54 protein-coding genes, 1 tRNA gene, 1 other RNA gene and 1 pseudogene (1 of these 57 cut by a window edge) are annotated in these 56,281 nt (G+C 65.2%); 25 read left to right on the plus strand and 32 right to left on the minus strand.

The window, feature by feature from the left end:
• The 4 genes from CT676_RS29505 to CT676_RS29520 form a co-directional block, all read left to right on the plus strand.
• The coding region (locus CT676_RS29505) for a UDP binding domain-containing protein (RefSeq protein WP_244623303.1) at positions 1-210 on the plus strand (210 nt) is incomplete at its 5' end.
• Between the two features lie 116 nt (positions 211-326).
• On the plus strand, positions 327-2,804 hold the full coding sequence (gene hrpB / locus CT676_RS29510) for an ATP-dependent helicase HrpB (protein ID WP_167768201.1): 2,478 nt from the start codon (positions 327-329) through the stop codon (positions 2,802-2,804).
• Between the two features lie 259 nt (positions 2,805-3,063).
• Positions 3,064-3,576 (plus strand): TIGR02281 family clan AA aspartic protease, encoded by a 513-nt coding sequence (locus CT676_RS29515; RefSeq protein ID WP_085398211.1) that lies wholly within the window; start codon positions 3,064-3,066, stop codon positions 3,574-3,576.
• A 209-nt stretch (positions 3,577-3,785) separates the two neighbouring features.
• Entirely contained in the window at positions 3,786-5,285 is a 1,500-nt protein-coding gene (locus CT676_RS29520; RefSeq protein ID WP_085398210.1) for a phosphomannomutase/phosphoglucomutase, read from the plus strand.
• Between the two features lie 177 nt (positions 5,286-5,462).
• Here the strand turns inward: CT676_RS29520 and CT676_RS29525 are convergent, their stop codons facing one another.
• The 11 genes from CT676_RS29525 to CT676_RS29575 form a co-directional block, all read right to left on the minus strand.
• On the minus strand, positions 5,463-5,972 hold the full coding sequence (locus CT676_RS29525) for an Lrp/AsnC family transcriptional regulator (protein WP_014491365.1): 510 nt from the start codon (positions 5,970-5,972) through the stop codon (positions 5,463-5,465).
• A 97-nt stretch (positions 5,973-6,069) separates the two neighbouring features.
• Positions 6,070-6,993 carry a sugar kinase gene (locus CT676_RS29530; RefSeq protein WP_085398525.1) on the minus strand — a complete coding sequence of 308 codons (924 nt, stop codon included), beginning with the start codon at positions 6,991-6,993 and terminating at the stop codon, positions 6,070-6,072.
• 13 nt (positions 6,994-7,006) lie between these two features.
• On the minus strand, positions 7,007-7,951 hold the full coding sequence (gene nudC / locus CT676_RS29535) for an NAD(+) diphosphatase (protein ID WP_085398524.1): 945 nt from the start codon (positions 7,949-7,951) through the stop codon (positions 7,007-7,009).
• Positions 7,952-7,960: 9 nt separating this feature from the next.
• Positions 7,961-8,380, minus strand: a complete 420-nt coding sequence (locus tag CT676_RS29540) for an HIT family protein (protein ID WP_085398523.1) — start codon at positions 8,378-8,380, stop codon at positions 7,961-7,963.
• Between the two features lie 254 nt (positions 8,381-8,634).
• Positions 8,635-9,762 (minus strand): muconate cycloisomerase family protein, encoded by a 1,128-nt coding sequence (locus CT676_RS29545; RefSeq protein ID WP_085398522.1) that lies wholly within the window; start codon positions 9,760-9,762, stop codon positions 8,635-8,637.
• On the minus strand, positions 9,759-10,514 hold the full coding sequence (locus CT676_RS29550; RefSeq protein WP_085398521.1) for an SDR family oxidoreductase: 756 nt from the start codon (positions 10,512-10,514) through the stop codon (positions 9,759-9,761). Before CT676_RS29550 ends, CT676_RS29545 begins: the two co-directional genes overlap by 4 nt.
• Complete coding sequence (locus tag CT676_RS29555; protein WP_085398520.1) at positions 10,514-11,320, minus strand: amino acid ABC transporter ATP-binding protein; 807 nt, start codon at positions 11,318-11,320, stop codon at positions 10,514-10,516. Before CT676_RS29555 ends, CT676_RS29550 begins: the two co-directional genes overlap by 1 nt.
• Entirely contained in the window at positions 11,317-11,979 is a 663-nt protein-coding gene (locus CT676_RS29560; RefSeq protein ID WP_008131668.1) for an amino acid ABC transporter permease, read from the minus strand. Before CT676_RS29560 ends, CT676_RS29555 begins: the two co-directional genes overlap by 4 nt.
• A 188-nt stretch (positions 11,980-12,167) precedes the next feature.
• Positions 12,168-13,016, minus strand: a complete 849-nt coding sequence (locus CT676_RS29565) for a transporter substrate-binding domain-containing protein (protein WP_085398526.1) — start codon at positions 13,014-13,016, stop codon at positions 12,168-12,170.
• Positions 13,017-13,444: 428 nt separating this feature from the next.
• Positions 13,445-14,926, minus strand: coding sequence for a catalase (locus CT676_RS29570; RefSeq protein WP_135215947.1), 1,482 nt, complete (start codon positions 14,924-14,926; stop codon positions 13,445-13,447).
• 115 nt (positions 14,927-15,041) lie between these two features.
• A complete protein-coding gene (locus CT676_RS29575; protein ID WP_135215948.1) occupies positions 15,042-15,683 on the minus strand; it encodes an HD domain-containing protein in 642 nt (213 codons plus the stop codon).
• A gap of 104 nt (positions 15,684-15,787) precedes the next feature.
• Here CT676_RS29575 and CT676_RS29580 point away from each other — a divergent pair, with 104 nt between their 5' ends.
• From CT676_RS29580 to CT676_RS29605, 6 genes are all read left to right on the plus strand, one after another.
• The gene (locus CT676_RS29580) at positions 15,788-16,768 is read left to right on the plus strand and encodes a GlxA family transcriptional regulator (RefSeq protein ID WP_085398517.1); all 981 of its coding nucleotides are present in this window, start codon (positions 15,788-15,790) and stop codon (positions 16,766-16,768) included.
• Positions 16,769-16,895: 127 nt separating this feature from the next.
• An RNA gene (gene ffs / locus CT676_RS29585) (signal recognition particle sRNA small type) lies at positions 16,896-16,992 on the plus strand.
• Between the two features lie 94 nt (positions 16,993-17,086).
• Complete coding sequence (locus tag CT676_RS29590; RefSeq protein ID WP_085398516.1) at positions 17,087-18,925, plus strand: DNA polymerase III subunit gamma/tau; 1,839 nt, start codon at positions 17,087-17,089, stop codon at positions 18,923-18,925.
• Positions 18,926-19,047: 122 nt separating this feature from the next.
• Complete coding sequence (locus CT676_RS29595) at positions 19,048-19,368, plus strand: YbaB/EbfC family nucleoid-associated protein (RefSeq protein WP_085398515.1); 321 nt, start codon at positions 19,048-19,050, stop codon at positions 19,366-19,368.
• Position 19,369: 1 nt separating this feature from the next.
• Positions 19,370-19,972, plus strand: coding sequence for a recombination mediator RecR (gene recR / locus CT676_RS29600; protein WP_063979823.1), 603 nt, complete (start codon positions 19,370-19,372; stop codon positions 19,970-19,972).
• Between the two features lie 26 nt (positions 19,973-19,998).
• A complete protein-coding gene (locus CT676_RS29605) occupies positions 19,999-20,436 on the plus strand; it encodes a hypothetical protein (protein ID WP_135215949.1) in 438 nt (145 codons plus the stop codon).
• A gap of 142 nt (positions 20,437-20,578) precedes the next feature.
• Here CT676_RS29605 and CT676_RS29610 read toward each other — a convergent pair whose 3' ends face one another.
• Both CT676_RS29610 and rmuC read right to left on the minus strand, forming a co-directional pair.
• Complete coding sequence (locus CT676_RS29610) at positions 20,579-21,943, minus strand: AmpG family muropeptide MFS transporter (protein WP_085398513.1); 1,365 nt, start codon at positions 21,941-21,943, stop codon at positions 20,579-20,581.
• An 83-nt stretch (positions 21,944-22,026) separates the two neighbouring features.
• Complete coding sequence (gene rmuC / locus CT676_RS29615) at positions 22,027-23,226, minus strand: DNA recombination protein RmuC (RefSeq protein WP_085398512.1); 1,200 nt, start codon at positions 23,224-23,226, stop codon at positions 22,027-22,029.
• Between the two features lie 171 nt (positions 23,227-23,397).
• Between rmuC and def the strand changes: the two genes are divergently transcribed.
• The 4 genes from def to CT676_RS29635 all read left to right on the plus strand — a co-directional run bounded on the left by def (position 23,398) and on the right by CT676_RS29635 (position 26,278).
• Positions 23,398-23,922: a peptide deformylase gene (gene def / locus CT676_RS29620; protein WP_063979819.1), complete on the plus strand. Its 525-nt coding sequence runs from the start codon at positions 23,398-23,400 to the stop codon at positions 23,920-23,922.
• A 216-nt stretch (positions 23,923-24,138) separates the two neighbouring features.
• Positions 24,139-25,062: a methionyl-tRNA formyltransferase gene (fmt, locus tag CT676_RS29625; RefSeq protein ID WP_085399968.1), complete on the plus strand. Its 924-nt coding sequence runs from the start codon at positions 24,139-24,141 to the stop codon at positions 25,060-25,062.
• 119 nt (positions 25,063-25,181) lie between these two features.
• Entirely contained in the window at positions 25,182-25,919 is a 738-nt protein-coding gene (gene truA / locus CT676_RS29630; RefSeq protein WP_085399970.1) for a tRNA pseudouridine(38-40) synthase TruA, read from the plus strand.
• 23 nt (positions 25,920-25,942) lie between these two features.
• Positions 25,943-26,278: a GIY-YIG nuclease family protein gene (locus CT676_RS29635; RefSeq protein WP_063979816.1), complete on the plus strand. Its 336-nt coding sequence runs from the start codon at positions 25,943-25,945 to the stop codon at positions 26,276-26,278.
• Positions 26,279-26,419: 141 nt separating this feature from the next.
• Here CT676_RS29635 and dapE read toward each other — a convergent pair whose 3' ends face one another.
• The 11 genes from dapE to rpmH form a co-directional block, all read right to left on the minus strand.
• Positions 26,420-27,586 carry a succinyl-diaminopimelate desuccinylase gene (gene dapE, locus CT676_RS29640; protein ID WP_085399972.1) on the minus strand — a complete coding sequence of 389 codons (1,167 nt, stop codon included), beginning with the start codon at positions 27,584-27,586 and terminating at the stop codon, positions 26,420-26,422.
• Positions 27,583-28,221, minus strand: coding sequence for a DUF805 domain-containing protein (locus CT676_RS29645; protein WP_085399974.1), 639 nt, complete (start codon positions 28,219-28,221; stop codon positions 27,583-27,585). Before CT676_RS29645 ends, dapE begins: the two co-directional genes overlap by 4 nt.
• Before the next feature lie 237 nt (positions 28,222-28,458).
• Positions 28,459-29,304 carry a 2,3,4,5-tetrahydropyridine-2,6-dicarboxylate N-succinyltransferase gene (gene dapD, locus CT676_RS29650; protein WP_063979813.1) on the minus strand — a complete coding sequence of 282 codons (846 nt, stop codon included), beginning with the start codon at positions 29,302-29,304 and terminating at the stop codon, positions 28,459-28,461.
• Between the two features lie 233 nt (positions 29,305-29,537).
• Positions 29,538-30,230 (minus strand): pyrimidine 5'-nucleotidase, encoded by a 693-nt coding sequence (locus CT676_RS29655; RefSeq protein WP_085399976.1) that lies wholly within the window; start codon positions 30,228-30,230, stop codon positions 29,538-29,540.
• A 14-nt stretch (positions 30,231-30,244) separates the two neighbouring features.
• Positions 30,245-31,231, minus strand: a complete 987-nt coding sequence (locus tag CT676_RS29660) for a DUF1036 domain-containing protein (RefSeq protein WP_085399977.1) — start codon at positions 31,229-31,231, stop codon at positions 30,245-30,247.
• A gap of 155 nt (positions 31,232-31,386) precedes the next feature.
• Positions 31,387-32,274 carry an acetylglutamate kinase gene (gene argB / locus CT676_RS29665; protein ID WP_063979811.1) on the minus strand — a complete coding sequence of 296 codons (888 nt, stop codon included), beginning with the start codon at positions 32,272-32,274 and terminating at the stop codon, positions 31,387-31,389.
• Between the two features lie 114 nt (positions 32,275-32,388).
• Positions 32,389-32,715 carry a DUF423 domain-containing protein gene (locus CT676_RS29670; RefSeq protein WP_085399979.1) on the minus strand — a complete coding sequence of 109 codons (327 nt, stop codon included), beginning with the start codon at positions 32,713-32,715 and terminating at the stop codon, positions 32,389-32,391.
• A gap of 38 nt (positions 32,716-32,753) precedes the next feature.
• Positions 32,754-33,407 (minus strand): ribosome biogenesis GTP-binding protein YihA/YsxC, encoded by a 654-nt coding sequence (gene yihA / locus CT676_RS29675; RefSeq protein WP_085399980.1) that lies wholly within the window; start codon positions 33,405-33,407, stop codon positions 32,754-32,756.
• Positions 33,408-33,546: 139 nt separating this feature from the next.
• Complete coding sequence (gene yidC / locus CT676_RS29680) at positions 33,547-35,388, minus strand: membrane protein insertase YidC (protein WP_085399982.1); 1,842 nt, start codon at positions 35,386-35,388, stop codon at positions 33,547-33,549.
• 16 nt (positions 35,389-35,404) lie between these two features.
• Positions 35,405-35,806 carry a ribonuclease P protein component gene (rnpA, locus tag CT676_RS29685; protein WP_085399984.1) on the minus strand — a complete coding sequence of 134 codons (402 nt, stop codon included), beginning with the start codon at positions 35,804-35,806 and terminating at the stop codon, positions 35,405-35,407.
• A gap of 28 nt (positions 35,807-35,834) precedes the next feature.
• Entirely contained in the window at positions 35,835-35,969 is a 135-nt protein-coding gene (rpmH, locus tag CT676_RS29690; protein WP_008542748.1) for a 50S ribosomal protein L34, read from the minus strand.
• Positions 35,970-36,388: 419 nt separating this feature from the next.
• Between rpmH and CT676_RS29695 the strand changes: the two genes are divergently transcribed.
• The 4 genes from CT676_RS29695 (at position 36,389) to CT676_RS29710 (ending at position 39,719) form a co-directional block, all read left to right on the plus strand.
• Positions 36,389-37,831 (plus strand): HAMP domain-containing sensor histidine kinase, encoded by a 1,443-nt coding sequence (locus CT676_RS29695; RefSeq protein WP_063985918.1) that lies wholly within the window; start codon positions 36,389-36,391, stop codon positions 37,829-37,831.
• A 163-nt stretch (positions 37,832-37,994) separates the two neighbouring features.
• Positions 37,995-38,071, plus strand: a tRNA-Arg gene (locus CT676_RS29700).
• A 299-nt stretch (positions 38,072-38,370) separates the two neighbouring features.
• Positions 38,371-39,153 carry an alpha/beta hydrolase gene (locus tag CT676_RS29705; protein WP_085399985.1) on the plus strand — a complete coding sequence of 261 codons (783 nt, stop codon included), beginning with the start codon at positions 38,371-38,373 and terminating at the stop codon, positions 39,151-39,153.
• Between the two features lie 167 nt (positions 39,154-39,320).
• The gene (locus tag CT676_RS29710; protein WP_085399987.1) at positions 39,321-39,719 is read left to right on the plus strand and encodes a hypothetical protein; all 399 of its coding nucleotides are present in this window, start codon (positions 39,321-39,323) and stop codon (positions 39,717-39,719) included.
• Between the two features lie 137 nt (positions 39,720-39,856).
• Here CT676_RS29710 and CT676_RS29715 read toward each other — a convergent pair whose 3' ends face one another.
• The 5 genes from CT676_RS29715 to CT676_RS29735 all read right to left on the minus strand — a co-directional run bounded on the left by CT676_RS29715 (position 39,857) and on the right by CT676_RS29735 (position 46,809).
• The gene (locus CT676_RS29715) at positions 39,857-40,276 is read right to left on the minus strand and encodes a CBS domain-containing protein (RefSeq protein ID WP_085399989.1); all 420 of its coding nucleotides are present in this window, start codon (positions 40,274-40,276) and stop codon (positions 39,857-39,859) included.
• A gap of 115 nt (positions 40,277-40,391) precedes the next feature.
• Positions 40,392-40,862, minus strand: coding sequence for a YbaK/EbsC family protein (locus CT676_RS29720; RefSeq protein WP_085400052.1), 471 nt, complete (start codon positions 40,860-40,862; stop codon positions 40,392-40,394).
• A 202-nt stretch (positions 40,863-41,064) separates the two neighbouring features.
• Complete coding sequence (locus tag CT676_RS29725) at positions 41,065-41,385, minus strand: hypothetical protein (RefSeq protein WP_063979802.1); 321 nt, start codon at positions 41,383-41,385, stop codon at positions 41,065-41,067.
• Positions 41,386-41,435: 50 nt separating this feature from the next.
• Positions 41,436-46,262: an NAD-glutamate dehydrogenase gene (locus tag CT676_RS29730; RefSeq protein WP_135215950.1), complete on the minus strand. Its 4,827-nt coding sequence runs from the start codon at positions 46,260-46,262 to the stop codon at positions 41,436-41,438.
• 307 nt (positions 46,263-46,569) lie between these two features.
• Positions 46,570-46,809, minus strand: a complete 240-nt coding sequence (locus CT676_RS29735; RefSeq protein WP_193560915.1) for a hypothetical protein — start codon at positions 46,807-46,809, stop codon at positions 46,570-46,572.
• Positions 46,810-46,909: 100 nt separating this feature from the next.
• Here CT676_RS29735 and CT676_RS29740 point away from each other — a divergent pair, with 100 nt between their 5' ends.
• From CT676_RS29740 to CT676_RS29755, 5 genes are all read left to right on the plus strand, one after another.
• Positions 46,910-49,066, plus strand: coding sequence for a GumC family protein (locus CT676_RS29740; RefSeq protein WP_135215951.1), 2,157 nt, complete (start codon positions 46,910-46,912; stop codon positions 49,064-49,066).
• A 143-nt stretch (positions 49,067-49,209) separates the two neighbouring features.
• Positions 49,210-49,368: a hypothetical protein gene (locus tag CT676_RS44370; RefSeq protein WP_166104648.1), complete on the plus strand. Its 159-nt coding sequence runs from the start codon at positions 49,210-49,212 to the stop codon at positions 49,366-49,368.
• A 176-nt stretch (positions 49,369-49,544) separates the two neighbouring features.
• The gene (locus CT676_RS29745) at positions 49,545-49,868 is read left to right on the plus strand and encodes a hypothetical protein (RefSeq protein WP_085399994.1); all 324 of its coding nucleotides are present in this window, start codon (positions 49,545-49,547) and stop codon (positions 49,866-49,868) included.
• Positions 49,869-50,004: 136 nt separating this feature from the next.
• A complete protein-coding gene (locus CT676_RS29750) occupies positions 50,005-51,306 on the plus strand; it encodes an aminotransferase class V-fold PLP-dependent enzyme (protein WP_244623305.1) in 1,302 nt (433 codons plus the stop codon).
• 165 nt (positions 51,307-51,471) lie between these two features.
• Positions 51,472-51,912, plus strand: coding sequence for a hypothetical protein (locus CT676_RS29755; RefSeq protein WP_085399998.1), 441 nt, complete (start codon positions 51,472-51,474; stop codon positions 51,910-51,912).
• A gap of 26 nt (positions 51,913-51,938) precedes the next feature.
• Here CT676_RS29755 and CT676_RS29760 read toward each other — a convergent pair whose 3' ends face one another.
• Both CT676_RS29760 and CT676_RS29765 read right to left on the minus strand, forming a co-directional pair.
• Complete coding sequence (locus CT676_RS29760) at positions 51,939-52,961, minus strand: LLM class flavin-dependent oxidoreductase (protein WP_085400054.1); 1,023 nt, start codon at positions 52,959-52,961, stop codon at positions 51,939-51,941.
• Positions 52,962-52,991: 30 nt separating this feature from the next.
• On the minus strand, positions 52,992-53,921 hold the full coding sequence (locus tag CT676_RS29765; RefSeq protein WP_085400000.1) for a LysR family transcriptional regulator: 930 nt from the start codon (positions 53,919-53,921) through the stop codon (positions 52,992-52,994).
• Positions 53,922-54,028: 107 nt separating this feature from the next.
• Between CT676_RS29765 and styA the strand changes: the two are divergent.
• Positions 54,029-55,278, plus strand: a pseudogene (styA, locus tag CT676_RS29770) (styrene monooxygenase subunit StyA).
• A 6-nt stretch (positions 55,279-55,284) separates the two neighbouring features.
• Positions 55,285-55,788, plus strand: a complete 504-nt coding sequence (gene styB, locus CT676_RS29775; RefSeq protein WP_085400003.1) for a styrene monooxygenase NADH-dependent flavin reductase subunit StyB — start codon at positions 55,285-55,287, stop codon at positions 55,786-55,788.
• Positions 55,789-55,866: 78 nt separating this feature from the next.
• Here the strand turns inward: styB and CT676_RS29780 are convergent, their stop codons facing one another.
• Positions 55,867-56,281: the final stretch of an AraC family transcriptional regulator gene (locus CT676_RS29780; RefSeq protein WP_224580953.1), read on the minus strand. 677 nt of this gene lie beyond the right edge of the window; only the last 415 of its 1,092 coding nucleotides appear in the window; its start codon lies off the right edge, out of view; the stop codon is at positions 55,867-55,869.

Raw genomic sequence — 56,281 nt, forward strand, 5'->3', positions numbered from 1 at the left:
TGCGAGGACGCCTATTCCTGCGCGCAAGGCGCCGATGCGCTCGTCATCGTCACCGAATGGGTGCAGTTCCGCGCGCTCGATCTCGGCCGGCTGAAGGCGACCATGACGCAGCCCGTCGTCGTCGATCTCCGCAACGTCTACCGTCCCGAAGACATGGAAGCCGCCGGCTTCACCTACGAGAGCATCGGCCGTCCGCCGGTGCAGGGCTGACGGTCCACTGCCGCAACGATTTCGTCATGGCCGGGCTTGTCCCGGCCATCCACGTCTGTTTCTAGTCGAAGACGTGGATGCCCGGCACAAGGCCGGGCATGACGAATGGATAGGCCTTGCCCCGCAGCTTCGACACGCCCCTCCCGATCGACGCCGTGCTCGACGACCTCTCGCGCACGCTGGAGGTGCATAACGCCGCTGTGCTGGTGGCGCCGCCCGGCGCAGGCAAGACCACGCGGGTGCCGCTGGCGCTGCTGGATGCGCCCTGGGCCGCGGGCAAGAAGATCATCGTGCTGGAGCCGCGGCGTATCGCTGCCCGGGCGAGTGCCGAGCGCATGGCCAAGTCGCTTGGCGAGCGCGCCGGCGAAACCGTCGGCTACCGCGTCCGCTTCGGCTCGAAGATCTCGCGCGCGACGCGCATCGAGGTGGTGACCGAGGGGATCTTCACCCGCCAGATCCTCGACGATCCCGAGCTCTCCGGCATCGCGGCCGTCCTGTTCGACGAATTCCACGAGCGCTCGCTCGATGCCGACATGGGCCTCGCGCTGGCGCGCGACGCGCAAACCGGCCTGCGCGAGGATCTGCGCATCCTCGTGATGTCGGCAACGCTCGACGGCGCGCGCGTGGCAAAGCTGCTCGGGGAAGCGCCCGTTGTCGAGAGCGAGGGCCGCGCCTTTCCGGTCGAGACGCGCTATCTCGGCCGCAAGGCGGATGCGCCGGTCGAGCGGCAGATGGCGGATGCGATCGCGTCCGCGCTGCGCGCCGACAGCGGTTCGGTGCTGGCGTTCCTGCCCGGCGCCGCCGAAATCCGCCGCACCCAGAATTTCCTCAGCGAGCGCGTCCAGGATGCCAGCATCGAGATCGTGCCGTTGTTCGGCGCGCTCGACGCTGCCGTGCAGGACCGCGCGATCGCGCCCGCGCCGAAGGGCACGCGCAAGGTGGTGCTGGCGACCTCGATCGCGGAGACCTCGCTCACCATCGAGGGCGTGCGCATCGTGGTCGATTCCGGTCTCGCCCGCGTGCCGCGCTACGAGCCCGACATCGGGCTGACCCGGCTCGAGACCGTGCGCGCTGCGCGTGCGGCGGTGGACCAGCGCCGCGGCCGCGCCGGCCGCACCGAGCCCGGCGTCTGCTACCGGCTCTGGGATGAGCCGCAGACGGCCTCGCTTGCGCCCTACACCCAGCCGGAAATCCTCAGCGCCGACCTCTCCTCGCTGGTGCTCGACCTCGCGCAATGGGGCGTCGCCGATCCTTCGGCGTTGTCATTCCTCGATCCGCCGCCGCTGCCCGCCTGGAAAGAGGCGAAAAGCCTTCTCTCCGAGCTCAACGCGCTTGATGGCGACGGCCGCATCACCGCCGAAGGCAAAAGCCTGCGCGCGCTGGCGCTGCCGCCGCGGCTGGCGCGCATGATCGTGGATTCGCATCGCGTGGGCAGCGGCGAAGCCGCCGCCGAGATCGCGGCCATCATCACCGAGCGCGGGCTCGGCGGCGACAGCGTCGATCTCGAGTACCGGCGCGACCAGTTCCGCCGCGATCGCTCGCCGCGCGCCGCGAGCGCGCGCGATCTCGCGCGGCGCTGGGCTTCGCAGGTGACGGCGTCGGAGAAGGCCGCAACCGGACAGGACGATCTCTCGACCGGCCTGATGCTCGCCTACGCCTTCCCGGACCGTGTCGCGCGCAACCGCGGCAATGGCACCTTCGTGCTCGCCAATGGTCGCGGCGCCGCGGTGGAGCAGACCTCGTCGCTCGCCCGCGCGCCCTACATCGCGATCGGCGAGATGACGGGCACGGCGGCGAGCGGCCGCGTTCTGCTGGCAGCGCCGATCGGCGAGGACGACATCGAGCGGCATTTCGCCGAGCATATCGAGACCGTCGACGAGATCTCCTTCGATCGTGGCGCGATGGCGCTGCGCGCGCGGCGCAAGCGCGCGCTGCATGCGATCACACTGTCGGAGGCAACACTCGCGGTGTCGCCTTCGGAGGACACCGCGCGCATCTTAGCAGATGGGCTGATTGCCGCAGGTCTCGACCGGTTGCCCTGGTCGAAGGCCGCAAAGCAGTGGCGCGACCGCGTGATGTTTCTGCGCAAGGCCGAGGGCGACAGCTGGCCCGATTTGTCCGACGACGGACTGATCGCGCGGCGCGACGACTGGCTGGTGCCGGCGCTCTACGACAAGATCGCACTCAAAGACATCTCGGCCGGCGATCTGTCCGACGCGCTGATGGCGCTGCTGCCTTGGGAGATGCGCGCAAGGCTCGATCGCGAGGCGCCGACGCATTTCGAGGCGCCGACCGGCAGCGTGCTCGCGATCGACTACGAGGCCGAGCAGGGGCCGACTATCGCGGTGCGGCTCCAGGAATTGTTCGGGCTCAACACCCATCCGTCGATCGCCGCCGGCAAGGTGCCGCTGGTGCTGGAATTGCTGTCGCCGGCGCAGCGCCCTGTGCAGGTGACGCGCGACCTCCCCGGTTTCTGGCGCGGCAGCTACGCCGCGGTACGCTCCGACCTGCGCGGCCGCTACCCGCGCCATCCCTGGCCGGAGGATCCGGCGAGCGCGCTGCCGACCCGGCGGGTCAAGCCGCGCGGGACGTGAACCGCAAGTAGACCCTCATGGTGAGGAGCGCGGAACGCGCGTCTCGAACCATGCAGGCCCAACTTTCGCCCGCGGCCATCCTTCGAGACGCCCGCCGTTGGCGGGCTCCTCAGGATGAGGATCTGTCGTACTGGCGACACTGCGCCATTAACCCTCCGCTCATCCTTTTCGTCAAAATAGCGGCGCTCTGACCGCAGCGTCGCTCGCGGCCAGACGTGTCGCGTGGTGAAATCGAGCTTTCCGGCTCGGAAGTGGTGTGATGCGTAACATAATGATCCTCGCGGCCATCATGATCGGCCTCGGCACGTTCATGGCGCAGATGGCGGACAGGATGAGTTCCGCCTCCGCGACGTCAGCGCCGCGCACGACGATCACGGTTGCTGCGACGGCGCCGGCCGGTGGGCGCAGCCTCGCCATCTCCCGCGATGGCCGTGGCCATTTTCAGGCCGAAGGCCGCATCGACGGCCAACGGATCGGCTTCATGATCGACACCGGCGCCTCCGTGGTCGCGCTGAACGAGAGCTCGGCCGCCCGCTTTGGCCTCCGTCCCTCGCGCGGCGAGTACAACGCCACCGTCTCGACCGCCAACGGCACCATCAAGGCGGCGCGCACGCGCATCGCCATGCTCGAGGTCGGCGGCCTCGTCGTGCGCGACGTCGACGCCATGGTGCTGCCGGACGAGGCTCTGTCGGAGAACCTGCTCGGCCTCTCCTTCCTGTCCCGCCTCAAGCGCTTCGAATACGCCAACGGCCAGATGGTGCTGGAGCAGTAAGCCGCCTCAAAGGCGCTCACCGCGCCGACGAACGGTCGTTCGCACGGATTTTTTCAGGACGGCATTGGCGGAAGTCTCGCGCCGGGCCGCGTTTTCCCGTTACCAAACTGCCGCAATTATAAGCCATAAGCTGCCATTCCCGCCTTCCGCTGCGGCCCGGCATTCGCTAAGGCTGCATCAATTCCCGCCATTTTCACGAGACCGTCTCAATGTTCCCCAAGCCGAAATCCGTCTTGTTGCCCAACACCTATGCCTTCGAATCCGAGCCGATGGTGAAGGCCACGGGTTTTCGCGAATACGACGCGCGCTGGTTGTTCCAGAAGGAAATCAACCTGATGGGAATCCAGGCGCTCGGCATGGGGCTGGGCGCGCTGATTGCGGAGCTCGGCGTCAAGCAGGAGATCGTCACCGGCCATGATTTCCGCGGCTATTCGGCCTCGATCAAATATGCGCTGATTTCCGGCCTGATGGCTGCGGGCTGCAAGGTGCACGATATCGGGCTCGCGGTGACGCCGATGGCCTATTTCGCGCAGTTCGATCTCGACGTGCCCTGCTGCGCCATGGTCACGGCCTCGCACAACGACAACGGCTGGACCGGCGTGAAGATGGGCGCCAACCGCCCGCTGACCTTCGGCCCCGACGAGATGACGCGGCTGAAGGAGATCGTGCTCAACGCCGAATTCAAGAACAAGGCCGGCGGCTCCTACCAGTTCCACGAGAATTATCCGGCGCGCTATATCGCCGATCTCACCGGCCGTCCGAAGCTGACCCGCAAGCTCAAGGTCGTCGCCGCCTGCGGCAACGGCACTGCCGGCGCGTTCGCGCCGCAGGTGCTGGAGGCGATCGGCTGCGAGGTGATCCCGCTCGACACCGAGCTCGACCACACCTTCCCGAAATACAATCCGAATCCGGAAGACATGGAAATGCTGCACGCGATCCGCGACGCGGTGCTGCATCACAAGGCCGATGTCGGTCTCGGCTTCGACGGTGACGGCGATCGCTGCGGCGTCGTCGACAACACCGGCGAGGAAATCTTTGCCGACAAGGTCGGCGTGATGCTCGCCCGCGACATGTCGGCGATCCACAAGGATGCGCATTTCATCGTCGACGTGAAGTCGACCGGTCTGTTTGTCACCGATCCCGTGCTGCAGAAGCAGGGCGCCAAGGTCGCCTATTGGAAGACCGGCCATTCCTACATGAAGCGCCGCACCCACGAGACGGGTGCGCTCGCGGGCTTCGAGAAGTCCGGCCACTTCTTCTTCAACAAGCCGTATGGACGCGGCTACGACGACGGCCTGGTGTCGGCACTCGCGATCTGCGACATGCTCGACCGCGCGCCGGGCAAGTCGATGGCCGATCTGAAGAACGCGCTGCCGAAAACCTGGTCGTCGCCGACCATGTCACCGCATTGCGCCGACGAGACCAAATACGGCGTCATCGACCAGGTGGTGAAGCATTTTGAAGGCTTGCAGGCCAAGGGCGCCAAGATCGGCGGCCAGGCGATCCGCGATCTCGTCACCGTCAACGGCGTACGCGTCACGGTCGAGGACGGCAGCTGGGGCCTGGTGCGCGCGTCCTCCAACAAGCCCGAGCTCGTCGTCGTGGTCGAGAGCCCGGTCTCCGAGCAGCGCATGCACGACATGTTCGAGATGGTGAACAGCGTGCTCCGCACGCATCCCGAAGTCGGCGCGTACAATCAGACGATTTGAGGGGCATCAGGGAGCACAACCCGCGCCGCAAATCTCCGCTGTCATGCCCCGGCTTGACCGGGGCATCCAGTACGCCGCAGCTTCTCCGTATCCAATCGCCGCCTCTGGAATACTGGATCGCCCGGTCAAGGCCGGGCGATGACAGCTTCCTTGTGGTGAGACCTGAGAACTAAGCCTCTAAGCCGCCACCACCGCCGGGATCGGCAGCGCGGTGACCGACTTGATCTTCTCCATCGCGAAGCGCGAGGTGACGTTCTTCAGCGGCACGGCGCTGATCAGCTTCTTGTAGAACACGTCATAGGCCTGCATGTCGGCGACCACGACGCGCAGCATGTAGTCGACGTCGCCGGCCATGCGGTAAAATTCCATCACCTCGGGCATGGCACTCACGGCCTCGGCGAACTTCTTCAGCCAGGCGTCCGAATGGTCGGCGCTCTCGACTGACACGAATACGGAGATGCCGAGCCCGATCTTGTTCTGGTCGACCAGGGCGACGCGCTTCAGGATCACGCCGTCGGCCTCGAGGCGCTGGATGCGCTTCCAGCAGGGGGTCGAGGACAGCCCGACGCGGTCGCCGATCTCGGCGACGGAGAGGGACGCATCCTCCTGGAGCACCATCAGAATCTTGCGGTCGATGGCATCGAGGCGGCGGCTGGTCTCGGGGAGTTGCACGGCGAGGTCAGTCATTTGAAGAACTTTGTTCCATTTCAGGGGCTGATTTCCCTGATATAGAGAAAATCTTTCCACGGCAAGCCTATAATCTCGGCGTAACAGTGGAACTTCTCTAGAGCCTGCCTCGTAAAAGCTCTTCAACTTCAACGCGTTGTGGGGCGGCCATGCCGCCACCGTGGCGGGTGCATTTCAGCGCTGCGGCGGCCGCGGCGAATCGCAGCGCCTCCCGCACCTCCGCGCCCTCGGCGAGGCCAAGCGTGAAGGCGCCATGGAAAACGTCGCCGGCCCCGAGCGTATCGACCGCCTGAACCGGGAAGGCCGGGGTCTCCTCCAGCTTGCCCGCCTCGTTCAGCCAGATCGTGCCGCGCGGGCCGCGCGTGGCGGCGAGAAGGGCCGGCGTCAGCCCTGCCAGGCGCTTCAATGCCTCGCCGTCATCGGCGACACCGGCCGTCTCCTGCACCTGGTCGCTGGCGAACAGCACGTGCGAGGCGGCCGTGAGCAGGCCGTCCTGCAACGACATCGCGCGATCGACGCCGACGATGACAGGAATGCCGCGCCGTCGCGCCTCGGCGCAGAGATCGATACAAAGGGCGCCGCAGCGGCTCTCGACGAGGACCGCCCGGCAATCGGCGAGCAGCGCGTCACCGTCCGGCAGCTTCACGCTCCACAGGCCGGGATCGCGATAGATCGTCAGCGTCCGCTCGCCCGAGGGCTCGATCAGGATCGCGGAGACCGGCGTGGTCAGGCCGGGCACGCGCACCACGTGCGTCGTGTCGATGCCTTCACTGGCCATCTGTTCGAGAATGAAGCCGCTCGACGCTTCCCGTGCATCGCCCATCGGTCCTGCGAAGGAGACCCGGCCACCGAGCCGCGCGATGGCGATCGCAGCATTGAGCGCGTTGCCGCCGCAGATCTCGGCGAGATGCGTGGCGTTGGCCTTGCTGCCGCGCGCGGGCACGGCCTCGACGCGAAAGGTGAGGTCGCGCACGGGAATGCCGATGCAAAGGATGTGCGGCGCGGTCCCTGATATGGCCACCGGCGGCCCCAGCTTACGCGCCGGTCTTGTCGTGCACCCAGCGGCCGAGCAGGTGGTGGGCGATCGCGAACGGATGCGGGCCGGCGAGCCCGTCCGGATGCGTCCGCGTCAGCATCAGCGCGGCCTCCTCGCGGGTGAACCAGCGCGCGTCCTCCAGCTCGGAATGATCGACGACGACGTCCTCGTTGAGCGCCCGCGCGCTGCAGCCGATCATCAGCGACGATGGATAGGGCCAGGGCTGCGTCATGTAATACTGCACGTCGGTGCAGCGGATTCCGGATTCTTCGAGGATTTCCCGGCGTACCGCGTCCTCGATGGTCTCGGCGGCCTCGACGAAGCCGGCGAGACAGGAATACATCCCCGGCGGGAACTGCTTCTGGCGGCCGAGCAGGCACTTCTCGCCGGAGGCGACCAGCATGATCACGACGGGATCGGTGCGCGGAAAGTGCTCGGCCTTGCAAGCAGGGCACTCGCGCTTCCAGCCGCCTTCCTTCATCGCGCTCCGCGTGCCGCAATTGGCGCAATAGCCGTGGCGCTGATGCCAGCTCACCATCGACTTCGCCATCGCGATCGCCGAGAGCTCGCCGGGCGGAATCGCGCCCTGCATCGCCATGCCGCGCAGCTCGGTGACGGTGTAGTCCTCGCGGCCGATCAGCTTCTCGGCCGCCGCCTGCGACATCCCCATGCCGAACACCGCGGCGCCGTCGCGCAGGCCTAAGAAGATCGTGCCGGGGTTGGCGCCGCATTTCAGCGCCTCGTCTACTCCCAGCAGCGCGCGCGCCTTGTCGCCCTCGCGCTTCACCAGCAGCGAGTCGCGGTAGACGACATAGGCGCGCGACAATGGCTTCTGCTCCATCGCGAACAGCTTTTCGTCGTCGCGGCGCAGATGCGCGGCGCGATCGAGGACGTTGGTGACGAAGGCCGGCTGTCCCAGCGGAAACGAGTCGAATGCTGACATTTCTTGTTCTCAACCCAACCAGATCTTGCGGCGAAGCGCGCTGATGAAAGTCTGCACCTCGGTGGCGTCATGCGCCAAGGGCTTCATCACGCCCCAGACCGGCCGCGGCCATGCAGCGTCGCTGGTCCGGCGTGCGATGATGTGGACGTGAAGCTGCGGCACGAGGTTGCCGAGCGCGGCGACATTGAGCTTGTCGCATTTGGTGATCTCTTTCAGCGCGCGCGAGACGCGGGAGATCTCCGTCATGAGTTGCGCCTGCTCCACCTCGTCGAGATCGATGATCTCGACCGCATCGGGTCGCCGCGGCACCAGCAGCAGCCAGGGATAATGCGCGTCCTTGATGACCAGGACCTTCGAGAGCGGCAGGTCGCCGATGTCGATGGTGTCCTCTTTCAGGCGGGAGTGCAGCGACCAGGCGGGTTCAGACATATGCGTTTCCGGATGGCCCGATGGGGGCGGGCTTGTTTGGCCGGACCATACGATACGGAGTTAGCTAGGGGAAGGTTAGGGACCGCGGGGGCGGCATGCTCCGCTGTCGTCCCGGGGCGCGCAAAGCGCGAGCCCGGGACCCATAACCACAGAGAGAAGTTTGGCGAAGATGCGTGGTGACCAGCTCGCGCGACAACCCCTCCCTGTGGTTATGGATTCCGGGCTCGCGCTACGCGCGCCCCGGAATGACGAACTCACGCCTCCGCAAGCACCCGCGCATTGGCGCGGACGGAGGCCTCGCTGACGCGGATCCCGAGGCCCGGGCCGTCGGGCACCACGACATGGCCGGCGCGGTTGGCAACGCGCTCTTCCAGCACGTCCTCGGTCAGCACGTGATGCGGCATGTAGAATTCGCAGCCGAGCGAGATGCCCGGCGTTGCCGCGATCAGCTGCGTCCCGGCGGCAAGCCCGATGCCGCCCTCCCACAGCGTGCCGCCATAGCCGGGCAGGCCGGCGATGTCGGCGATCGCCATGATCGCCTGCGCCTCGAACAGGCCGCCGGCTTTCATCAGCTTGATCGAGACGGCATCGGCGGCTTCGCGGCGCACCACCTCCATCATGTCGCGGCGGTCGAAGCAGCTTTCGTCGGCGAGAACGGGTGTTTCCAGCGCCGCGGTGAGCTGCGCCATCACGTCGAGATATTTGCGCGGCACCGGCTGCTCGATGAAGGTCGGTGCGAATTCCTCGATGTCGCGCAAAATCTTGATCGCGCCGAACGGCGCCAGCGCCTGGTTGTAATCGACGCGCAGATCGACCTTGTCGCCGAATTCCTTGCGGATCGCTTCGAGATGATCGAGATCCTCGCGATGCGGCTTCACGCCGGTCTTGACCTTGTAGATGACGTTGCCGTCCGGAACCATTTTTCGCATGCGTTCGAGATCGGCGGCGAAATCGGGATCGGCGATGGAGAAGGAGAGGGGAATCGTGTCGCGCACGCGGCCGCCGAGCAGGTCGGCGACCGACAATCCCGACGACTTGCCGACGATGTCGAGCAGCGCCATCTCGATCGCGACCTTGGCCTCGGCATGACCGACCAGCGCGCGGTCGAGCTCGGTCATCAGCGCGCGGATGCGGCGCACGGGTTTGCCGAGCACGATCGGCCGCAGATAGATGTCGAGCGCGGAGAAGGCCGCTTCCGGCGTCCCCGTGAACACTTCCCACGGTGCCGCCTCGCCCCAGCCGATCACGCCGTCGCTCGCGGTGAGCTCGATCAGCACGCGCTTCACCGTGCCCTTGACGTTGCCGACGCCTTGGAGGCGCGCCATCTTGATCGGGCTCTCGATCAGGAACAGCCTGATGCGTTCGACGGTTGCTTCGGTCATGTCAGGCCTCCATTGACGTGCCAGACCTGGCCGGTGACGTAGGACGCCTTCGGTGATGCCAGGAAGGCGATGATCTCGGCCACTTCTTCCGGCCGCCCGCGGCGGCGCATCGGGATCAGCGCCTCGGTGGTGGCGATCTGCTCGGGCGAGAGCCGGCTCTCGCTCGGCTTGTCCTTGATGATGAGGCCGGGTGACACAGCATTGACGGTGATGCCGTCTTTTGCGAGCTCGATCGCGGTGAGACGCACCAGCGCTTCGAGCGCGGAGCGGCTTGCCGCCGTTGCGGCAAAGGGTGCGAATTCCGGCCGGATCGCATGCGCGACGAAAGAGGACACCGCCACGATCCGCGTATCGCGCCCGGCACGCAGCAGCGGCAGCGCGGCGTCGACCAGCCGCGTGAACGCCAGCGCCGATTCGTCCATCGCCTGCCGGAACTGATCCGCCGGCGTGCCGATCGCGCTGCCGCGGCGGGCATGACCGCCGACCAGGATCAATCCGTCGAGCCGTCCGAAAACGCGTTGCGCGGCGGCGACGGCGTCGGTAACGGCTGCTTCCTCGGCGAGATCGCCGAGGCATTTTGCGACGGCGGCGCCTTTCGCTTCGGCTTCGGCCGCGGCGGCATCGAGACCTTCCGCGTTCGAGCGGGTGTGGAGCAGCAGCGCGGTGCCGGGGGCCGCGAGCAGTTTTGCGGTGGCGCGGCCGATGCCGCTGGCGGCACCGGTAACGAGATAGGCGCGATCGATATCAGGCATCACGGTGCTACGTTGGCCGGCGGCAACGCGCCGGTGCGGTGGAAATGGCTGAGGAAGGCGCGCGTCGCGGCTTCCTGCGGATTGTCGATCACCTGCCGCGCCGGACCTTCCTCGACCACGACGCCGTCGCGCATGAAGATGAGGCGGTCGGCGACCTCGCGGGCGAAGGCGATCTCATGGGTCACGATCACCATGGTCATGCCTTCCGAGGCCAGCCGCTGCATGACGGCGAGCACCTCGCCGACGAGCTCGGGATCGAGCGCCGAGGTGGCCTCGTCGAACAGCATCACGTCCGGCTCCATCGCGAGCGCACGTGCGATCGCGACGCGCTGCTTCTGCCCGCCGGACAGCGTCGCCGGATATTGGTCGGCCTTCTCCGCAAGGCCCACCTTGGCAAGCTGCGCGCGCGCGAGCTTCTCGGCGTCCGCCCTGGCCATGCGGCGCACCGTGACGGGCCCCTCCATGACGTTCTGAAGCGTCGTCATGTGCGGGAACAAATTGAAATGCTGGAACACCATGCCGGTGGTGGTGCGGAATTTGGCGAGTGTCTTCACGTCCGGAAGCTTGGCGCCTTCGCCGAATTGGAAGCTTGTGTCGCCGACGCGGACGCTGCCGCCGTCGGGCACGACCAGCAGATTGATGCAGCGGAGCAGTGTCGACTTGCCGGAGCCGGATGGGCCGATCAGCGCCACCACGCCCCCCTTGGCCACGTCGAGGCTGATGTTCTTCAGAACCTCGTTGCTGCCAAAGCTCTTGCGAAGGCTGCGGATCTCGATCTTCGAAGTGTTCCTGGATGGCTCGCTCATTCGCTGACCGCCAGTCGCTTCTCGCCGCGGCGGACGATGATGGTCAAGGGAATCAGGATCGCCGCATAGGCGACCGCGACCGCGGTGTAGGTCTCGAGCGGCCGGTAGCTGTCATGGGCGGCGACCTGGCTCTGGTAGACGAGGTCGGGCACGGCGAGCACCGAAACCAGCGAGGTGTTCTTGAACTGGATGATCGACTGGTTCATCAGCGCCGGGATCATGCGCTTGATCGCTTGCGGAAGCACGATGCGCCGCATGCTCTGTCCCGGCGTCATGCCGAGCGCGGCGCCGGCTTCCGACTGGCCTTTGTCGATCGAGATGATGCCGCCGCGGATGATCTCGGAATAGAACGAGCCGCCATAGAGCGAGAGTGCGAGCGCCGAGGCCGTGATCGGCGTCATCTCGACGCCGGCCAGGATCGGCAGCGCGTAATAGAACCAGATCAGCTGCACCAGGATCGGCGTGCAGCGGAACGCCTCGATGAAGGTGAGGGCGAGGAGACGCACCGCCTTGAAGCGCGACAGGCTGCCGAACGCGCCGAACAGGCCGAAGACGAGACCGAGCACGACGATGACCACGGTGAAGCCGACGGTGACGCCGAGCCCGTTGAGAAAGAGCCAGCGATAGCTCCAGAGGATGCCGAAGTCCCACTGATACATGCGTGCGTTACTTTTACCCGATGTCAGTTCAGAAACTTGTCGTCATGCCCGGGCGTAGCCGTCCGAAGGACGGCGTCGCTTCCGCTCGCCTATGTCCCGGGCATCCACGTTCTTGGTGCCGCGAGTCAGGCGTGGATGGCCGGGACAAGCCCGGCCATGACGGTGTGGATACTTCAGGCGCTCATCACCTACAGCGAAACGCCCGGCGGAATGTCCGCTTCGGTCACGCCCACCAGCTCCATGTTGGTGATGATCGCGTTGCGGATGAAGCCGAGGCCCTTGTTGAAGTCGATCCAGGTGTTGACGTAGTCGCGGAAGGTCTTGTCGTTCTCGCGGCGGAAGCCGGCGTTCGACGTGGTGGCGAAGATCGGCGTCGGCAGCACGAACTGGCCGAGCGAGGGATTCTTCTTCAACACGGTCAGCGACAGCATGGTGATCAGGCACTGCGCGTCGACGCGGCCGGTTTGCAGCGCGGCGGTGGCATCGTCGGCGGTCTTCAGTCGCGAGATCTGCGCCTTCGGCGTCAGGCGGCTGACGACCTGGTCGTGCGACGAGCCCTGGTCGACGGCGATCTTGACGTCGGGCGAGTTCAGCTCGGCCCAGCTCTTCGGCTTGAAGTCCTTCTTGCAGAGGATGCCGAAGGCGTTGTTGAAGACCGGCACCGAGAAGTCGACCACCAGCGCGCGCTTCGGGGTCGGGTTGAGGCCGAAGAAGATGTCGATCTTGTTGGACTGCAGATCGAGCACCGAATTGCCCCAGGTGGTCTCGGTGATCTCGAGCTCGGCCTCCATGTCGTCGGCGAGCGCCTTGGCGATGTCGATGTAGAAGCCCTTCCACTGGCCGCTGGCGAGGTCCTTCATGTAATAGGGCGCGCCGCCGCCGACCGCGCCGATCCGCATCTTCTTGGTGCGGCGAATGCGGGCAAAGGTCGATTCGTTGGAATCCGCTGCGGTCTGCGCCACGGCCGGTGAGGCCAGCGTGGCTGCAGCCATCGCGCCAAGTCCGACAATCGATGCGACATCACGACGTGTAACCATTTTGAGGAATCGCTTTTCTGGTTGGATGAAGGTGAGTGGTTGATCTCGCGCGAAAAATTCGCCCATCAATCGGCGTCAGCCGGCTGAAAAATGCTCAGGATCGGATTTTCGCGCACCCTTTGTTTCGGTTCCGGCAGGATTTCATAGAAAGGCGCTGCCGGGCGGGCCCTGTCAAGACTCGATTGCCTCAGGGATGTGCGGGGCCTCGAAGATAGGCAGGGAGCCCATCGGCCATGACGCTTTCCGAGGCGAACGTCCGCATCTGCACTTCGCGACGATGCGCGAGGGAAGGCCCGGCGAGCGCGTCGGCTCGAGCTATTTTCGCGAGAAAATTGAGAGGTTTCGGCGGTTCGCTTTAAAAATGCGAACGGCGCCCTGTCGGCGCCGTTCGCCGAAGACGGCGAGAGGTCGGTGCGGATCGACCGACCCTATTCCGCGGCCTTTTCCGTTCCCTTGGCACGAACGGTCGCGAGGCGCGTCAGCGCGTCGCGGACGCCCGCGCCATAGGCGGGATCGGCCTTGGTGCAATTGGCGATGTGCCGTTCCTGGATCGCGATGGCCGCCGCTCCGACGGCGCGCGCCGTGTTGTCGAACAAGGCCTGCCGCTGGGCTGCGTTCATCTTGCGAAAGAGGTCGCCGGGCTGCCGATAGTGATCGTCGTCGATGCGGTGATCCCAATGTGCGGCTGCACCATCGATCTCGAGCGGCGGCTCGTTGAGATCGGGCTGGTCCGTCCACTCGCCACGGCTGTTCGGGAAATAGGTCGGCGTCCTCCCGAGATTGCCGTCGATCCGCATTGCGCCATCGCGATGGTAGCTGTGATACGGGCATTTCGGCGCGTTGACCGGGATCAGATGATGGTTGACGCCGAGGCGATAGCGCGCCGCGTCCCCGTAGGAGAACAGCCTCGCCTGCAGCATCTTGTCGGGCGAGAAGCCGATGCCCGGAACGACGTGGGCCGGCGAGAAGGAGGCCTGTTCGACCTCGGCGAAGACGTTTTCCGGATTGCGGTTCAGCTCGAAATAGCCGACCTCGATCAGCGGGAAGTCCGCCTTCGGCCAGATCTTGGTCAGGTCGAACGGGTTGAAGGCAAACGCCTTGGCCTGATCGTCGGTCATGATCTGCACGAACATGGTCCAGCGCGGGAAATCGCCGCATTCGATGCTCTCGAACAGGTCGCGCTGGTGAGTCTCGCGGTCCTTGCCGATGAGGGCTTCGGCCTCGGCGTCGGTCAGGTTTTCGATGCCCTGCTGCGTCCGGAAGTGAAACTTCACCCAGGTCCGCTCATTGGCGGCATTGATGAAGCTGTAGGTATGGCTGCCAAAGCCATGCATGTGCCTGAAGCTTCTGGGAAGGCCGCGCTCGCTCATCACGATGGTAACCTGGTGCAGAGCCTCCGGCAGCAACGTCCAGAAATCCCAATTGTTGTCGGCGCTGCGCATTCCGGTTCGGGGATCGCGCTTGATCGCATGATTGAGGTCGGGAAAGCGCAAGGGATCGCGGAAGAAGAACACGGGCGTGTTGTTGCCCACCATGTCCCAATTGCCTTCCTCGGTGTAGAACTTCAGCGCAAAGCCGCGGATGTCGCGTTCGGCGTCGGCTGCGCCGCGCTCGCCGGCAACGGTCGAGAACCGCGCGAACATCGGCGTCTGCTTGCCGACTTCCGAGAAGATCTTCGCCTTGGTGTATCGGGTGATGTCATTGGTCACGGTGAAGGTGCCGAAGGCGCCGGAACCCTTGGCATGCATCCGTCGCTCCGGGATCACTTCGCGATCGAAATGTGCTAGCTTCTCGATCAGCCAGACGTCTTGCAGCAGCGCGGGCCCGCGGCGGCCCGCGGTCATGATGTTGAGGTTATCGCTGACGGGCGCGCCCGTCGCATGGGTCAAACGTTTCGGCTCATCGGCCATGGGATGCTCCTGAATATGGGGTCATTGGCTATTGCTGCCCGCGTGCGAAATCTCAGGCTCGCATGGGTCCACAGCAGTCGATTTCGAGATCGCACTGTCCTTGCGCGAACGCCGGTCAACCGTGCCAATGCGAGTTGCGGATGACGCTGCAGAAATTGCCGCGATGGAAATGCGGCTCCTTGTCGGCGATGACGTCGGCCTTGACGTTGCCGAACGTCGTATCGGGCCGATGCTTGATGCCGTCGTAGAAGGCCTGGATGATGTCTTCCTTGAAGTGCGGCGTGCGCGGAAAGGCGTTCACGACCGCCTCGCGCTCCGCGTCGGAATATTCGTCGTAGGTGAGCCCGAGCACGTCCATCTCGACGCCCGCGGTCACCAGCGCGACGACGGGGTGCATGTGCTGGGGGACGCCCGGCGTGGTGTGCAGGGCGATCGCGGTCCACACCATGTAGGCGTCGGCTTCCGAAATGCCGTGGCTGCGCAGGAAATCGCGCGCGGCATGCGCGCCGTCGACCTCGAACCGCTCGTGTTGGCTGCCATGGCCCGGCATCAGGCCGATGTCGTGAAACATGGCGCCGGCGTAGAGCAGTTCGCGGTCGAACGTCAGCCCACGGCGGACGCCGGCCATCGCGCCGAACTGGTAGACGCGGCTGGAATGGTTGAAGAGCAGGTCCGTTTCGGTATCGCGGACGTATTCGGTGATGGCGCGCGCCAGCTTGCTGTCGGGAATGACGGCGGCCTCGGTGATTTCTGACATGAGCAGCTCCTGAAATTTTGGATCGCGTCCACTGTAAATCCGGGCTACGTTGTCTTAAATCGACGTAATACGTCAAAAACGGACAAATCCGGATCGAGGCGGACATGGGTGCAAAGCCGAAACCAAGGACGGTTGTGATCGTGGCGCTGCCAGGCGTGCAGCTGCTCGATGTCGCAGGGCCGCTCGATGTGTTCGCCGAGGCGAACGTGCAGGCCGGCTATCCCGCCTATGCCTTGTTCGTGGCGGGCGCGGAGCCAGGGCCGATCCGCAGTTCCTCAGGCGTCCAGCTGATGCCCGACCGAATCGTCGACCGCGACTTCCAGGAGCCGATCGACACCTTGCTGGTGGCGGGATGCCCGAACGCGGCCGAAGTCCCGGCGGACGGGAGCGTGATCGACTGGCTGCGGCGGCGGGCTTCGCGGACCCGCAGATTCGGCTCGGTTTGCAGCGGGGCCTTCTTCCTTGCCGCCGCCGGTCTCCTTGATGGCAGGCGGGTCACGACGCATTGGGCGGTCGCAGACATGCTGGCCAGCAAATTCCCGTCGGTCACCGTGGACAAGGATGCCATCTACGTCACCGACGGCAAGCTCCGCACGGCCGCCGGCGTGACCGCAGGGCTCGACCTCGCGCTGGCACTGGTCGAGGAAGATCTCGGGCGCGACACGGCCATGAGAGTCGCAAGCCAGCTCGTGATGTTCTTCAAGCGCCCGGGTGGGCAGATGCAGTTCACCCGCAAGGGCGAGGCTGTTCCCGCCGGCCGCGCCGCATTGCAGGAGCTGCAGCGCTGGGTCGCCGCCAATCCCGGGCTCGACCACAGCGTTGCGAGCCTGGCGACGCGCATGGAGCTCAGCCCGAGGCACTTTGCACGGCTGTTCCGCGCCGAGGTGGGCGTCACGCCTGCGACCTGGGTCGAGGAAGCCCGCGTCAATGCGGCGAGGCGGCTGCTCGAGTTTGGCAATGAAGCCCCGAAGCAGGTGGCGCTCCATTGTGGATTCGCCGATGCCGATACGCTGCGCCGCGCGTTCAATCGTCACGTCGGCGTGACGCCCGCCGAGTATCGCAAGCGGTTTGCGCGAATCACGTAGGTTCCAGCTCGCCAACACTGAGCCGGCTTCCGCGTCCAAATGGGCCGGCGGGGGCCGCCCAGCGGGGTGTGCGGGACCTACGGATACCCGCTTGCTTTCCCGACCTTTTGGCCCCAAATAGGGACCGGGAGATTGGCGGTGGACGAGCCACTCGCCAACCGGGTCAGGTCCGGAAGGAAGCAGCCCTAACGAGGTCCGGATCGGGTCGCTCGTCAGTCTCCTACCTGTTTTTCCGAGCGAATTGCGCCGGCGGGCTTCCCGTCAGCGCGCTCCTTTCCGCAAAAGCCGGGCGAAAGACATTCCATTGCGGATCGACCGATGACCGACGCTGGCGCCCCTCCCAACCCCGACAGCGCCGGCCAGGCCAGCACGCCCTACCGGGTGCTGGCGCGCAAATACCGGCCCTCCAGCTTCGACGATCTGATCGGCCAGGAGGCCGTGGTGCGCACCGTCTCGAACGCGTTCGAGACCGGGCGCATTCCGCAGGCCTGGATCCTCACCGGCGTCCGCGGCGTCGGCAAGACCACCACCGCGCGTATCCTGGCCCGTGCGCTCAACTACGAGATGCCGGACGGATCGGTGAAGGGCCCGACCATCCACATGCCGACCCTGGGCGTGCATTGCCAGGCGATCATGGAAAGCCGGCACATGGACGTGCTGGAGATGGACGCGGCCTCGCACACCGGCGTCGACGACGTCCGCCAGATCAATGACAGCGTGCGCTACGCGCCGGCCAGCGCCCGCTACAAGGTCTACATCATCGACGAAGTCCACATGCTGTCGACGGCGGCGTTCAACGCCTTCCTGAAGACGCTGGAGGAACCGCCGGAGCACGCCAAATTCGTGTTCGCGACCACCGAGATCCGCAAGGTTCCGGTCACCGTGCTGTCGCGCTGCCAGCGTTTTGACCTGCGCCGGGTCGAGGCCGACGTGCTGATGAAGCACCTCGCCAATATCGCGGCGAAGGAGAACGTCGAGATCGAGCCCGAGGCGCTTGGCATCATCGCGCGCGCCGCGGAAGGCTCGGTGCGCGACTCTCTGTCGCTGCTCGACCAGGCGATCGCGCACGCGGCAGGCACCGTGAAGGCGGATGCGGTCAGGCAGATGCTGGGCCTCGCCGACCGCACCCGCGTCATCGACCTCTTCGATTCGCTGGCGCGCGGCGACATCGCTGCCGCTTTCAAGGAGTTCCGCGACCAGTACGACGTCGGCGCCGATCCGATCGTCGTGCTGTCGGACCTTGCCGAGTTCGTCAATTTCGTCACCCGCGTGAAGATCGTGCCGGCGACCGCCGACAACGTCGCCTATGGCGAGACCGAGCGCGTGCGCGCGCGGGATTTTGCCTCGAAGATCTCGATGCGCGTGCTGTCGCGGATGTGGCAGATGCTGCTCAAGGGCATCACCGAGGTGCAGGCCGCGACGCGCCCCGCAGCGGCCGCCGAGATGGTGCTGGTGCGCATCGCCTATGTCGCCGACCTGCCGACGCCGGACGAAGCGATCAAGATGCTGGAGCAGAACGGCGGCGGCTCGCCGGTCGTGGGCGGCGGAAGTGCCGCGCGCAGCGGCGCGCCGGGTGCGCCGGTGGCCTCCGCGGCGCCGGTTGCCTCGGCCGCGCCCATGCGCGCACCGACTTCGTCACCGTCCGCGTTCGGCGGCGGCGCCGCCCGGCCGCAGATGGCGGCGCCCGCGCCGGATCCGCAAGGAGCCGCGCCCCAGCTGCGCATCACGAGCTTCACCCAGCTCGTCGCGGTCGCCGGGCAGAAGCGCGATCTCATGACCAAGGCCGCGCTCGAAGGCGACATGCGCCTCGTCCGTTTCGAGGAGGGCCGGCTGGAAGTCGCGCTCGAGCCCAACGCCTCCAAGACCATGATCTCCGAGCTTGCGCGAAAATTCGAGCTCTGGACCGGCCGGCGCTGGACCGTGATCGTCTCCAACGAGCAGGGCCAGCCGACGCTGCGCTCGGTGAACCACGCGGCGAAGCAGGAACATGCGCGCTCCGCTGAAGCCGATCCGCGCGTGCAGGAGGTGCTGTCGCGTTTTCCCGGTGCGAAGGTCGTCGAGGTCCGCAGGCTTGCCCCCGAGGCGCCGGAAACCAATATGAATGCGGACTATGGCAGTGACGATCCGCCCGATGGTTCCGACGGCGACGATCTCTAGAGCATGATCCGGACCCGAAGGGCCGCGTAGCGCAAAGTGTGAAGCGGTTTTCCGATTAGATCATGCTCAAACCAAGAGTTAAGGCGCGATGACGAGTCATCGCGCAACCAAGGACAGCACCGATGGTCGATATTTTCGGCATGATGAAGCAGGCGCAGCAGCTGCAATCCAAGATGCAGGAGATGCAGGATCAGCTCTCCAGCGTCGAGGTCGAAGGCATCTCCGGCGGCGGTCTCGTCGCCGTGCGCATGACGGCGAAGATGGACGTGAAGGGCATCAAGATCGATCCCTCGCTGATGAAGCCGGAAGAGCGCGAGGTGCTCGAGGACCTGCTCGTCACCGCCCTCGGCGATGCCCGCCGCAAGGCCGAAACGGCCGTGCAGGAGAAGATGCAGGCGCTCACGGGCGGCCTCAGCCTGCCACCGGGTATGTTCGGCCAATAAGATGGGTTCGGTTGCAGGTCCCGAAATCGAGCGGCTGGTCCAGCTCCTCGCACGGCTGCCAGGCCTTGGTCCGCGCTCGGCGCGGCGTGCGGCGCTGCATCTGATCAAGAAGCGCGAAGCGCTGATGATGCCGCTGTCTTCGGCCCTGCAGGTCGCGCTCGACAAGGTCCAGGTCTGCAAGACCTGCGGCAATATCGACACGCAAAATCCCTGCACGGTCTGTACCGATCCGAAACGCGATGATGCAATCATCGTCGTCGTCGCCGATGTCGCCGATCTCTGGGCGCTGGAACGGGCCAATGCGACCCAGGGGCGCTATCATGTGCTCGGCGCGACATTGTCGCCGCTCGACGGCGTCGGGCCGCAGGACCTCACCATCGACGCGCTGGTGGCGCGCGCGCATGCTGCCGAGGTGCACGAGATCATCCTGGCGCTGAACGCGACGGTCGACGGCCAGACCACGGCGCACTACATCACCGACCTGCTTCAGGACGCCAACGTAAAAGTAACCCGGCTGGCCCATGGTGTGCCGGTCGGTGGCGAGCTTGATTATCTCGACGAAGGTACGCTATCGGCCGCGATGCGGCAGCGGACCTTGTTCTAGCCATCCAGACTTACGGAACGGACGACATGACGAAACTTTTCGCCACACGATCGGCTTTGGTCGCGGCGATGATGCTGCTGGCGACCCCGGCCATCTCCGCGCAGCAGGACGACGGGGCGCCGCCGCCGCCGAAGCCCGGCAAGCCAATCAGTGCCGGCGAGGTGCTCTCGGGCGAATTGAACGCAATGAAGGTGCGCGACATCAAGAACGCCGGCAAGCGGATTGCGATGTACCAGATCACCTCCGAGCCGCGTCGACTGCCGGCGCCGAACGGGCTGTGCAATCTCGAGACCGGTCCTGAGACGTTCCAACTCGTCACTTCCAGCGACGCGCAGGCCACGCAGCTGAAATCGTTCGTCGGCAAGGCGATCTCGGTCAAGGTCGACGAAGTCGCCTGCGCCAGCGATCCCGGCCAGATGAGCGAAGCCGTGATCACGAAGTGGAGCTTGATCAGGAAGCAGTAGGGGGCGCCGCTCCAGCCGAGCTACCGTAGGGTGGGCAAAGGCGCAAAGCGCCGTGCCCACCATTCTCCCGGCGACGATTCAGGTGGTGGGCACGCTTCGCTTTGCCCACCCTACGGCATCGCGGGCGTAGCGCGTGCCGAGTTTACACCCTCACCGGCCCCAGCGTCTCGAAATGCCCGCGCTTCTGCAGCCAGGCCAGCAGCACAAGGCTCGGGATCGCCACCAGCACGCAGATCACGAAGAACAGCGGCCAGCCGGTCGTCTCCGCGACATAGCCCGCACTCGCTGACAGATATGTGCGCCCGACCGCGGCGAGCGCGGTGAGCAGCGCATATTGCGTCGCCGTGTGCAGCGGATTCTGGCACAGCGCGGAGAGATAGGCGACGAAGATCACGGTGCCGATGGCGCTGGTAAAGTTCTCGCAGGTGATGGCAAAGGCCAGCGCCCATTGGCTGGTGCCGACGAAGGCCAGCCAGGAGAAGGAGAGATTGGCGAGCGCCTGCACCACGCCGCCGATCCAGAGGCTGGTCGCAAGCGAATAGCGCCGCGCGAGGAAGCCGCCGGCAAAGCCGCCGATCAGCGTTGCCGCGAGGCCGACGCCCTTCACGATCGCCGCGTAATCGTTGCGGGAAAAGCCGAGGTCGATCACGAACGGCGCGGTCATCGTGCCGGAGAAGGCATCGGTGAACTTGAACAGCACGACGAAGGCGAGCGCGGCGAGCGCATCCTTGCGCGACAGGAATTCCGAGAAGGCCCCGATCGCCGCGTGCAGCACGCGCGCGAACGCCGTCTCGGTTTGTGTCGCGGCTTCCGCCCGCACCGATTGCTCGGGCTCTGTCGCGGCCAGCGCGGTGATCGTGCCGATCAGCACCATCGCCGCCATCACCACGTAGCCCCACATCCAGGCCGACGCGCGCGGAATGCCGGTGCCCTCGAAGCCGGACACGATGAACAGCGCGCCCGCGGTCGAGACCAGCATGCCGATGCGATAGGCCGCGACATAGGAAGCCATTCCGGCGGCCTGCTCGCTCTCCGGCAGGCTCTCGACGCGGAACGCGTCGACCACGATGTCCTGCGTCGAGGACGTCGTCGCGACCAGCAGCGCGCCGAGCGCGACGTAGAACGGCGAGCGCGCGGGATCGGTGAGTGCCAGCAGCAGGATCGCGATGATCAGCAGCAATTGCGAGAACAGCAGCCAGCCGCGCCGCCGTCCGAACGCGCGGGTGAACAGCGGCACATGCAGCGCATCCACCAGCGGCGCCCACAGGAATTTCAGCGTGTAGGGCGTGCCGACCAGCGCAAACAGCCCGATGGTCTTGAGGTCGACCCCGGCCTCGCGCATCCACACCAGGAGCGTGGAGCCCGACAGCGCCAGCGGCAGCCCGGACGAGAAGCCGAGGAACAGTACGATCAGCACCCGCGGTTGCAGGTACACGGCCAGGCCGTCACGCCAGGAGGTGGGGGCCGTGTCGGGGCTGGCAGGGGAGGTCGCGTCGGGTGCGGTCATGGGGAGGTGTTAGCAGATTCTGGCTGCCACAAGTGAGGTGTCGTCGCCCGGTCAAGCCGGGCGACGACAGTGTGCCTCAAAACTCACTCCCCCGCCTGGAGCTTCCTCGGGAACAGCTCCGCGGCACCGGTTGCCACCAGATGCGGCCCCTCCGGCGCATCGGTCTTGCTGAAATCGAGCTCCTCGATTCTCCCTGCGCGCTTCTCGATCTTGTCGGCGGAGATCAGCACCTGCCGCACGTCCTCGTTCGCGTCGGCAAAATGCTTCTGGAGCTTCAGCACGCGGTCGCGCAGGCGGCCCAAATCGTCGCCGAGCTTGATCACCTCGGTGCGGATCTGGTCGGCGGCGTCGCGCATGCGCGCGTCTTTCATGATCTGCTGCATCACCTGGATCGCGAGCATCAGCAGCGAAGGCGACACCAGCACGACGCGGGCGCGATAGGCCTTCTGGATCACGTCGTCGAAACCGTCATGGATCTCGGCATAGACCGATTCCGACGGCACGAACATCAGTGCCATCTCCTGGGTCTCGCCGGCGACGAGATATTTGTCGGCGATGTCGCTGACATGCTTCATCACGTCGCCGCGCAGCCGCTGCGTGGCGATGCGCTTCTCCTCGTCGGTGCGCGCATCGTGCAGCGCGGTCATCGCCTCCAGCGGAAATTTTGCGTCGATGCAGAGCGGCCGCTGGTCGGGCAGGAACACCACGCAGTCCGGCCGCTTTCCCGTCGAGAGCGTGAACTGGAACTCGTAGGCGCCCTTCGGCAAGCCGTCCTGGACGATCGCCTCCATCCGCGCCTGGCCGAAGGCGCCGCGCGACTGCTTGTTGGCGAGCACGTCGCGCAAGGTCGTCACCTGCGTGGTGAGGTCGGTCAGGTTCTTGTGCGCGTTGTCGATGATGCCGAGCCGCTCGTGCAGGGCGCGCAGGCTCTCCATGGTGTTGCGCGTCGAGTGTTCCATCGACTGGCCGACCCGATGGGTCACCGAATCCAGCCGCTCGTTGACCGCGCGCGCCATGTCGGCCTGGCGGCCGGCCAGCGCCTGGGTCATGGCGTCGGCTCGGCCGGCAGCCTCGCTCTGGGCGTGCAGCACCTGGCTGAGGCGCTCCTCGAGCTCGTCCGCGCGGATGGCATTGGCCATGGCGAGTTCCGCGCCGCGCCGCCCGGATCGCGCGATCACGACCGCGATCACCACCAGCAGGATGACGACGAGGGCGCCGAAGCCGATCAGCGCATCGATGGTGCGGACCGGCCAGTCGCCAGCCAGGAAAATGATCTCGTTCATGGCGGCCCTTGTAGCCGATTCGACACTCTCCGCGAACGAATAGCGAACGCTTATGGTTAATAGCCCCCTAATTTTTATGGTTAACGAAACCTGAAGTTTTATGGTTAGCGGAGGGTTAACGGAGTTCCTCGCCGCATTGACCGCATCCGGCATGCGGCTTAAATCGCGGCCATGGCCCTCAGAGAAATCATCATCCTGCCCGACAAGCAGCTGCGTCTGGTCTCCAAGCCGATCGAGAAGGTCACGACGGAGATCCGCAAGCTTGCCGACGACATGTTCGAGACCATGTACGACGCGCCCGGCATCGGGCTCGCGGCGATCCAGATCGCGCAGCCCTTGCGGCTGATCACCATGGACCTCGCCAAGCCTGACCCGGACGGCGAGACAAAGCCGGAGCCGCGTGTCTTCATCAACCCTGAAATTATCGCCTCCTCCGAGGATCTGTCGGTCTACGAGGAAGGCTGCCTCTCGATCCCCGAATATTACGAGGAGGTCGAAAGGCCTGCGAAGGTGCGCGTGCGCTTCACCGATCTCGACGGCAAGGTGCACGAGGAGGACGCCGAAGGCCTCTACGCCACCTGCATTCAGCACGAGATCGACCATCTCAACGGCGTGCTGTTCGTCGACTATCTCTCAAAGCTCAAGCGCGACCGCGTGATCAAGAAGTTCGAGAAAGCCGCCAAGCGCGCGGAGTAAGTCATTTGTAAGCGCTGGTGCTGCCGCGAACTCCCGTGCGCTCCCTCCCCCCTTGCGGGGGAGGGCGGGGGAGAGGGGTAGCCCAGCAAAAGGCGCCCGTCGTTTGCGAATGCCAACAATAGGGCGCCCGCGCTAACGCCGAGAGAGCGCGTCGTGTGGCACCCCTCTCCCTAGCCCTCCCCCGCAAGGGGGGAGGGAACATACCGAGTCCTTGTCATGCCCCTCCGCCTCATCTTCATGGGCACGCCCGATTTCTCCGTGCCGACGCTGCTCGAGCTGGTCTCGCATGGCCACGAGATCGCGGCGGTCTATACGCGCGCGCCCAAGCCCGGCGGACGGCGCGGCCTGCAATTGCAGCCGACCCCGGTCGAGGAAGCCGCGCGAAAGCTCGGCGTTCCCGTGCTGACGCCGAAGTCGCTGAAGACGCCCGAAGCGCTCGACGAGTTTCGCGCCTTCGACGCCGATGCCGCCGTCGTCGTCGCCTACGGCATGATCCTGCCGCAGGCGATCCTCGATGCGCCGAAGCTCGGCTGTTACAATCTGCACGCTTCGCTGCTGCCGCGCTGGCGCGGCGCCGCGCCGATCAACCGCGCGATCATGGAAGGCGATGCCGAGAGCGGCGTCATGGTGATGAAGATGGATGTCGGTCTCGACACCGGTGACGTCGCCATGGCCGAGCGCATGGCGATTCCCGACAACATGACCGCGGTCGATCTGCATGACCGCCTCTCCCGGCTCGGTGCCGATCTGATGGTGCGCGCGATGGCCGCGCTCGCCCGCGGCGGGCTCCAGCTCAAGAAGCAGAGCGCGGATGGCGTCACCTACGCCGCCAAGATCGACAAGGCCGAAGCGCGGATCGAATGGACCAAGCCGGCGCACGCCGTGCTGCGCCACATCCACGGCCTGTCGCCGTTTCCCGGCGCCTGGGCCGAGCTTGAGAATGCGCGCGTAAAAATCCTGCGCTGCGAGTTGGCGAAGGGCTCCGGTGCACCCGGCGAGGTGCTCGACGACCAGCTCACGATTGCCTGCGGCGAGGGCGCGATCCGCATCCTCGAGCTCCAGCGCGAGGGCAAGGCGCGGATGCAGGCCACGGACTTTTTGCGCGGCGTGCCGGTGAAGCCGGGAGCCAAATTCACGTAGCGCTGTCATACCCCGCGAAGGCGGGGTATCCAGTACGCCGAGGCTTCTCGGCTGAACAGAGATGTCTCGGAGTACTGGATCGCCCGGTCAAGCCGGGCGATGACACCACCCGGATTGAGATGCCCCGCTACAAGCTCACCATCGAATATGACGGCGCGCCGTTCTTCGGCTGGCAGGTGCAGGACACGCTGCCTTCCGTGCAGGGCGCGTTAGAGGCGGCGGTGAAGGCGATGACCGGCGCGGATCTGCGCGTGCACGGTGCGGGCCGCACCGATGCCGGCGTGCATGCGCGCGGCCAGGTCGCGCATGTCGACATCGACAAGCAGTTTCCGCCGGGCCGTTTTCGCGATGGTCTCAACGCGCATCTGCGCCCGCATCCAATTGCGGTGCTGGAGGCCGAGATCGTCCCTGACACCTTCGAGGCGCGGTTCTCGGCCGTGAAGCGGCACTACCGCTACCGCGTCGTCAACACCCGCGCCAATCTCGCGCTTGATATCGGTCACGCCTGGCGCGTGCCGCGCCGGCTCGATGCCGATGCGATGCATGCGGCGGCACAACGTCTGCTCGGCAAACACGACTTCACGACGTTTCGCGACACCGAGTGCCAGGCCAAGTCGCCGGAGAAAACGCTCGACCAGCTCGACGTGCACCGCGACGGCCGCGAGATCACGATTCTTACGTCGGCGCGCTCCTTCCTGCACAGCCAGGTGCGCTCGATGGTGGGATCGCTGGTCTGGGTCGGCGAGGGCCGCTGGACCGCGGACAATCTCTCAGCGGCGCTCGCAGCCCGCAACCGCGCGGCCTGCGGCATCGTCGCACCGCCTGACGGGCTGTATCTGATGAAGGTGGATTATTAGCGCCCGCTGCCGCCACAGACGTCATGGCCGGGCTTGTCCCGGCCATCCACGTGCGCCAACATGCAACCATGCATGGTGGATGGGTCTACATCCTGGCGAGCGCGCCAAACGGCATTTTGTATGTCGGTGTGACGAGCGACATTATTCGCCGCATCTATGAGCATCGAAACGGACTCGTTCCCGGCTTCACCAAGAAGTACGGCGTCAAGCTGCTGGTCTATTTCGAGCGCTATGAGGATATCCAAACCGCTATCCAGCGCGAGCACAACATCAAGCATTGGTCGCGGACGTGGAAGGTCAGGTTGATCCTCAGGGATAATCCCGAATGGAAGGATCTGTACGAGACGATTGTTCAATGAGACGGGCCCGGGCTCTCGCCACATCGTCATGGCCGGGCTTGTCCCGGCCATCCACGATCTTCTTTTCGGCTCGCGAAGAACGTGGATGCCCGGGACAAGCCCGGGCATGACGGCGGAATATTTGGCGAAGGTCGCGGTTTGCTACCCAAAATACCGCGTCAAAATCCCCCGATACACCTTCGTCAATCTCTCCAAATCCACAACCGGCACGCGCTCGTCGACCTGGTGCATGGTCTGGCCGACCAGGCCGAACTCGATCACCGGGCAGTAGCTCGAGATGAAGCGCGCATCCGAGGTGCCGCCTGAGGTCGACAGTTCCGGCTTGCGCCCCGTCACCTCTTCGATCGCGGAGACCGCGAGGTCGGTGAACGGGCCGGGCTTGGTCACGAACACGTTCGAGTTCGAGGGCTCCCAGACGATGCGAGCCTTGATGCGGTTGCCGCAGGCTTTCGTCAGGCGCGCCTCGACCAGCTCGCGCAAGGATGCCTGGGTGTGGTTGTCGTTGTAGCGGATGTTGAATTTTGCGCGCGCCTCGCCGGGGATGACGTTGTTGGCCTTGTTGCCGACGTCCACCGAGGTGAATTCGAGATTGGAGGCCTGGAACTGCGCGCTGCCATGGTCGAGCGGCTCGTCACTGATCGCCACGATCAACCGTGAGATATCAGGCACCGGATTGGATGCACGGTGCGGATAGGCGACATGGCCCTGCACGCCGTCGACATAGAGCGTGCCGGACTGCGAGCCGCGGCGGCCGACCTTGATGGTGTCGCCGAGCGTCTCGACATTGGAGGGCTCGCCGAGCACGCAATGGTCGAATTTTTCGCCGCGCTCCGCGGCCCATTTCAACAGCTTGATGGTGCCGTTGACCGAGACGTCTTCCTCGTCGCCCGTGATCAGGAACGAGATCGAGCCCTTTCCATCGGCGCGCGGCGCGCCGCCATTGGCGGCGAGATGCTCGAGCACGGCTGCCACCGAGCAGGCGATGCCGCCCTTCATGTCGACCGCGCCGCGGCCGTGCAAAAAGCCGTCCTTCACCTCGCCCGAGAATGCGCCGACGCTCCAGGCGTTCTCGTCGCCGGGTGGCACCACGTCGGTGTGGCCGGCGAAGGTGATGTGCTGGCCCTCAGTGCCGATCCGCGCATAGAGATTGTCGACGTCGGCTGTGCCTGCTTCGCTGAAGGTCACGCGGTGGCAAGTGAAGCCGGCAGCGTTGAGGGCTTTCTCAAGCACGCCCAGCGCACCGGCATCGGCCGGGGTTACCGAGGGGCAGCGGATGAGATCGCGGGCAATCGAGAGAGCATCGGTCATGCGCCCCGCTTAACATGCATGCCGCCGGGTGGGCTAGCGCTGGGCGGCACCAATTCGAGCTCGCTTTGCTGGTCCCAGCTTTTTGCAGGGGACGGGCCGTCCTCGGTCTTGGCCAATGGATCAGGACCGAACCGGTTGTCGCCGACGCTGCCTGATACGATGAACATCTCGACAAATCCCCACAGCCACAGGATGGATGCGCCCAGCCAGAACGGAAGCATCCAGGTGGAGTTCGGCAGCAGGTCCGAGAACTGGTTGTACAGGCCGGGCAGGAAGAAGAACGGAACGAGCCACCAGCCACTCCTGTCGCGATCATGCAGCCGCTTGATCGCAGTCGCGAGATAGATCCAAAGGAACAGCGACAAGCCGAACGCCTTCAGGATCAGGTTGGTGCGATCAACGGGCGCCAGCGAGCGATAGGCCCGGGGATCGACCAGCTTGAAGAGGTCGTCGAGGCCGAAGTCGAAATCGAGTTTCAGGGATAGCTTCAACGCCCCCTCGGCGTTGATGAGGTGGATCACCTGAGCAATGATTCCCAGCAAGGCTGCCAGCACCGCGACGATCAGCAGCGCCTGCCACAGCAAGGCGCGATTGATGCGGCCGTCGAAGCGAAAAAGATACCAGGTCCAGTCCATGGCGAAGGTTCCGGGCAGCGGAGGCCGTCCGGTGATTGGTCGCGATGGGGAGAAGGAGGGTTCGATAGGAAAGCCGCCGCGGGCTCGCTTCACCTCGCCCCGCTTGCGGGGAGAGGTCGGATCGCTCTTGCGATCCGGGTGAGGGGGTACCGGTCTCTCGAATATCTCGCGTGTGGAGAGAGGCCCCTCACCCCAACCCTCTCCCCGTAAGAACGGGGAGAGGGAGAGGAGAGAGTCTTAATCCCGCAGCAGCTCGTTGATGCTGGTCTTGGAGCGCGTGCGCTCGTCGACGCGCTTGACGATCACGGCGCAGGCCGTGCTCGGGCCGATCTGGCCGTTCTTCATGGGCTTGCCGGGCAGCGCGCCGGGCACGACCACCGAATATTCCGGCACCTCGCCGATGAAGATCTCGCCGGTCTCGCGGTCGACGATCTTGGTCGAGGCGCCCAAAAACACGCCCATCGCCAGCACGGCACCCTTGCGCACGATCACGCCTTCGGCGACCTCGGAGCGCGCGCCGATGAAGCAGTCGTCCTCGATGATCACGGGCTCGGCCTGCAGCGGCTCGAGCACGCCGCCGATGCCGGCGCCGCCGGAGATGTGCACGCGCTTGCCGATCTGCGCGCAGGAGCCGACGGTCGCCCAGGTGTCGACCATGGTGCTCTCATCGACATAAGCGCCGAGGTTGACGAAGGACGGCATCAGTACGACGTTCTTGGCGATGAAGGCCGAGCGGCGCACCACAGAACCCGGCACCGCGCGAAAACCGGCATCGCGAAAACGGTTCTCGCCCCAGCCCTCGAACTTCGAGGGCACCTTGTCCCACCAGGTCGCCTTGCCGGAGCCGCCGGGAATGACGCCCATGTCGTTGAGGCGGAAGGACAGCAGCACGGCCTTCTTCAGCCATTGATTGACCTTCCACTTGCCATCGGCCCCGCGCTCGGCGACGCGGGCCTCGCCCTTGTCCAGGATCTCCAGCGCCTGGTCCACGGCCTCGCGCACCTCGCCCTTGGTCGAGGTCGAGATGCCGTCACGCGCGTCGAAGGCGCTGTTGATGGTGGATTCGAGGGCGGACAGGGACATCGGGATTTCCTCTGGGAAATGGGAATTTTGACGGATTGGGGCGCTTTTTCGGGATTTGGCGGGGAGGAGTCAAGGCATACTCCGCCGTCGTCCCGGGGCGCGCGAAGCGCGAGCCCGGGACCCATAGCCACGGGCAGTCATTTGGCGAGGATTCGGAGTTATCGATCTCGCGCCACAACCACTCCCTGTGGTTATGGGTCCCGGGCTTGCTTCGCGCCCCGGGACGACGGCGGCTATTTGGGCAACAGTCCCGCCAAAAAACCCGCCAGATCATCCGTGACGTGGTCGACATGGGGCGCGTCCCGGCCCTCCAGTTCCCAGTCCTCCCGCACCACTTCCTTGGTGCCGTCAGGCACCACCAGGACGGTGGTCATGCCGAGCGCGTGCGGGACGGTGAGGTTGCGGGCGAGGTCCTCGAACATCGCGGCTTTGGTCGGATCGACCGCATGGTCGGCGAGGAATTTTTGATAGGTCTGCGGCGACGGCTTCGGCTCGAATCCGGCGGCGATGATGTCGAACACGCCGTCGAAATGCGTTGCCAGGCCGAGCCGCGCCAGCACGGCATCGACATGGTCGACCGAGCCGTTGGTCAGGATCAGCTTGCGCCCCGACAGTTTCGCGATGGCTTCGCCGAGCGCCGGGTTCGGCTCCAGCGGCGAGTGGTCGATCTTGTGGACGTAGGCGAGGTAGTCGTCGGCGTGCACGCCGTGCAGGGTCATCATGCCGCGCATGGTGGTGCCGAAGCGCTGATAATAATCCTTCTGGATCCTGCGCGCTTCCTCCGGGCCGACGTTCAGCCAGTTGCAGACGAACTCCCCGATCCGCGCGTCGACCTGCTGCCACAGATTGACGTGATGCGGGTAGAGCGTGTTGTCGAGGTCGAACACCCAGGTGTCGACATGGGCAAAGGTGCGGGGTGGATTCATCACTGGTCTCTCAATCACGGCATCGCAAAGCGCAGCGTCTTGCCGCCGCTCGACATGTCCACCACGCCAAAACCCGTCGCCGCGAATCCGCGCGCGCCGCAATCGGCCTGCTCGTTGGTCTCGAACTTGGTCTCGCGCGTGCAGAGCTGCCTGTCGCCGCCCCAGTTCAGCGGCTTGTCCTTCAGCTTGATGACGCGGTTGTCGGCGTCGATGGCTTCCGCGAAGCTGAAGATCTGCTTCGGCTGCCCGGTCACATCGGGGTGCAGGCACGTCTTGGGATCGATGCGGTACCAGCCGCGGCTCGTCACGGACTTGCCGTCGTCGGTGGCGACCGCCGCCATCACCTTGTGCGGCGTGTCGTTGCACCAGGTCAGGCCGGTTGCAGAAGGCGTCTGCACCGCATCGACCATGGTCTTGAAGAAGTTCGGCGACGACATGATGTCCGCCGCCAGTCCGCGGCTCTTCAGGAAGGCGGCCAGTGCTGCTTGCGTCTTCGGCCCGTCGACGCCGTCGATCGGCGCTGCGTCGTAGCCCGCGATCACCAGCAGCCGCTGGATGCCGGCGAGGCGCGCCTGCTCGTCGTCATATTCGGAATCCTCGGCGAGATAGGCCGTGAAATTGCCGTCCGCGGCTTGCGTCGGCGTGATCTGGGTGAACGCGGCCTGGGTCTGGCCGCTGCGGCATTGCCGCGCAGCCGCGATGACGAAATTGTCCTGCGCCACGCACAGCATGTCGCTGCCGTTCTGCGGGATCGGCGAGGCGCCGTAGACGCCGAGCGCGCGGGCGTTGAGCAGGATGCGGTCGGCGGAGAGCGTGCCCTGCACCACGACGCGGCAGGTGGCGGGATCGATCCTGAACCAGCCGCGCGTCGCGGTCGCGGCCTTGTCGTCGATGCCGATCGCGGCCTCGACGACATAGGACATGCGGTTGCAGATTTTCAGGTCGGCCAGGGCGGGCGCGGCGGAGAAGACAAACGAAACGGCTGCGGCCGGAAGGGACATCAGGATACGTGTGAGGGTTGAGCGACGATGTCGCCGAGCCCTCAACTCGTCATGCCCGGCCTTGTGCCGGGCATCCACGTTCTTGGCGCGAGATGAGAGGTCGTGGATGGCCGGGACAAGCCCGGCCATGACGGCTTGCTTTGGCCCGCTCATCATCACTTATGGATCAGCGTTCCCGTGCCCGTGTTGGTGAAGAGCTCGAGCAGCACCGCGTGCTGCATCTTGCCGTCGATGATGACGACGCCCTCCACGCCCTGTTCGAGCGCGTAGATGCAGGTCTCGACCTTCGGAATCATGCCGCCGGAAATGGTGCCGTCGGCGATCAGTTTTCGCGCATCCTTCACCGAAAGCTGCGGGATCAGCTTCTTCGACTTGTCGAGCACGCCAGGCACGTCGGTGAGCAGCAGCAGGCGCTTCGCCTTCAGCGCGCCGGCGACCGCGCCGGCAAAGGTGTCGGCGTTGACGTTGAGCGTCTGGCCGTCCTTGGAGGTCGCGAGCGGCGCCAGCACCGGGATCAGCTCGTAGCCGATCAGCTGGTTGAGCAGCGTGAGGTCGACCTTCTCGGGGTCGCCGACGAAGCCGAGATCGATCGCCTTCTCGATGTTCGAACCCGGATCGACGATGGTGCGCGTCGTCTTCGACGCCTTCACCATGTTGGCGTCCTTGCCCGACAGGCCCACGGCCTTGCCGCCGGCTTCGTTGATGTAGCCGACGATCTGCTTGTTGACGGAGCCGGCCAGCACCATCTCGACGATCTCGATGGTCGCGGCATCGGTGATGCGCAGGCCTGCCGCGAACTCCGACTGGATGCCGAGGCGCTTGAGCATGGTCGCGATCTGCGGCCCGCCGCCATGCACCACCACCGGGTTGATCGCGGTCTGCTCGAGCAGCACGATGTCGCGGGCAAAGTTCTTCGCGGTCTCCTCGTCGCCCATGGCATGGCCGCCATATTTGATGACGATGGTTTCCTCGTCATACTGCTGCATGTGCGGCAGCGCTTCGGACAGGATGCGGGCCTGGTCGAGCGGGGAGATGTCGGTCATGAGGCGGATCTCGCTGGCGGGACTGTCGGTGCGCGTTCTATCCGATTGGCGGGCGCGGCGCAAAGTGGGTGTTGCCTCTTACCCTCCCCCTCCAGGGGAGGGTAAGACGGAGCATCACTTCCGCGCCGCCACGGCTGCGAGCGTCACCGCCAGCCAGCTCAAGATCATCACCGTTCCGCCGGTCGGCGCCGCGAATGGAAACAGCGAGTGCCCCGCATATTGCCGCAAGGTGAGATCGCCCGCGAACAGCGCGGCGCCGATCACGAAGCCGAACGCCGCGATGAGGCCAATTCCGCCGTGCAGAAGGCCGCGCGCGAGCAGGGCGACGCCTGCGAGTATGGCAGTTGCGTGAAACAGCAGCATGGCGCTGGCGGAGGCGAGCCGGCTGGCGTCGGCGCCGTGGGCGGAGGCGGCGGCCAGCGCGACGCCGGCGGCGCCCATCAAACCGGCAAGCCCTAGCAACAGGCGGAATGCAGGCGTCACGAGGTTCGCTCTTCCAGCAGCTTCGCCATCGCGGCGCGCAGTTCGGCCATGCCGGTCGAGCTCCGCGACGAGGTCGCGAGCACGTTCGGAAACGCCGCCGGATGTTTTGCCAGCGCGGCCTCGGTCTCGGCGATGCGGGACTGAAGCTCGGACGCCTTCACCTGGTCGGCCTTGGTCAGCACGACCTGGTAGCTCACCGCGGAACGGTCGAGCGTCCCCAGGATTTCGAGGTCGACGTCCTTGAGGCCATGCCGCGCGTCGATCAGCACGTAGACGCGTGCGAGCGAGGCGCGCCCCAGCAGGAATTTGTGGATCAGCTCGGTCCAGGACGCGACTTGCGCCTTCGGCGCCTTGGCGTAGCCATAGCCGGGCATGTCGACGAGGCGCAGGTCCTTCTTGCCGGGGACCTCGAAGAAGATCAGTTCCTGGGTGCGGCCTGGCGTATGCGAGGTGCGCGCAAGCGCGTTGCGGCCGGTCAGCGCGTTGATCAGGCTGGACTTGCCGACATTGGAGCGGCCGGCAAAGGCGATCTCCAGCCCGTCCATCGGCGGCAGCGTCGCAATCGAGGGCGAGGCCCAGATGAACTGCCAGTCGCGGGTGAACAGCTTTCGCCCGGTCTCGATCAGCTTCGCATCTTTGTCGTCGGTCATGCGAAGATCTCACCTCTCGTCATGGCCGGGCTTGTCCCGGCCATCCACGTCTGTCCACACGGTACCCTCCAAAACGTGGATGCCCGGGACAAGCCCGGGCATGACGATGTGGAGGCATTTGCGCCCAACAATGACGGCGCTACGTCGCCTTCTTCGCGAACGTCGCCTTGAGATTGTCGAACAGCTCCACCTTCACGCCGTTGCGGCGCATGATGAAGCTCTGCTGGAGCACCGAGAGCGTGTTGTTCCAGGCCCAGTAGATCACGAGACCCGCCGGGAAGCCCGCCAGCATGAAGGTGAAGATCAGCGGCATCCAGTTGAAGATCAGCTGCTGGGTCGGATCCGGCGGCGTCGGGTTCAGCTTCATCTGGAACCACATCGTGATGCCCATGATGATCGGCCAGATGCCGAGCGCGAGGTAGTGGCCGAACACCGGAATCGTCGTCGGATCGAACGGGATCAGGCCGAACAGGGTGAAGAGGTTGGTCGGATCGGGCGCGGAGAGGTCCTTGATCCAGCCAAAGAACGGCGCGTGCCGCATCTCGATGGTGACGAACAGCACCTTGTAGAGCGAGAAGAACACCGGGATCTGGATCACCACGGGAAGACAGCCGGCGACCGGATTGATCTTCTCCTTGCGGTAGATCTCCATCATCTCCTGCTGCTGCTTCACCTTGTCGTCGGGAAAGCGCTCCTTCAGCGCCTGAAGCTGCGGCTGGACCGACTTCATCTTCGCCATCGAGGCGTAGGACTTGTTGGCCAGCGGGAAGAACAGCAGCTTGACGATCACGGTGACGAGCAGGATCGAGATGCCGAAATTGCCGAAGAAACGGTAGAAGAAGTCGAGGCCGAGGAACATCGGCTTGGTGATGAAGTAGAACCAGCCCCAGTCGATCAGCAGATCGAAATGGTTGAGGCCGAGCTCCTTGTTGTAGCCGCCGAGGCCGGCGAACGGGAACACGCCGACGACGCCGGCTTCCTTGGCGCCGGCGAACAGCCGCGCGTTCGCGGTCGCGGTGCCGCCGATCGCGACGGTGACGGGGTCGAGCAGATAATCAGTCTGGTAGGTGTGGACGTTGCCGACCGGGTTCGACGAGAAACGCGCCTGAAGCTGGGCACTGGTGTCCGGCAGCAGCGCCGAAGCCCAGTACTTGTCGGTGATGCCGAGCCAGCCATTGGTGGCCTTGAAGTTCACCGCCTTGGCTTCGTCGATCTTCTTGTAGGCGTATTCCTGCAAGCCATCGAGATAGCCGATCAGGCCTTCATGCAGGATGTAATAGCCGGAGACCTGCGGCGTGCCGTGGCGCGAGATCAGCGCGAACGGGTAGAGCGTAACAGGCGCGTTGCCGACATTGCTCACCTCGTCCTTGAGCGTGAAGAGATAATGGTCGTCGACCGCGATGGTGCGGCGGAAGGTGAGGCCCTCGCCATTGTCCCACTTCAGCACCACCGGCGTCGTCGGCGTCAGGCTGCCGTTGCCGTCCTGCTGCCAGAGGGTCTGGGCGTCCGGCAGCTTGGCCGTCACGCCCGTCGCCGGCACCCAGCCGAACTCGGCGTAATAGGGTTCTGCGGTGCCCGAGGGCGAATAGAGGATGATCGGCGGCGACTTCGGGTCGACCGTTTCGCGGTATTGCACCAGCGCGATGTCGTCGATGCGGCCGCCCTTCAGCGAGATGCTGCCGGCAAGCCGCGGCGTGTCGATCTTCACGCGCGGGCTGGCTGCAATCGCGCTTTCGCGGGAAACGACCGGCTGGGCCTGGTTCGCGGCCGGTGTTGCCGGCTGGGCCGCGCTGCCGGGCTGCGGCGCGGCGCCCGGCGTTGCGGAGGCCGTCGGCTGCGGCGTGTTCTTCTGGAGCTCGGCCTGCGCCTGCTGCTGGGCGCGCTGCTTCTCCATCGCCGGCACGTTGTAGAAATATTGCCAGGCGATCAGGACGAGGCCCGACAGAATGACGGCGAGGATGGTATTGCGATTGTCGGTCATCACTATTGTCTCGTCATCAATCCGGTTTGCGGCTGGTCGCAGGAGCGGGGCCGGGCCTTGAGCCGTCGGTTCTTGGGCCGCGTCCCTTGTGCGTATGCCGCGCAGGCTTCGTGAACGCTATGCGCAGATCGTCGAGCATGGTGGCGAAGTCGCGCGAGAGCGCGTCCCTTCGGCCGACCAGTACATAGTCATGATGGGGCTGCATCGACACCGGATCGAGCCGCTTCGCCAATTCGCGAAGCCGGCGCCGGATGCGATTGCGCTGGGGGGCGTTGCCGTTCTTTTTGGTAACGGTGAAGCCGATCCGGATCGGGCCGCTGTCGTCGCGGCGGCGGCTTTGCAGGACGAACGCGGGACTATTCGCCCGCGCGCCATTGGCAACGGCGAGGAAATCCGCTCGCTGCCTCAGCCGATCCATGATGAAATCCCAAAAATGGGGGTCCGGCTCAGGCGCTCAGACGCTTGCGGCCGCGGGCGCGGCGGGCGGCGAGAACCTTGCGGCCGCCGGCAGTGGCGAGACGGGCACGGAAGCCGTGACGGCGCTTGCGCACCAGTTTGCTGGGTTGATAAGTCCGCTTCACGGGTTTTTCTCCGCTGACCGGGCAATTTGCCTGTAGAATTGATGATAAAGTCCGGAAGATGCGGCCCAAAACGGGCCCTTTTCGGCCCCAAGAGAGCCGCTCCCGGCGTGCGCACCGGGTCATCGCGGACAATTTGCGCGGCTTATATGCGAGCGTCTTCTTTTCGTCAACGTCGCAAGAGCGCGCTGTTCCGGTGAATATCACTGTTTGTGCGGGGTTTTTAACCCTTGAGGTGGCGACTCGCGATATCAGAGCTTACATCCCACCTTGAGAGATTAGCGATCCGTAATTTGACCGGCCCCCGGCCGGGTCGCATCCTTCATCAGCCAGGCTCTATTACAAAGCCAACAGGGGCGAACTTCGTGGCAGCGACAGACCTCCAGCCGGTCCATGATACGGATCAGCCGGGCCAGCCGGCGATGCGGCCGCGTGGGCCCAGCGGGCTCGGGCTATCCGGCAAGCTGCTGCTGCTCACCGTCCCCCTGGTGATGATCGCCGCCGTCCTGCTCTACGTGCCCGCCATCGCCAACTTCTGGGTCAACCGGCTCAATGACCGCGTCGCGGCGGCCAACACCGCCGCGCTGGTGCTCGACGCCGCCCCGCTCGGCATGGTCCCCGAGTCGCTGTCGCGCGAGATCCTGAAAAGCATCAATGCCCGTGCCGTCGCCATCAAGATGGGGCAGCAGCGACGGCTGCTCGCCAGCGACAACCTTCCCACGGCCATCGAGCATGACATCGACCTGCGCGACATGACGGTGTGGGAGGCGATCACCGGCTCGTTCCGGATGATGCTGGAGACCGGCAACCAGGCCATCCGCATCGTCGGGCCCGGCGTCGGCAACGCCCAGTTCATCGAGATCGTGACCGATGAGCTGCCGCTGCGGCAGCAGATGTATCGCTTCTCCCGCAACGTCGTGGTGGTCGCGCTGATCATCGCGGTGCTGACCGCGGGCCTCGTCTATCTCGTGCTGCATTATCTCTTCGTGCGCCCGATGCGGCGGCTGACCGCGAGCCTGGTCGGCTTCCACGAAAACCCCGAAAGCTCGGCGCGGATCATCGTGCCGAGCCAGCGCAGCGATGAAATAGGCGTCGCCGAGCGCGAATTGTCGGACATGCAGCGCGACCTGATGTCGATGCTGCATCAGAAGAGCCGGCTTGCCGCCCTCGGCCTCGCCGTCTCCAAGATCAACCACGATCTGCGCAATCTGCTCGCGTCGGCCCAGCTTCTGTCCGACCAGCTCGCCAGCGTGCCGGATCCGCGGGTGCAGCGTTTTGCGCCGAAGCTGGTGCGCTCGCTCGAGCGCGCCATCGCCTTCTGCCAGTCGACGCTGTCCTACGGCCGCGCCCAGGAAGCGGCGCCCGACCGCCGCATGATCATGATCGAGCCTGTGGTGCTGGAGGTGCGCGAAACCGCGGGCCTCGCCAGCGACGCCTCGATCGCCTGGGTGGCCGCGATCGAGCGCGGGCTCGCGGTCGATGCCGATCCCGACCAGCTCTTCCGCGTGCTGCTCAACCTCGTCCGCAACGCCGCCCAGGCGCTGGAAAGCCATTCGTCGGGCGACGGCGGCGCCCAGCAGATCCGGATCACGGGAAAGCGCGAAGGTGCCGTCGCCATCCTGGAGGTCTCCGACACCGGCCCCGGCGTCCCCCAGAAGACCCGGGACCATCTGTTCGAGGCGTTCCAGACCTCCGGCCGCCCCGGCGGCAGCGGGCTTGGCTTGGCGATCGCCGCCGAACTGGTCCGCGCCCATGGCGGCGAGATCCATCTGGTCGAGGGCACCATCGGCGCCACCTTCCGGATCGTCATCCCCGATCGCCCCGTGGAACTCCTCTCCATCCGCAACGAGCGGCAGAGGGCGTAGTCGGCCAGAGGCCGAGCCGGGAAATCGTCACCTCCCTGTAAAATCTCCCCTTCCCGGACCTTGCCAATCGAGGCAAGAGCGGTTAGTCAGAGCGCTCTTTCGCACCCCTCCGGCGCTGTCTGGAGGCTGCCTGCGGGCTCAGCCCGCACTGTTTGCGAAAAACGCGCCCGTAGCTCAGCTGGATAGAGCATCAGACTACGAATCTGAGGGTCGGACGTTCGAATCGTTCCGGGCGCGCCATTCCGCTACAAAACTGGGCACTCCAAAACCTCCCATTTCTGCGCCGGGCGAGATCATCGCGCCGCTGCTCATGTTCGTCACCGCGTAAGCCTGGAGCTGGTGACGGCCTTTCCGGCCGGCCTCGGCGGAGCGAAAAATCGCGTGGCATCGCCGAATGTGCGGCCGGTGCGCTTGGTCGGCCGCAGCGTCATGGCACCACGGCGAAGCAGTGGTTCCCGTCTTTATCGGCCGTGTGGCGCCGGTTAGATTGAGGACTCGCCAGAGACGCCTGGACATGTCGGTGAATATGGAGATGACCCATGAAGCTCGCGCATGACGGAATCCAGCTGTCCTTCGACATTGCCGGCGCGGGACCGCTTCAATTCCTGTTCGTCCATGGCCTCGGCGGGGATCGCACGCATTTTGCGCCGCAGATGGAGTATTTCGCCAGTCAAGGTCGGGCATTGAATGCCGAGCTGCGCGGGCATGGTGAGAGCGACAAGCCGCAACAGGCGTATTCGATCGAAAGCTTCGCCGATGATCTCGTCTTTCTGTGCAACCGACAGCAGATCACAAAGCCGATCATCGTGGGTCAAAGCATGGGTGGCAACATGGCGCTCGAAATCGCCGCCCGCTATCCGGACTTTCCTGCAGGCCTGGTGCTGCTCGACTCAGGGGTGCTCTTCCCTGCCTCGGCAGGGACGGTGTTCGCCGGGTATCTGGAGGGCTTAAGGGGCGCGAATTTTGCGGACGAGGTACGGAAAATCGTAGCGGACTCCTGTCTGCCGACCGACAGATGCCGCGCCCATGTTGAACAGACCTTTCTGGCGACGCCACAGCACGTGCTGGTGTCCACGTTTACAAGTCTGTTTCCCTGGGATGTGCATCGGGCGCGTGAATGCGCCCAGGCGTGCCGGGTCCCGGTGCTCTACATCGAAGCGGCCCATCGGCTCGCGGATCTGGATCGTTTTGCGGAGCTGTGCCCGCAGCTGGTCACGGCCAAGGCCGTCGGCTCCGGACATTTCCTGTCGCTGGAGGTGCCGGAGCAGATCAACCCGATGATCGACCGGTTTATCTCGCTCTACGTGCGAAGACCCGGGTAAGCTTCGCCTTCGGCCGTGACGCGCCGCGACCGGCGTCCGTCGGGAAGCCACAATGCGCTGCCGGGCAAGGACGAAACCCTTTGCCGGCCGGGCGAAGCCGGCCGGAAACAAACCGGGCCTAACCTCCCCGGAGCTTTCCCGTCCAACCCGATTCAAGGGAGGATTTTATGAAAGCAGCGCTCTTGGTCCTGTCGCTTCTTGGCCAGCCCACGATTCCGATTTCAGACCGTGTGCCCATCTTCAATGTGGAAGCCCTTTGCCGGGACGTTTCCGCCGACGACAAGGCCTCAGGGCTCACCCTGGCGCAGGACGCCGGCGAGTGCGTGCGTGACGAGACAATTGCGCAGCAACAGCTGAGCTCGACCTGGCTGACTGTTCCGGGCCCCGCGCGCGATAGTTGCGAAGGCGAGGCTGCTGCAGAGGGAATAGAAAGCTATGTCGATCTGCTCACCTGCCTGCAGATGGCAGGCTGGGCGAATCCGACTCCGCCGCCGAAGCCCCCGCTCAGGGGAGCGAGCAAGATGCGGAACGCCAAGAATGAGCTGCGGAACGAATTGAAGAATTAGCTGCGCAGGTGACAATGGGGACGAGAAGACGGCGGAGCAGCTTCTTGGCAGGTCGCGTATCATAGCGTGCGCGTTCGCCGGCAGCGGGGTCCTGCGAGCGATGCGACGAAGTTCCGGGCGCCGGGTGGCGGTCGCCATCAATGATGGGCCGACACGCCCTTGATGCATTGGGTCAACAGATCAACGCTGGCGAATTGGCTGACATCGCCCAGGCTGATCATGCCGACCATCCGCCTGCTCTTGTTGATCACGGGCAGCCTGCGGATTTTCAGCGTCTCCATGTGATGCACGGCTTTCGCCAGATCGTCGTCTTCCCGGCAGCAATGGATGCCTTCGGTCATCACGTCCCGCGCCGTCATGCGCGCGGCGTTGAAGTTCTTGCTCGCGAGGCCTTTGCAGACGATGTCGCGATCGGTCACCATCCCGATCAGATGGTCGTCATCGCCGATCGGAATGCAGCCGATGTCGTGCCCTTGCATCAACTTCGCGATCTCGGTGATCGGGGTGTCCGGGCTGACCCAATCGACACCCTTGTGCATCACGTCCTTGACCTTCATGGAGGACCTCCGTTGCGAACGCAGCCCCCGTGACGCGATTATACTACGAACCGGGCGCGACCGCACGCGCGCCGCGACGAAGGCGCAGGAAAAATCATCCCGCTGCCATGCTGCGTCAACCGTGCGTGCTGAAGCGTCCATGCGGCGCACTGGCCGTCAGCCGTTCGAACTGTGCATGCGTCAGGTGAAGCAGCGTCTCATGGTCGCCGGCTTCGATATAGATCTCGGGCTGCGCCCGGATGCTGTCATCGACGATGAGATCGAGCCCGTAGCATCGGCCTACCGCCGGAACGGCTCCATGCGCGCAGTCCGCGAACAGCCTGTTGATCTCGGTTTCGTTCGCCATCACGAGATCCGCGCCGAGCTTCTCCTTCAAGTCCGGCAAGTTGAGACGGTGCGATGCCGGAACGATCGCGAGCATATAGCCGCCGTCATGGCGCAGCACGACGGCCTTGGCGAAACGATCGCCCGAGACGTGGCAGGCCTGCGCCGTGCGCGCGGATGACATGGTGAAAACGTGCGGGATCTCGACATACTGGATGTTCTCGGCAGCCAGGTATCGGTGGAGCGTGGGGGCAATGGTCATAGCGTAGCCTTTCGGATGGATATGCGAGCCATCCATCGTGAGGCTGCCCCGCCGCACGATGGGCGGCCGCGTGATTGCCGGATGCCAGCATAGGCCTCGCGCTCGAATGCGGCAATCGAGTCGGGGGTTCAGATCGTTCCGGGCGCGCCTTTCCGCTTCGTTTGCCGCCGATCGTTGTGGCTTTTGCTGCGCTTCTCGTGTCTTACGGGATCCTTGCCACAACGTTGGGCCGGTTCTCCCTGAGCCACGCGACGGCCTCGGGTCCATCGACGACGCACGCGAAGGTTTCCCAGGTCGGGTCCTCCAGGGACTCCGATTGCAGTCGCTTCGCCGCATACTCGACGAGATCGTGCAAGCCCTCGTATCCTCGTCGGTGCTCGAGGGACTCTGCAATCGCCGTGCTGGTCCAGCCTCGTCGGGCCAGATCGACAATGCTCGGAGCGTCAGCCTCGCTGAACCAAGGTGTGGCATCGAACTCGATGCAGCGGACATTATCGGCGGTGTGGCAAGTGGCGTGGATCATGGGATTCCTCCGTTCGCCGGCTAGGTTTCACATCGCTGCCTCGCACGCGCTCAGACTTTGACCAGGTCCCCCAGCAGGTTCGCCGCCACCGTCAGCTTGGCAAGCGTCAGGCCGCTGGCCGCAATCTCCTCGACCGAGCGGCGGATGCGCGCCGCTTCGGGGTGAGCCGCGAGCCAGGTCTCGACGGCCTGCTGGCCGGACTGGCCGGTTGCCAGCATATCCGCGGCCAGTCTTCGTTCGGCGCCGGCGATCTGCTCGACGGCGCGATCGACCGCCATGCGTTCGAAATAATCATTTGCCGGCACGCTGCGCGCGGCGGCGACGATGCGGTCGAGACGGAAATTGGCTTCCGCAGCGAAGAAGGTTGCGGCAGCATCGCCGATGGCGCGGGAGGTGCGCTCGGCGACCGTCACGATATCGGGTGCCGCGATCAGAGGGTCGAGATCGGCGAGCTCACCGGCGAGGCCGGCCGGGACGCCGGCATCGGTGAGCTCCTGGCGCCGCTTGCCGCGCGCGGCCTGCAGGTCCGGCGGCAGGGTGGTGTCGAGGGAGGCCGCGATCTCGCGGATACCCGGGCCAAAACGTCCGATCACCGCCTCGAGGCCGTCCTTGAAATCGACATTGCGCACGTACCAGACCATGCGGGAAATCAGGAGGTCCTGGACCGTCGCGTAGAGGCCGAGCTGCACCTGCCCGTCGATGCGGGTGTCGAGCGCGTCGATCGCGTCATTGAGCCGCCTGAGCTCGTAGATCGCGTCCACCGCCACCTGCGCCATGACGATGGTGGAGATATCGGCGTCGGTCTCGTCGGTCAGGCGCACGATACACGCCGGGCCGCCGCGGTTGATCACGGCATTGACGAGACTGGTCGCGATGATCTCGCGTCGCAGGCGATGGAGCTCGACCGCGGCCGGGAATCTATCGGGAACCTCGCGCGGAAAATACAGGGACAGTCTGCGGGCGAGATAAGGATCATCAGGCACGCTGGTGAGGAGCAGGTCCTCGTAGAGCGTCAGCTTGGCGTAGGCGAGCAGCACGGCAAGCTCGGGCCGTGTCAGGGCCTGGCCGCGCCGTGTACGCTCGGTGAGCGCTGCGTCGTCGGGCAGGAACTCCACGGCGCGGCTGAGCAGGCCGCGCTGCTCGAGCGACTGCATCAGGCGGGTGAGGAAGCCGGTCTCGGCCACGCCCTTGCGCTCGGCGAGCGAGAGCGCCAGCGTCTGCAGATAGTTGTTGCGCAGCACCAGCGTGCCGACCTCGTCGGTCATCGCGGCCAGCAGGCTGTTGCGATCGGCGAAGCTGAGGCGGCCCTCGCGCTCGGGGCGCGCCAGCGCGACCTTGATATTGACCTCGACGTCGGAGGTGTTGACGCCGGCCGAATTGTCGATGGCGTCGGTGTTGAGCTTGACGCCCTTCTGCGCCGCTTCGATGCGGCCGCGCTGGGTGACGCCGAGATTGGCGCCCTCGCCGATCACCCGGGCGCGAACGTCAGTGCCTGCGATGCGGATCGGATCGTTGGCACGGTCGCCGGCCTGATCGTCGCTCTCTGCAGATGCGCGGATATAGGTGCCGATGCCGCCAAACCACAGCAGGTCCGTGCGCGCTTTCAGGATCGCCGTCATCACCTCGAACGGCGTGGCCTGCTCCTTGTCGAGATCGAGCAGGCTGCGGACTTCCGGTGCGAGCGGGATCGCCTTGAGCGTGCGCGAGAACACGCCGCCGCCCTGCGAGATCAGCGACTTGTTGTAGTCCTGCCAGCTCGATCGCGGCAGGTCGAACAGACGCTTGCGCTCGGCGAAGCTGGTCGAAGGGTCGGGGGAGGGATCGATGAAGATGTCGCGGTGATCGAACGCCGCCACGAGCCTTGTCGCCGGCGAGAGCAGCATGCCATTGCCGAAGACGTCGCCGGACATGTCGCCGACGCCGGCAGCCGTGAACGGCATGGTCTGAATGTCGGTGCCGAGCTCGCGGAAGTGGCGCTTGACCGCCTCCCAGGCGCCGCGCGCCGTGATCCCCATCTTCTTGTGGTCGTAGCCCTGGCTGCCGCCGGAGGCGAAGGCGTCGCCGAGCCAATGGTTCTTCTCGGCCGAGATCGCGTTGGCGACATCGGAGAAGGTGGCGGTGCCCTTGTCGGCGGCGACCACGAGGTAGGGGTCGTCGCCGTCATGGCGCACAGTGGAATCGGGCGGCACGACGGCGTCGCCGTCGAGATTGTCGGTGAGCTCGAGCAGCGAGCGCACGAAGATGCGATAGGCCTCGGTGCCTTCCGCGAGCCAGGCGTCGCGATTGGACGGCGGCGGCAGCCGCTTGGGCACGAAACCGCCCTTGGCGCCGACCGGCACGATCACGGCGTTCTTGACCTGCTGCGCCTTCACGAGACCCAGGATCTCGGTGCGGAAATCCTGCGGCCGGTCGGACCAGCGCAAGCCGCCGCGCGCGACCTTGCCGAAGCGCAGGTGAATGCCTTCGACCCGCGGCGAGGAGACGAAGATCTCGTAGAGAGGCCGCGGCGCCGGCAAATCGTCGATCCGCCGCGCGTCGAACTTGAAGGAGATGACCGGACGCGGATGTCCATCGTCGCCGATCTGCCACAGATTGGTGCGGATGGTTGACTGCACCAGATTGGTGAAGCGGCGCAGGATGCGGTCTTCATCGAGCGAGGCGACGGATTTGAGCTGCTCCTCGATCTCGGCAAGGAGTGCCGTCTCGCGCGCCGAACGCTCGCGATCGGTAAGCACGAGGCGTGGATCGAGGCGGGTCTGGAACAGTGCGACGAGGGTGGCCGTGATCGCGGCGTTCTTGCGCAAGGTCTCCCACATGTAATCCTGGGTGAACGGAGCGCGGATCTGGTGCAGATAGCGCGACAGCGCCCGGATCGTCGAGACCTCGCGCCAGCCCAGCGCGGTGCGCAGGATCAGGGCGTTGTATCCGTCGGATTCGGCGCGATCTGTGACCACCGCCATGATCGAGGCTTCCAGGCGATGGCTGAATTCCGGATTGATCTCGATCGGCTGGCCGTCGCTGGTCTCGATCGTCATCTCATGCAGCCAGACCGGCTCCGGCCTGTTGCCGGGCACGATCTGATAGGTGCGTTCGTCGACCACGCGCAGGCCGTGATTTTCGATCACCGGCACGCGATAGGACAGCGATAGCGGTGCGGCGTCGGAGAACACCTTCAGGCCGAAGCGCCTGGGATCGTCCTCGCCCTTGTCGCGGTGCACCGAAATCGTCACCGGGCGGGCCGGCGTCAGCCTTTCGATGGTGGCGATGTCGGCGATGGCCTGCTCCGCCGTGAAAACCTCGGTATAGCCGCCGCTAAAGGCCTGGGCATAACGATTGGCGATCATGCGCGCCCGCATGCCGTCGGTCGACGCGGTGAGCGCGGCCTTCAGCTTGTCGGTCCAGGTCGCGGCAATGGCGCTGATGCCGGCTTCGAGCGCGGCGCGCTCGACGACGGGCGTTTTGCCTTCATAGCGCCCGATGATGAAGTGGACGCGCGCAAGTGCGCCCTCAGGGAACGATACGTAGGACGCCGACAGGGTCCCCTTGTAGACCTGCGACAGGAAGGCTCCGACCCGCGTGCGGACGTCGGTGTCGTATTTGTCGCGCGGAATGAAGGTGAGAATGGAGACGAAGCGATCGAACTTGTCGACCCGCGCCAGCGCCCGGACGCGCGGGCGCTCGTAGAGGATCAGGACCTCGATGACGAAATTGTAGAGCGTGTCGACGTCGATCTGGAACAGCTCGTCACGCGGATAATCTTCCAGGATATGCATGAGCGCCTTGCCCGAATGGCCGTTCGGGTCGAAGCCGGCGCGCTGCAGCACCCGCGAAACCTTGTGGCGCACATAAGGGATCTGCCGCACCGAGCGGGTATAGGCGCCGGAGGTAAACAGGCCGACGACGCGCAATTCGCCCTCGAGCCGGCCGTCGGGTGCATAGAGCTTGATCCCCACATAATCCATCCGGATGCGCCGATGGACGAGGCTTGAGACATTGGCCTTGATGACGATCAGCAGGGTCGGCTCGTGCATGAACTCGCGGATTTCCGACGTCATCACCACCATTTCGTTGCCGCGTCGCAGGACCTTCACGTCGGGATCGCGCAGGATGCCGAGGCCTTCGCCGCTGGTGATGTCGTCGGACGCATCGCTGTCGGGCGAGAAGCGATATTCGCGCACGCCGAGGAAAGTGAAATTGTCCGCGCAGAGCCATTGCAGGAACTGACTGGCCTCGGCGACCTCGTCGATCGGCAGCGGCGGCGGATTGGAAGCGAACGTCTTGATTGCTTCCTCGACGCGGTCACGCATGGCGCGCCAGTCGGTGACGCAGGCGCGGACGTTGTTCAACGCCCTGGTCAGTCCGTCGATCAGCTTCTGGCGATCGGCGTCGGCGTCCAGGCGGGTGATGTGGAGGTGGATCAGGCTTTCGCGCGCGCCTCTTGCGCCCTCCGGCAGTGCCTCGCCGTAGAACCGCAGCAGCTTGCCCTCGGCATCGCGCTCCACGGCGATGATCGGGTGGGCGACGAGGGTGACTTCGATGCCCTGCTCGGCGAGCTCCGCCATCGTGGAGTCGTACAGGAAAGGCATGTTGTCGTTGAGAATCTCGAGCACGGAAATCTCGCGCCCGTTCGGCAACGTCGGATTGACCACGCGGATATCGGCGCTGCCCGACGTGCGCCGCTGCACATGCTCCCAGGCTTGCTCCGCCAGGACGGCGAGCGAGGCGGCGTCGTAATTGTCGAGATCCTCGATATTGCTGTAGCCGAACAAGGGCTCGGCAAAGGCCCGCGGGCTCTTGCCCGGCGGCACGCTGCCTGCTGCATCGCGGATCAAGGTTGCCCGGGCCTTGTCGTCACGCCACGCCATCATGTCCTCCATTTGCCGCGCCGTCCGACCGCAGTCGCGATCCTCAGCCTAATTCTGGAGTGCATCTCGTCGAGCGCCGCGATCGCGTGGATAGGCAAGATCCCCGGTCTCGTGCGTCGGCAGCTTCCGACGACAATACTACGATCCCGGAGCGAAAGGCGCACGCTGTTGTGAGGCGTGCCGGAATTTCCGACAGTGGCTGGCGAGGCCGCCGAATCATCGAGGTGAGAAAATTACGAGCAATTTCAATTGTGTATGAGCTCGTGTTTTTATTCTCAATGGCGCGCTGGAGCACCGTTCCGATTGCGCTGCAGCGGCTCTAGTGATTGCGGGTCAGCTCCACGCCATCGACCACCATTTTCCATGTTCCCGCCTCCTGGTGAGGCGGCGTCGACACCTCGAATGTCGTCGGGAGGAATGCAATGCCGACGACGAAATGATCGCCTCGAACCGCCGCAGCGGGGCGTTGATCGACGTCGTGGTGGTCGCGCCAGCCCGGATCAACCGCACGCGCCGATGCCGCGCGGCGCATCGGCGCGCGCGTTAACAGATTGTTCATCGACCACGGCGCGGCAGCCGTAACCGCCGGTTAACCATGGATATTTACGGTGTAGCCAGCCTCTGAACCGGGGCTGTCAGTTGATTTCGAGTCCAATCCTATGGCGTTCGGTCGAAGCGCATCTCCGCGAAGCATCGCCCCGACGGAGCCTGCGGCTTCGTGGGAAGCGCCGCGGGCTGCGACGGCGAAGCCTGACAGCGCTGCTCCTGCGCTGATCAAGGGATCGCTGACCGTCACCGGTGCGCTCTCTTTCCTGCGCGAGAATGGCCGGCGCATCCTGACGCTGGCGCTGGCGCTGTTCGCCCTGGGCGTCATTGTCCTGATGGTCTTGCCGGTTCGATATGCCGCGACAGCCCTGGTCGTCGTCGATCCCCGCGAGCTGCGCGTCACCTCGGAGCAGGACGTGCTGCCGGGCATCGGCCAGGATGCCGCGGCACTCCAAAGCCAGATCGAGATCGCCAAATCGGACGGCTTTCTCCGCCCCCTGATCGAGCAGCTCAAGATCGCCGACGACGCGGACATCGCGGGCGGTTACACCGACATGACGCGCCTGCTCGAAAAATTTCGCAACCGTCTCGATATCTCGCGCCGCGGACTGACCTACGTCATTGCGATTTCATTCACCTCGAACAATGCGGAACGGGCCGCGCATTACGCCAATGCCATCGCCGAGGCGTTCGTCGCGAGCCAAGGCCGTGTCCGCACCGAGGCGACGGACGAGGCGGCCGACTGGCTCAAGGACCGGCTGAAGGCATTGAACGAGCGCCTGCGCGTATCAGAAGATGCCGTTGCCGCCTTCAGGTTCGAGCACAAGATCCTCAATGCCGGCAAGGATTCCACGACCCAGCAATTGCGGGTGACCGATCTCAATCAGCAGGTCTCCGCCGCTCGCGCGCGTACCGAGGAAGCCAAGGCGCGTTACGAGCAGGTGCAACGCGATCTCAAGGCCAATGTCGAAGGTCCGGTGAAGCAGGACCTTCTGAGCATGCTGCGCGCGCAGCGCTCGACCCTGAACGATCAGATCGCGCAGAAGAAAGCGGTGTACGGCGACCGCCATCCCGACCTCGCGATCTCCTACAGCCAGCTGGCTGACATCAACAGGCAGATCGAGGTCGAGCGGAAGAAGAACATCGACACGGTGAAGTCCGAATACGAGGCCCAGCTGGAGCAGCAGAACGCGCTGGAAAAGCAGCTCAGGGCGGTCGAGACGCAGATGCTGGTCGACGGCCAGGCGCTCGTGAAGCTGCAGGAGCTGCAGCGTGACGCCGATGCCAACAAGAACATCTACGAGCAGTTCCTGTCGCGGTTCAAGACGACCAACGAGCAGCGCCAGCTGCAGAGCTCCCAGACCAAGATCGCCTCGCTCGCCATTCCGCCGATGCGCTCGACGCGTCCGCCCCTCGCCTTGCTGCTCGCGGCGCTCGCGATCGGCTCGATCCTGACCTCGACGGCGGCCGTTGCGGCGATGGGAAGCATGTCCGACGGGCCTGCGCCTGCCGAGGCTCCTGCTCAAACTCCTGCTCAGACTCTTGCGCGTGCTGAAGCGGCGGAGACGCAAGTCCAGCGACCGGGCCCGGCCGCGCGCCAGCCCGAGGCGATGCCGAACCTGCCTGTCTGGGCCCGCATTCCCGATCTGGCGCCTGGCGCCGTGGCCAACACCGTGTGGCAAAGGCCGATCACTGCCTCGGCCGAGCTCGACCTCGGCGCGTATCTGCGTCCGCTTCTCGAGCGGATCGATCGCGCGCCGGTGCGCGGCTGCAAGGTCGCCCTCGTGTTGTCGGTCGGCAAAGGCGCCGGCGGTAACACCGTTGCGCGCTCGCTCAATCGCGCGGCGGTGAATCGGGGCATGATGAGCGTGCTGATCCGGCTCCAGCCGGAATTCGCAGGTCACCAGCCTCCGGTAACCGAATGGCAGGACGGCTCCACCACGGCGGGGCTGCAGTCGATCGACGAGCTGTTGAGCGCCGGCAGAAAAGCCGATGCGCGGCCCGAGGACGATATTCGCTCGGAGTTCGATCTGATCGTCGTCCATGCGAGCAATCTCGCACTTCAGCCCGACGCCATCGCGCTGGCCGCGCACGCGGATCTGATCATCCCGGTGGTGCGCGCCGGCGAGCTCGGTTCGGCGGCGATGCGGCGGGTGACCGCTGCGCTGTCGAGATATGGCACCGTGCCGACCGGTCTCGTCGTCAATCACGCGCCGGCGGGTTCAGTGGCGCCTCACCCTGAGGGCAGCGCGTTGAGCCGGGCGGTTTGACGATGCCGACCGCTGGCAAGGCTGCGGCTCATGCCTGAGGCGCAGCGCGCAAGCGCACCTGTAATCTGCTTCACACGCAAACGCGCCCAATGACGCTAGATGAACTAGGGCCCGCCTCCGCGCGGCCCGGTTCGGAGCTGGCGATGATGGCTGCACTGGCAAAGGCGATATCCCGCGCGACGAGAACCAACGTTGATGTCGAAACCGTAAAGGTGCTCGTGATCTTCTCGGGCGCGGGCTTGCTGCTCTCTCTCGTGGCCGCGATGATCTACGGACAGGCCCTCAACGCCGCCTTGTTCTGAGATCGCGCGAGGCGACCGCGCTTCGACCCGAAGCAGGTCCTCATCCCCAGGAGCCCGCCCGAAGCGGGCATCTCGAAGGTATCCGCCTGCATTCGAGCCGTCATTGACGCCGCGAGGCGGCGCCCGCAGGATGCAGCGTCTCCAATGCACGACTATCTCGGCTCGGGATTGCGGCGATGACCTGTCAAGCTCACTCCGTAACGCTGGTGCTCATTGCCCGCATACCGCCCGAGGGTATCGAGGCCTTCCGCGCCTACGAGGATGCCGTCCTGCCGCTACTCCCTTCGTTCAACGGGCGTGTGGAGCGTCGTCTTCGAAATCCGGATGGCACGATCGAGGTGCACATCGTCAGCTTCGCATCCGATGCGGACTTTCAAGACTATCGCAATGATCCCCGGCGCCTTGCGCAAGCCGGGTTGCTGGAAAAATCATCCGCGAAGCTGGAATTGCTTGCGATGGCGGACGTCTCGCAATGGCCGGTGACATCGGCGCAGGGATGATCGGCGGCGCAATGACCGGGATGTAACCGGGCGCGCCGGGCATCATCGAACTGTCATCGCTTCGTCATGCGCGCTCTATGGATCGCTGCTCCCTTGGCCGCGCATCGTGGGGGCTGATATGCATCTGAATGAGACAATGTCGTCCGACCGCCGGTCGATCCTGAAGGGCCTCGCGGCCGCAGCCGTCACGTCCCTGGCGGCACCGGCCATGGCAGCCGATGGTCTGCCGGCGCAGCCGAGCGGCGCGGCGGCCGCCATCGCGACCGACAATGCCTATTGGACGGCGGTGAAGGCGCTCTATTCAGTGACGCCGGATGTCGTCAATCTGGAGAACGGCTTTTGGGGCATCATGGCCGAGCCGGTGAGGCGCGAGTTCATTCGCCAGACCGACATGGTCAACTATCAGAACACCTACTACGCGCGGCAGCGCGCGGGTGCGGATTTCGAGGCCGTGCGCATCAAGGTGGCCCAGGCGGTCGGCGCGGCGCCCGAGGAGATCGCGCTCACTCGCGGCGCGACCGAAGCGCTGCAGCTCCTGATCGGCGGCTACAACAAGCTGAAGCCGGGCGACAGCGTGCTCTACGCCGACCTCGACTACGATTCGATGCAGTACGCGATGAACGCGCTTAAGGCGCGTCGCGGTGTCGACGTGGTCAGGTTCGATGTGCCGGAGCCAGCCACCCGCCAGGCCGTGCTCGACGCCTATGCCCGTGCCCTCGAGGCGAATCCCAGGACCAGGCTCCTCCTCCTCACCCATGTCAGCCACCGCACCGGCCTCGTCATGCCGGTCGCCGAGATCGCCCGCATGGCCAGGGCCAAGGGCATCGACACAATCGTCGACGCCGCCCATTCCTGGGGGCAGATCGACTTCAGGGTGGGCGAGCTCGAGGTCGATTTCGTCGGCTTCAACCTGCACAAATGGATCGGCGCGCCGCTCGGCGTGGGCTTCCTCTACATCAGGAAGGACCGTCTCGCCGACATCGACCGCGACATGGGCGACGAGGACTTTGCGGAGACCGATATCCGCTCGCGGGTTCATACCGGCACGGTCAATTTCGCGACGGTCCTGACGGTGCCCGCGGCCGTGGCGCTCCATCAGCAGATCGGCGCGGCGGCAAAGCAAGCCCGCCTCCGCTATTTGCGTGATTACTGGGTGAGCCGCGCCCGCGGATTCAAGGACATCGAGATCCTGACGCCGGATGAGGTCGGCTCATATGGCGCGATCACGTCCTTCCGTCTCGCCGGAAAGACCAGCAAGGCGGACAACGACGCTATCGTCGTGAAGCTGAGGGACAGCCACAAGGTCATGACGGTGCGCCGGGCCGGCGTTGCCAAGGGCCAATGCATCCGTGTGACGCCGGCGCTCTTTACCGAGGAGGCCGATCTCGACCGCCTCGTCGAGGCGCTCGCCGTGGTCACGGGGACGAAGACGGGGTAGGCCCGGGCGCGGGACTGACATCACCACGAATTCACGGGACTTCATCCTCCGCGCATCTGACAAATGTCAGATGTGGGGCGTCCGTCAGTCTCCGCCGCCCCATTTTATCGGCCCACGGTCTGGTTTATCTCTGTCACTCCGGTGCCCTGCGCAAGGAGGAGACGCGTGCTCGACCATATTCTCAGATTCGTGACGCTCGGATCGATCATCGTTGGCATGGCTGCGATCTATGCGGCGCTACACACCAACAATCGGCGTCTGGGCGCGGACATCTTCCTTCGATATTCCGACCGGGTCTCCGACCTGCGACGCCGCCTTCCGGTCGCGGCATTCCTCGAGCGAGGGGCTGCCGGCGACATTGAGATCACACCGGAAGAGCGCCGGGCGGTACACGAGATCATTCATTCGATCTTCGAGCTCTACGAACTCAAGGTGCATGGCTTCTTTCCGCCGGCGATCTGGAAGATCAGGGAGCCCGATATCGAACGGCTGCTCTCGCTGCCGGTCTTTCAGCAGGAACTGGCGGGCCTGGAGGGCCGATATACGAGACATCCGCGTTTGACAGCTTGGCTTGAGAAGATCAGGGGTCAGCAAGAGACGGCCTGACTTTCTCAGTGAACCGGTCGACGGTCTCACCGCCAGCCAAGCGCCGGCGCGACGTGCTTCAAGATCGCCTCGATCGCATGGGCGCAATAGTCGACACCGAGCTGGTTCGGGATCGTCAGCAGAAGCGTATCGGCTTCGGCAACCGCCTCGTCCTGCTTGAGCTGCTCGATCAGTGCGTCCGGCTCGGCCGCATAACTCCGGCCGAAGATCGCGCGCGTTTGCGGGTCGATGAAGCCGATCTGGTCTTCGCCTCCGCGCTCCCCGCCGAAATAGGCGCGGTCGCGATCGTTCATCAGCGCGAAGATGCTGCGGCTGACGGACACGCGGGGCTCACGGGTGTGGCCTGCCTCCGTCCACGCGGCGCGATAGCTACGGATTTGCGCCGCCTGCTGCACATGAAAAGCTTCGCCGGTCTCGTCGTTCTTCAGCGTCGAGCTCTGCAGATTCATGCCGAGCTTCGCCGCCCACACCGCGGTCGCGTTCGAGCCGGCGCCCCACCAGATGCGTTCGCGCAGGCCTGCCGCATGTGGTTCGAGGCGCAGCAGTCCCGGCGGATTGGGAAACATCGGCTGCGGATTGGGCTCGGCAAAACCTTCGCCGCGCAACAGGTCCAGAAAGACCTCCGCGTGGCGCCGGCCCATGTCGGCATCGCTCTGGCCGTCAGCCGGGCGATAACCAAAGTAGCGCCAGCCGTCGATCACCTGCTCCGGCGAGCCGCGGCTGATGCCGAGCTGGAGCCTCCCGCCGGCGATGAGATCGGCGCTACCCGCATCCTCGATCATGTAAAGCGGGTTTTCGTAGCGCATGTCGATCACGGCCGTGCCGATCTCGATTGTGCTGGTTCTCGCGCCGACGGCGGCGAGTAGCGGGAAGGGCGAGGCCAGCTGGCGCGCGAAGTGATGCACGCGGAAATAGGCGCCATCCGCGCCGAGCTGTTCCGCCGCGACGGCCAGCTCGATGGATTGCAGCAGCGTGTCCGCCGCCGAGCGGGTCTGCGATTGCGGCGAGGGCGTCCAGTGTCCGAAGGACAGAAATCCGATCTTTTTCATGGGCGTCATTTAATGATGGCAGGGGCGGCGTCAACCGCCTGCTCTGGCGACGGGGGTATGCGACGGGGCTGGCGCGAAATGCTCGGCCCGTTCGACCAGGAGATCCAGGAAGGTTCGCGCGCGCAGCGACATCCACTGCGTCTCCGGATAGACCGCATGCAGGGGCAGCGCGGCGATGGTGTAGTCCGGAAGCACATGTTCGAGCTCGCCGCTGCGAAGGCCCTCCGCGGCATTCCACTCGGGCAGGATCGCGATGCCGAGATGCTGCATCGTCGCCTCCTGCATCGCATCGGCATCGTCGACGTGAATGGGTCCGTTGATCGATGCGACATGACGGCCGTGCTCGGATTCGAAGGCCCATTGGTGCGCCGGCGACATCCGTGAATAGACGATGCACTGGTGCGAGCTGAGATCGTCAGGTGTCCTCGGCAGCGGGCGGCCGTGCAGATAGGTGGGGGTCGCGACCAGATGGCGCTGCACGGTCCCGAGCCGGCGGGCGACCAGCGTGCTCGCCTCCAGGTTTCCAATGCGCAGCGCCAGCTCGATGCCTTCTTCCACCAGATTGACGAACCGCTCGCTGAAGCGGATGTCGACCCGCACTTCCGGATAATTCCGAACGTACTCGGCGATGACGGGCATCACGTAGCGCCGTCCGAACGACGACGGCACGCCGATCCGGAGCGTGCCGGTGGGGCGGGGTGCGGCCTGTTCGACACTCGACCGCGCCATGTCGAAGCTGTCGAGGATCTGCCGCGCGAGATCGTAGATCCGGTGCGCTTCGGCCGTCGGCTTCAGCGTGCGCGTCGTGCGCGAAAACAGCTGCGTGCCGAATTCGCTTTCAAGCATCGCAATGCGCTTGCTGATCGCGGGCTGGCCGATCCCGAGCTCCTTGGCCGCAGCCGAGAAGCTGCCGCCCTCCAGGGCGCGAACGAAAGCGCGCAGGCAATCGATCCGGTCCATAATTCATTCCGATCTGGAATAAATTATATCCCATTTATTCCGTGGTGCGGAACTCGGCGGGTCGCTAGGCTCCCTCAAAACAAGCATTCACAGGGGAGGAGACGAAATTGGCACGCCATATCGGAATTGTCGGCGCCGGCATCGCCGGCCTGCATCTCGCGCTTTACCTGCAGAAGCAGGCGTGGACGCGACAATCATCACGGATCGACCGCCCGAGGAATACAAGAACATCCGCCTGCTCAACACCGTCGCGCATCACCACGTGACGATCGCGCGCGAGGACTATCTCGGCGTCAATCATTGGAGCGATCCGAAGGACCATTATTACTACCACGACCACGTCTTCAATTTTCCGCAGCCGCTGAGTTTTCGCGGTGATTTCTCGAAGCCGAGCCGCGCCGTCGACTATCGGATCTATCTTCCTGCCCTGATGCAGGATTTTGTCAGCCGCGGCGGCAAGATCGAATACCGCCGCATCGAAGAGCGCGACATTCGTCCGCTGGTCGCCCGCTTCGATCTCCTGGTCGTCTCGACCGGGAAGGGCCCGCTGGGCCAGCTCTTCACTTACCGGCCGGAGCACACGCCCTATTCGCAGCCGCAACGGCGGCTGTGCGTCGGGCTTTACACCGGCGTGCGGCAGCCCGATCCCATGAACGTCACGCTCTCGGTGTCTCCAAGCCATGGCGAGATGATCGTGATCCCGACCATTACGTTCGGCGGTGTCGCCAACGCGCTGTTGATGGAGAATGTGCCGGGCGGCGACATGGAGGAACTGGCCACGCTCAGCTACGACGACAACCCGAAGCACTTCTTGAAGGTGCTGCTGGGCAAGCTCGAGAAGCACCACCCGACGACCTACGACCGCATCGACACCGCGCGGTTCGATCTCGCGCAGCCGCAGGACCTGCTGCAAGGCGGCGTGGTCCCGACGGTGCGCAACACTGTGGTCGAGTTCGACGACGGCAAATGCGCGATCGCGCTCGGCGACGTCCATGCGATCGTCGATCCCATGATGGGCCAGGGCGCCAATATCGCGTCCTATGCGGCCTTCGTGCTCGGCGAGGAGATCGTCAACGCCGACGCGCTCGACGTGCGCCTGTGCGAGAAGATCGAGCTGAAGCGACAGGATCGCGTGCTGGCGGCATCGCGCTGGACCAATGTGATGCTGCAGCCGCCGACGGAAGCGCTGGGCATGCTGATCGGCGCGATGAGCCAGAACCCGGCGCTGGCCAACGAGTTCACCGAGAATTTCAACTACCCGGACCGGCAGTGGGATCGCATCTGCACGCCGCAGCGCATCCAGGCCTGGATCGAGCGCATGTCGGCGCCGCCTGAGCCGGTCAGGGCGATTGCGTGAGGCCCGATGCGAGCGGAGGCTGAGGTGCAGCGCGCCAATCCGGCGTCATTCCGCGAAGCCGCGTCGCGCTTTGCGACCGGCGTCGCGGTGCTGACCGCGCTGGACGAGCACGGCCGCGTCTGCGGCATGACCGCGAACAGCTTTGTCACCGTCAGCTTGTCCCCGCCGACCGTGCTGGTGTCGGTCATGCCGGGACGCATGCACCGGGCGATCTCGGCGACTGGACGCTACTGCGTCAACGTCCTGCCCGAGCATGGCCGGGACCTGTCGCGGCACTTCGCGAGCCAGCCGAACACCGGCGCTGCTCCTGATTACGACATCGTCGACGGCCTGCCGCGTCTCTCCGGCTGCATGGCCTGGTTCGCCTGCGAGGTCACACGCCACGTCGATGTCAGAGACCACACGCTGATCATCGCCGAAGTTTCGAGCTGCGACTATCGCGACACCACGCCGCTGGTGTTCTTTTCCAGCCGGTATCATCTCGGGCCGGGCGTGCCGGTGGATCGGTGAGGGTTGCAGCGGTCCGCGGCTTGAGCGGATCTGGTGTTTTCCTGGCTGCATCGGGGCGCTTTGGCGTTACCGCCGGGACTAGCTTGCCCTGGCGTTCTTTGCGCGAGGGGGCGTATCGTTGACGTTGTCGGCGCGCTTGGGATCGTCCGCGGCACGCCATTGTCGTGGCGTCATTCCGGTCCAGCGCCTGAAGGCGTGGGTGAATGCGCTGACTTCGCCATAGCCGAGCAGCCAGGCGGTTTGCGAAATCGGCAACTCGTCCTTTTTCAAATAGCTTTTGGCGAGGTCGATTTTCAGCTCGTCCATAATGCCGGTGAAGGTCAGTCCTTCCGACGCGAGGCGCCGCGCCAACGTGCGGTGGCTCATGCCGAGCCGGCGCGCGATCTCCTCAGCCCGTGCCTCGCGATGGGGAAGCAGTGGCGCGATGGCATTCTCGACGCTCGATCTGAGCGAAACTCCCCCAGGCTTCCGATGTGCAAGCGCCTCCTCGCAG

It is taken from the genome of Bradyrhizobium sp. MOS001 (assembly GCF_004634465.1).
GTDB lineage: Bacteria > Pseudomonadota > Alphaproteobacteria > Rhizobiales > Xanthobacteraceae > Bradyrhizobium > Bradyrhizobium barranii.

Bases quoted from the DNA above. Each gene is read 5' to 3' on its own strand.
- CT676_RS29515 (WP_085398211.1), top strand. From the start codon at position 3,064: ATGCGTAACATAATGATCCTCGCGGCCATCATGATCGGCCTCGGCACG.
- CT676_RS29520 (WP_085398210.1), top strand. From the start codon at position 3,786: ATGTTCCCCAAGCCGAAATCCGTCTTGTTGCCCAACACCTATGCCTTC.
- CT676_RS29525 (WP_014491365.1), bottom strand. From the start codon at position 5,972: ATGACTGACCTCGCCGTGCAACTCCCCGAGACCAGCCGCCGCCTCGAT.
- nudC (WP_085398524.1), bottom strand. From the start codon at position 7,951: ATGTCAGCATTCGACTCGTTTCCGCTGGGACAGCCGGCCTTCGTCACC.
- CT676_RS29540 (WP_085398523.1), bottom strand. From the start codon at position 8,380: ATGTCTGAACCCGCCTGGTCGCTGCACTCCCGCCTGAAAGAGGACACC.
- CT676_RS29545 (WP_085398522.1), bottom strand. From the start codon at position 9,762: ATGACCGAAGCAACCGTCGAACGCATCAGGCTGTTCCTGATCGAGAGC.
- CT676_RS29550 (WP_085398521.1), bottom strand. From the start codon at position 10,514: ATGCCTGATATCGATCGCGCCTATCTCGTTACCGGTGCCGCCAGCGGC.
- CT676_RS29555 (WP_085398520.1), bottom strand. From the start codon at position 11,320: ATGAGCGAGCCATCCAGGAACACTTCGAAGATCGAGATCCGCAGCCTT.
- CT676_RS29560 (WP_008131668.1), bottom strand. From the start codon at position 11,979: ATGTATCAGTGGGACTTCGGCATCCTCTGGAGCTATCGCTGGCTCTTT.
- CT676_RS29565 (WP_085398526.1), bottom strand. From the start codon at position 13,016: ATGGTTACACGTCGTGATGTCGCATCGATTGTCGGACTTGGCGCGATG.
- CT676_RS29570 (WP_135215947.1), bottom strand. From the start codon at position 14,926: ATGGCCGATGAGCCGAAACGTTTGACCCATGCGACGGGCGCGCCCGTC.
- CT676_RS29575 (WP_135215948.1), bottom strand. From the start codon at position 15,683: ATGTCAGAAATCACCGAGGCCGCCGTCATTCCCGACAGCAAGCTGGCG.
- CT676_RS29580 (WP_085398517.1), top strand. From the start codon at position 15,788: ATGGGTGCAAAGCCGAAACCAAGGACGGTTGTGATCGTGGCGCTGCCA.
- CT676_RS29590 (WP_085398516.1), top strand. From the start codon at position 17,087: ATGACCGACGCTGGCGCCCCTCCCAACCCCGACAGCGCCGGCCAGGCC.
- CT676_RS29595 (WP_085398515.1), top strand. From the start codon at position 19,048: ATGGTCGATATTTTCGGCATGATGAAGCAGGCGCAGCAGCTGCAATCC.
- recR (WP_063979823.1), top strand. From the start codon at position 19,370: ATGGGTTCGGTTGCAGGTCCCGAAATCGAGCGGCTGGTCCAGCTCCTC.
- CT676_RS29605 (WP_135215949.1), top strand. From the start codon at position 19,999: ATGACGAAACTTTTCGCCACACGATCGGCTTTGGTCGCGGCGATGATG.
- CT676_RS29610 (WP_085398513.1), bottom strand. From the start codon at position 21,943: ATGACCGCACCCGACGCGACCTCCCCTGCCAGCCCCGACACGGCCCCC.
- rmuC (WP_085398512.1), bottom strand. From the start codon at position 23,226: ATGAACGAGATCATTTTCCTGGCTGGCGACTGGCCGGTCCGCACCATC.
- def (WP_063979819.1), top strand. From the start codon at position 23,398: ATGGCCCTCAGAGAAATCATCATCCTGCCCGACAAGCAGCTGCGTCTG.
- fmt (WP_085399968.1), top strand. From the start codon at position 24,139: ATGCCCCTCCGCCTCATCTTCATGGGCACGCCCGATTTCTCCGTGCCG.
- truA (WP_085399970.1), top strand. From the start codon at position 25,182: ATGCCCCGCTACAAGCTCACCATCGAATATGACGGCGCGCCGTTCTTC.
- CT676_RS29635 (WP_063979816.1), top strand. From the start codon at position 25,943: ATGGCCGGGCTTGTCCCGGCCATCCACGTGCGCCAACATGCAACCATG.
- dapE (WP_085399972.1), bottom strand. From the start codon at position 27,586: ATGACCGATGCTCTCTCGATTGCCCGCGATCTCATCCGCTGCCCCTCG.
- CT676_RS29645 (WP_085399974.1), bottom strand. From the start codon at position 28,221: ATGGACTGGACCTGGTATCTTTTTCGCTTCGACGGCCGCATCAATCGC.
- dapD (WP_063979813.1), bottom strand. From the start codon at position 29,304: ATGTCCCTGTCCGCCCTCGAATCCACCATCAACAGCGCCTTCGACGCG.
- CT676_RS29655 (WP_085399976.1), bottom strand. From the start codon at position 30,230: ATGAATCCACCCCGCACCTTTGCCCATGTCGACACCTGGGTGTTCGAC.
- CT676_RS29660 (WP_085399977.1), bottom strand. From the start codon at position 31,231: ATGTCCCTTCCGGCCGCAGCCGTTTCGTTTGTCTTCTCCGCCGCGCCC.
- argB (WP_063979811.1), bottom strand. From the start codon at position 32,274: ATGACCGACATCTCCCCGCTCGACCAGGCCCGCATCCTGTCCGAAGCG.
- CT676_RS29670 (WP_085399979.1), bottom strand. From the start codon at position 32,715: ATGGGCGCCGCCGGCGTCGCGCTGGCCGCCGCCTCCGCCCACGGCGCC.
- yihA (WP_085399980.1), bottom strand. From the start codon at position 33,407: ATGACCGACGACAAAGATGCGAAGCTGATCGAGACCGGGCGAAAGCTG.
- yidC (WP_085399982.1), bottom strand. From the start codon at position 35,388: ATGACCGACAATCGCAATACCATCCTCGCCGTCATTCTGTCGGGCCTC.
- rnpA (WP_085399984.1), bottom strand. From the start codon at position 35,806: ATGGATCGGCTGAGGCAGCGAGCGGATTTCCTCGCCGTTGCCAATGGC.
- CT676_RS29695 (WP_063985918.1), top strand. From the start codon at position 36,389: ATGCGGCCGCGTGGGCCCAGCGGGCTCGGGCTATCCGGCAAGCTGCTG.
- CT676_RS29705 (WP_085399985.1), top strand. From the start codon at position 38,371: ATGAAGCTCGCGCATGACGGAATCCAGCTGTCCTTCGACATTGCCGGC.
- CT676_RS29710 (WP_085399987.1), top strand. From the start codon at position 39,321: ATGAAAGCAGCGCTCTTGGTCCTGTCGCTTCTTGGCCAGCCCACGATT.
- CT676_RS29715 (WP_085399989.1), bottom strand. From the start codon at position 40,276: ATGAAGGTCAAGGACGTGATGCACAAGGGTGTCGATTGGGTCAGCCCG.
- CT676_RS29720 (WP_085400052.1), bottom strand. From the start codon at position 40,862: ATGACCATTGCCCCCACGCTCCACCGATACCTGGCTGCCGAGAACATC.
- CT676_RS29725 (WP_063979802.1), bottom strand. From the start codon at position 41,385: ATGATCCACGCCACTTGCCACACCGCCGATAATGTCCGCTGCATCGAG.
- CT676_RS29730 (WP_135215950.1), bottom strand. From the start codon at position 46,262: ATGGAGGACATGATGGCGTGGCGTGACGACAAGGCCCGGGCAACCTTG.
- CT676_RS29735 (WP_193560915.1), bottom strand. From the start codon at position 46,809: ATGAACAATCTGTTAACGCGCGCGCCGATGCGCCGCGCGGCATCGGCG.
- CT676_RS29740 (WP_135215951.1), top strand. From the start codon at position 46,910: ATGGCGTTCGGTCGAAGCGCATCTCCGCGAAGCATCGCCCCGACGGAG.
- CT676_RS44370 (WP_166104648.1), top strand. From the start codon at position 49,210: ATGATGGCTGCACTGGCAAAGGCGATATCCCGCGCGACGAGAACCAAC.
- CT676_RS29745 (WP_085399994.1), top strand. From the start codon at position 49,545: ATGACCTGTCAAGCTCACTCCGTAACGCTGGTGCTCATTGCCCGCATA.
- CT676_RS29750 (WP_244623305.1), top strand. From the start codon at position 50,005: ATGTCGTCCGACCGCCGGTCGATCCTGAAGGGCCTCGCGGCCGCAGCC.
- CT676_RS29760 (WP_085400054.1), bottom strand. From the start codon at position 52,961: ATGAAAAAGATCGGATTTCTGTCCTTCGGACACTGGACGCCCTCGCCG.
- CT676_RS29765 (WP_085400000.1), bottom strand. From the start codon at position 53,921: ATGGACCGGATCGATTGCCTGCGCGCTTTCGTTCGCGCCCTGGAGGGC.
- styB (WP_085400003.1), top strand. From the start codon at position 55,285: ATGCGAGCGGAGGCTGAGGTGCAGCGCGCCAATCCGGCGTCATTCCGC.